Raw genomic sequence first — 50,472 nt, forward strand, 5'->3', positions numbered from 1 at the left:
TCGCCGTCAGCAAGAAAAAACGCGGAGCTTCCGATCGATGCGATCCGCTCGACGCGAAAGTCACGAACTTATGCGCGAGATAAGAAAACAGGGCGGCTGCGGTGTAAGCCGCGAGCGAGGCACCGACCGGCGAGAGGCCGAACCGTTGCCATTTTACCAAAGCGGTGGCCATCACTGCATAAAGGATCGTTGCGGCGATGCCGACCGACCCGAAGCGCGCCAGCACCCTCAGCCCGGCGTCGCCGGTTGAACGGCGCTCAGACACGCGCACTACACGCATACTGCGCTCCAAGCGGCAAAGGCGCGAATACCCGCTCGACCCTTCTGGCCAAGGGCCTTGCCGATGGCAGCAGCAGGAAATGCTCGGAGCGGATGTCCCGGAAGCCTGTTTCCTGAAAAACGGACCTCGCTTTGGCGGCGTTGAGCAGAACCGCGTCGTGATCGAACGGACACCGGAACACAGCAAGGCGCGTCAGTGGATTGTAGGGATTGTGCTCGATAATGCAGGCGACGCCGCCCGGCCGTACGACGCGCCGCATTTCCAGGAAGAAATCGAGCCAGGAGGAGGGCGGAACGTGATGGACGACGCAACTGGCGAAAGCCAGATCGAACGTGCCGTCCTCGTAAGGCAGCCCCTGAGTGCTGCAGGTCCTGTAGGCCACGCGCGGATTGTGTTGGCTGGCGTGCAAAATCGATTCTTGCGAGACATCGCAACCATCGACGCTGTCGAAAGCGCCTTCGAGGTAGGGGTGGAGCGAACCGACGCCGCAGCCGACATCCAGCGCCCTTACAGCCGACCCACCCTGCCGAAGCTTTCGCTCGAAGACCAGACGCCGCAGCAGATCCGCCTTGGCGACAAGGAAGAAGTTGTGGCTGAGTCCGGAAAACCGGATGGACCCTTCGACCGCCTCGCCATAGTCGGAATTATAGCTGTCGAAGAGTTCGGCCATTGGCGGGGACTCCACTCCTGGGTTTGTGAAACGATCGGCGGCGCTCACCGGAGGCGGCACGCATCGACTCGTCGAAGCCGGTGAGCCGATCGATGACATAAAGCGGGCGGCGTTTCACCTCGGCGTGGATGCTGCCGACGTAGAGTCCGACCACGCCGGTCATGAAAAGGTTGATCCCGCACAGGAGCGACACGATCACCACCGTGGATGTCCACCCGGCAATGATCCCGGTTTCAAATTTGACCTGACTGGGACTATTTCGAGCCTGATACGCGCCTTCTCCACCTGCGAGGAGGGCGCGACGGGCTCACCGTCGGTGTTTTTGTCTTCCGATTGAAACGGGCCAAAAGGATTAAGGTCGTGATGTGAGGCCGAACCGGCATGGTGCCGATCCAAAGAGGGGAAGTTCGTCTGGCCGCAGGTGCGCGACGCTAGGTGCTGTCACGCATGCCGGCCTGCGCGAGATCCATCAGACGCGCACATCTGTCCACCGCGCGTGAGCTCGGCGACGGAGCTGACCTTCATCTGCACCTCAAGTTCGGTCACCCCGCCGCCTCGCCACACGATCCTGACCACAGCAACATCGCGCTCACCGCGATTGAGAACAATCCCTTTTCGATTAGGCACAGCAATAGTGCCTTGCGATGAGCATTCGTCGTTGTGTCGCCAGCCCAGATTTGCGGCAGGCAGCCGGACCGCGGAATTACCTTGCTGTTGAGGTCTTGCCCAATGCCAATTACGCAACAGACTCAGCGTGGCAACCGCGACAAGAGAAGCGAGCGGGCAATACAGGAGATCAGAGCTGGCCTTCCGAGATCGAGGCATCGATCGGACTTGGGCGACAAAAAGGGTCACCTCAAAGCTCTAAGCTGAAGATGAACATCGTCAGGGCCGCGCCGGCCACGATGGCGGTGGCAGCCCACCCGAGAACGCGCTGACCAAACGTCGCGACGAAAGGGCCCATCTCGTGCCTGCGCGATGCCACCACCATCATCGCAGCCATGATGGGCACGGAAATCACCCCATTGATCACCGCGGTCCAGAACAGAGCCTTGATTGGATCGATCGGCGAATAGTCCACTGCGATGCCGAGCATCGTCGCCAAGCCGATTACGGTGTAGAAACCCACTGCCTGCCACGGCTTGTTTTCGAGACCAATCTTCCAGCCTCGGGACTCGCCGACCGCGTAAGCGGCCGAGCCCGCCAAAACTGGAATTGCGAGAAGGCCCGTGCCGATAATGCCGAGACTGAAGAGCATGAATGCGAATTCGCCGGCTACGGGCCGTAAGGCGTTAGCGGCGTCGGCGGCAGTCTGGATCTCCGTCTTGCCGCTGGTGTGCAGCGTAACAGCCGTCGTCAGAATGATGAAAAAGGCGATCAGGTTGGAGAAACCCATGCCGACATAGGTATCCCAGCGGATTCGGTCCAGTTCGTGACGGGCTTGGGAAGGCTTCTTCAGCAGTGGCTTGCTCGCGGCGTCGGCCTCTTCGTCTTCCACCTCCTCTGAGGCCTGCCAAAAGAAAAGATAGGGGCTAATTGTAGTGCCGATGATCGCCACCACCATCGTGATCATGTCCCCGGTGAAACCGAGTTCCGGCACAAACGTACGTCGGGCAACGTCACCCCAATCGATGTGGACGGCAAAAATAACGCCGACATAGGCGAACAGCACCAACGTCAGCCATTTCAGATAGCGGACATACCGGTGATAGGGAATGAACAGCTGCAGGATCAGCGAAACGATCGCAAATCCAAGGGTGAAAGTATGCTGGCCCCAACCCAAGACGAGCTTTGCAGCCGCACCCATCGCTGCCAGATCGGCTCCGATGTTGATGGTGTTGGCGATAAACAACAGCGCCACCAATATCACAACAACCCAAGCTGGAAAGACGCGGCCCATATTGGCCGCAAGCCCATGTCCGGTAACGCGGCCGATCCGAGCGCTGATCATTTGAATGGCGCTCATAAGCGGATAGGTGAAGACCATGGTCCAAAGCATGTTCATGCCAAACTGGGCGCCGGCCTGCGAATAGGTGGCGATGCCGCTGGGATCGTCGTCGGCGGCTCCAGTGATGACGCCAGGCCCCAGCCGCTCAATCAGGGCGGCCCGGCGTAGCCGATGTCCAATGCGCGGCGAAAGTCTCGGCTTCGCTTTGTTTGTCACGGCCCAAGCCCTTTATCCCATCAGAAGTCGCCGGGAAATCTTAGGTGGATCATGTAAGCTTCCAAAAGATAAGAAGGGACAGGAAAAGAGTGGCGATCGCTTCATCGCAATAAGTGAGCGTCGGCGCGTGAAACGGCATTTTCCGAACTACCGCAATACCAACATCCAACAGGGCGGCAAAGAAACAGCAAGTTGGCCAGCGTTCGGCCAAATCCCCACCCCCAGTGAGCCGATGCGAAACACACGAAAAAGGCGAACTTAAGTAGGAAGTGCGTTAAGACATACCGACTTGCGGGATCTAGTAAAGTTCGCATCGCATCCAACGGAGGGTTGCCCAAATATCGCTGGGGCAAGGTGAACAACTTTCCAACCGACGCAACGCTAAGCGCCCCGTCCATTCACTGTCCTGATCGAATTCGCGCACGGGAGATAGACGTGCCTTCGACACATCGGCGAACGGATAAAAAGCTGCCCCCAGTCTCAGCGACTCGTTAACACGCCGGGTTCGGAGCGATGGGCTTCCTGGTCCTTGCATTTGCACTTGCATAAATGTCCTCACAACGCCGAACCATCCCTGCAGCAGACAGTGGCCGCGATTTTGGTTCCCGGAGTTCACCGTCTCTCAGCTCGGCCTCGCGGTACTGGCTGGCCACACCTAGCTGGATTACCTGCCACAGGGTGGCGCCAGAAGACGCCAAGGAACGACTGCAACGATGGCGATGACGACAGATATGCACTACGCTGACAGCCTCTGCTTCTTGAGGCACGGCGCTAACTGCGCAGGGGAGCGGGGGTTTCTGCCCGTATTGACTAAGCTCCGTAAGTCCTTGATGTTGCGTGCTGGAGCATAGATATTTGGCGTCGCGGTGGAGTATCTCATGGCCGATCTCAAGGAAACTGAATCGTCCGCACCGACCGAAGTGCCGGTGAAAGAACAGACATCTGACACCAAGAAAACGGCGTCGAAGCCGAAGAAAGCAACCGGGCAGCAGACGCGTGCCGTGCGGACCAGAGCGGCCAAGTCGGGCAAGCCGGTGCCTTCAGCAGAAGCGGTCGCTTCCGCCACAGTCCGGAAAGCGCGGAAAATATACTCTGAAAAGGAGCGTGCCCAAAAGCTCGGAGAGGTCGAGAAGCAGACAAGCCGGGGGGAGAGCACCAAGGCCGCTGTCAAGAAAGCAGGAATATCGGAACAGACCTACTATCAGTGGAAGAAGGCTGCCGGGCAGGCGCCACAGAGCGACGAGCTCAAGGATCTGCTGAGGCTTGAAGAGGAGAATGCCCGGCTGAAGAAACTCCTCGCCGACCGGCTCCGCAAGGAAAACGCCGATCTCAGGAAGAAGCTCGGGCTTGGTTGAGCCGGTTCCTGGGGAAAGCTGCGCCGTTGGTCGGGACCGAATGCACTTGTGCCGCCTGAGTTTCGACGCCGCAAGTCGAAGCTCGAGGGCGCTGACGAGCCCTCTGGCATCTTCCCCATTCCGCCGCTACCGCCCCTTGGCTGAGAAGCTCGCACAATCGGCGACCATCGCCCTCATACGCGTCAATCCGATGGTGGGGGCCTTTCACGAAGTCCAATTACTAGCGGAAGGGACAGCACACAGAGTCCCGCCATCATGAGGAACCCGGGCGGGCCATAGGCTCCATAAAGCTGACCTGATACCCAGACAAGGCCCGCGGTGGCCAGCCCCGGGCCGATCGCGTAAAGGGCCTGCGCCGTGGCGGCAAGATGTGCCGGCACGCTGCTGGCGATAACACGCATACAGGCAAGATGCAGCAGTGCGAAGGTAATGCCGTGAAGCGGTTGCACGAACGCAAGCATCCAGATCACCGCCGTTTCCGCTTCCACGACCCAGCGCAGGATTCCGGCCACCGCGGCCAGAGCAGCGGCCCCGGCCACGCCAAGCCGGCGCAGCAGGATCGGCCCGACCACAACGAACACCACCACCTCCGCTGCGACGGCTTCCGACCAAAGTATGCTGCTCGCCGCCGTGCCGACCCCGGCCGCCGTCCAGCGGATGACCGAGAAGGTGTCATGCATTGCATGGCTGCCATAGATCAGCGCCGCAATCATGACGATGCGCCGGAAAGTCGGAAGACCGAGCAGCTCGCGCAGCCCGCCGATTATGCTTTGCCCGACCGGGTCCGCAGCCCGCTCGGCGCCGGTGTCTGATTCCGGCACCAGCGCGGCGGCAGCCAACGCTCCGGCGAGCAGCGCGGCGTAAATCCATATAATCGCATCCAGCTCGAAAACTCCGAGCACCTGGCCAGCCGCGAGGGTGCCAGCAATGAAGGCCGCTGATGCCGCACCCCGCACCCAACCATACTCAAAACCCGGCTCGCGCACCGATGCGCGCGCCGCAAGGGCGTCGGAGAGGGTTGTGATCGGTGCCAGCCCGGCTGACTGGGCCAGATAGACGACCAACAGAAGAAAGACGCCTTGCACGGCAGCCAGCCCAAGCGTCGCCGCTACCGCGATCCCGATGCAGACCGCCAGGGTGATGCGGAGGGCACCGAGAAGATCTGCAATTCGATTGGCGAGCGGTCCGGCAATCAGCCGGGCTGCGTTGCCTAGCCCGAACAGAACGCCCAGCTCTTCAGGTGTCAGGCCGCGCGCCTCAAAATACCGTGGCCAGAACGGGGACGCTGTTCCGAATGCAGCATACATTGCGGCATAGAGCGCTAAAAATGCCAGCAGCGGGCCAAGGCGTGCCATGCCAAAGTTCTGCCACGGACGCGCCTCGCGCTACAGGGGGGATCTGGAGAATGATGCTTCTTCTGCGAATAAACTCGGCCCCGCTGAAGCGGCTTCGACACGCCACGTTGACCCAGAATATGATCACCTTGATGCCGGCGCTCGCGGTCGATGCCATGCCGGAATGCTCGCACCCCCGCGAACATTCCGCAAAAATCAGGACCTAGGCCCTCAAGCCTTGCCTAGCCCGAACGTCACGATGGGCGATCTTCCCGGGAACATATTAGCAATTCGAGAGTTGGCGTCGGTGCAATACAAGGAGAGGTGTGCGCGTCGCCCGCTTTCGTTGAAGGCCGACTTTTCACGATGTCCTGCAAAAATGAAGATCGCCCAGATTGCACCTCTTATCGAATCTGTACCCCCCAGGCTCTATGGCGGGACCGAGCGCATCGTTTCATATCTGACGGAAGAGCTGGTTCGACAGGGCCACGAGGTGACCTTGTTCGCCAGCGGTGATTCACGCACTTCGGCCGAACTGGTGGCGTGTTGCGATGTTGCACTGCGCCTGAATCCCAAGTCCCAAAACCATATTCCCTACCACATCATGATGCTTGAACAGGTCCGTAAACGGGCGGATGAATTCGATGTACTGCATTTTCATGTCGATGTTCTCCACTTTCCGATAATTCGAGAGTCCGCGCAGCGAACCGTTACCACGCTTCATGGCAGGCTCGACCTTCCGTTCCTGGCGCGGCTTTACGCGATGTTCGACGACATTCCGTTGGTCTCGATTTCCGATGACCAGCGCCGGCCCATGCCGCCGGTCAATTGGCTCGGAACGGTCTACCATGGCCTGCCGCGTGATATTCTTCCATTCCGGCGGAAAGCCTCGGGATATCTGGCATTTCTTGGCCGCATCTCACCTGAAAAAGGCCCGGAAGCGGCGATAGAAATCGCCGCCCGCGCTGGAATGCCGCTGAAGATCGCGGCCAAAATCGACGCGGTTGACCAATCATTTTGGGCGGAGCGAGTTGAACCCCTGGTGCTTCGACATTCGAATGTCGAGTTCATTGGCGAGATCGATGAGCAGCAGAAGGCGGAGTTTTTGGGCAATGCGACAGCGCTGCTGTTTCCGATCGACTGGCCCGAACCGTTCGGCCTTGTAACCATCGAGGCAATGGCCTGCGGCACCCCGGTGATAGCCTTCAACCGCGGCGCCGTTCCAGAGGTCATAGATGATGGCGTGTCCGGATTGATAGTGGACAGCGTCGACGAAGCTGTGGAGGCTGTACGGCGGATAGGCGGTCTCGATCGCGCACGGGTACGGGAAACTTTTGAAAGGCGGTTCATGGTCGGGCGCATGTGCAGCGACTATATGGCGGTCTACCGCTCGCTCGCCGGCAACAAGCGATTTGCATTTGGCTCTCGAAATGGCCGCGCTGAAATGCAGCTGGTCAGGCCTGTTTGACCGAACCGGCCTAGAACCGATCGGCTTCGAGCCGCTTTTGATCGCGCTTTACAGCAGAATTCGCCAATCATTCGCCAAGAATTCGAACGAGGCTCTCCGCGATCGCGCGCCGAGTGCGGGATCGACGCGAGACGCTGTTGATGAGGATGGTTCGGCGCCGGCCTTATGGGGAAGCATGTGTGCCTGCGCAGCCCAAGTCTCCACCGCCCAAGTCTCTTTCGAACAGGAGGACTGACATGACCACTGAAGTCGAAGAACGCAAGCTTGATCCAGCTGTGGCTCTCCCGGCGCTCGACGAATCGGCGCCGCGCGAGCCGCATAGGCAATTTGCTCTCAAGCACGAGGACTGCTTCATCGTCGCGGACAGCTACGGCGACATACGCGGCACCGGCGACGGGCTTTTCCGCGACGATACGCGGGTGCTGTCGCGCTTCCGTCTGTTCGTCGGCGGCCGCATGCCCTCACTGCTTGGCGCCTCGCTGTCGCAAGATAACATCCTATTCACCGCCAATCTGACAAATCTGGCCACCATCGGGCCGAACGGTAGTGAAACGCTGCCGGGTGTCGTGCACATCGATCGGGCCCGGTTCATTTGGCAAGACCGCATGTTCGAGCGCGTCATCTTCACGAACTACTCCGCGCGCGATGTGCTGCTGCCGGTCCGGTTCGACTTCGACGCCGATTTCCGTGACATGTTTGAGGTGCGCGGCACTACGCGCAGCCGGCGCGGTCGCGCGCATGAAGCGCTGGTGGGCGAGTCAAGAGTGACGTTTCGCTACGAGGGCCTCGACAATGTGGAGCGACAATCCGTCATCGCGTTTTCGATGACGCCCCATCAGATCCACCCCAATCACGCTGAGTTCCTCATTCTGGTGGGGATGCGTGACAGCAGAGCGCTCCATCTGGAGGTCGGTCACAGCGAGGAAATCCCGTCCAGTAATCGCTTCCGCGCGGCCGCGGCGCGAGCGCGGTTTGCCATGCGCTCAAAGCGTCGACAGGGCGCCACCGTCTTCAGCTCCGGCCGCGTGTTCAATGACTGGCTCACGCGCACGCGCGCCGACATTGCGTTGCTGACCACTGATCTGGAGACCGGGCCTTATCCGTACGCCGGTATTCCCTGGTTCTCGACCGCCTTCGGCCGCGACGGCGTCATTTCCGCCTTGCAAATGCTGTGGCTCAACCCCGACCTTGCCCGCGGGGTCCTGGCGTTCCTTGCCCGCTATCAGTCGACAGAGACTTCGATATTTGACGATGCCGAGCCCGGCAAGATCATGCATGAAACGCGCAAGGGGGAAATGGCTGTGCTGCGAGAGCTACCGTTCGGCCGCTACTACGGCGGCGTCGACACCACTCCGCTTTACGTTTACCTGGCCTGGTCCTATGCCGATCGCACGGGCGATGACGAGTTGGTCGATCGCATGTGGGACTCGCTGTGTGCGGCCATCGCCTGGATGGAGGAGGTTGGAGCCCGCAACGGAGAAGGTTTCGTGACCTACAGCAGGGCGGCAGATACGGGGCTTTTCAACCAGGGCTGGAAGGACAGCGCAGACGCTATCTTCCATAGCGATGGGACGATACCCAGGGGACCAATCGCACTGGTCGAGGTGCAAGGTTACGTCTTCGCAGCCTATCAAGGCATGGCTGCGCTGGCCGCCAAGCGCGGCGATGCCGCCAAGGCGGCGCACTGGAGCGGCATGGCAGAAAGGATCCGCAACGCGGTGGAGACGCAGTTTTGGATGCCAGACCGCAATTTCTACGCCTTGGCAATCGACGGCGAAGGCAAGCAATGCGCGGTGCGCGCCTCCAACCCCGGTCACCTGCTTTATGTCGGGCTACCGTCAGCGGAACGGGCGCAATCAATTGCTGCGCAGCTGTTATCAGCCCATCTCCACAGCGGTTGGGGCGTTCGGACTTTGGCCGACGACGAGCTTCCATTCAATCCAATGTCCTATCACAACGGCTCGATCTGGCCGCACGATACGGCAATCTGTGCCGCTGGGCTCGCCCGCTACCAGGAGCGCACCAGTGTCGTGAAGCTTATGAGCAGCATGTTCGAGGCGGCGGTCCGTTTCAACATGCGGCTCCCGGAGCTATTCTGCGGGTTTACGCGTGCGATCGGCGATGCGCCAGTGGCCTATCCCGTGGCTTGTCTGCCACAGGCATGGTCCGCCGGATCCGCCTTCATGATGCTGCAAGCCTGTCTGGGGATTCGGATCGATGGTTGGAAGCGCGAGATCAATGTCGAACGCCCTCGGCTGCCGATAGGCATCGACAACATCGTCCTCCGGCACTTAGCGGTCGGTGACGTGAAGGTCGACCTCACTTTTCAGCGCGTCGGCGACCGGATCGTCTGCTATCTCGACGAGCGACACGAGGGCCTCGTGCCGCTGGTTGTGCGCTCTTAACTGTGGGCGATGCAAAAAATGGTCGTGCATCAGGCAACCGAGTCCCATCCGACCGGGCTTCAGAGCGGTTGTATGCCTTTTTGGCGAAGGGCGGTGCCGGCTGTCGCTTGGTACTTAATTGTAGGAACGCGCCGATTTGATGCCGGTTTGGCATTTAATTGTGAGAATATTGGCGGCCGGATTCTCAAATTAACTGCATTTGAGAGGAGGTTCTTTGCAGTTAATGATGAGAATGCGGCCGTTTCGGTTGGGTTTGGCAGTTAATTGCGAGAATGGGGCAGCTCGGATTCTAAATTTAACTGCAATCGCATTTATACACCGTTTTCCAGAAATTCGATCCCGTTAGTTGTGGAGGCTGCTTCTCAGATTAAATGCCAATGGCCTGGCATGATTATCAAATTAAGTGCACGTTCTCAACTTTAGTGCACAGCTAACAAACTGAAATCATTGACAAGAAATTCTCATAATTAACTGCAAAGTGACACCGCTTCCTATCGTCCCCAATGCTGCTTGGCGGCTTTGCGCCCGATGTCGGTCTTCAGAGATGTTTTGCCGACTACCCAGAAGCGGATATTCACCATGACACCAACGTGTCGCTTGGCGGATGATCCCGAACGGCACTTTTTGTGCCAAATACGTTGAAGGGGCCATTGGTAGATACGACTGCGACCAAATCCAGCGCTTCGCCGGCAGTATCCGGTACGCACATGTCAAGGACGGTGAAGCACCTTGAACGGAACGTATCTCAGTCTCTGTTGGCCCCCAGCGACATTCGAGGCAATCGAAACGGCTTATATTTGAGGACCATGCGCGTAACCGTCATTCCTTTTGGACCGCCCGGCGCAGCGACCCGAAGCGCAAGCGATATTGCATCGGTGTAATACCCACCTTGCGGCGGAACAGGCGCCCGAAGAAACTCGTGTCCTCGTAGCCGACTTCATTGGCGATCGCTTCGACGGCGTCGTCGCTCGTTTCCAGCAGCCACTTGGCTTCTTCGAGCCGCAGCGCGTGAAGATAGTCCAATGCCTTCATGCCCGTCGCCTTGGCGAAACGACGCGCGAAGGAGCGTTCGGGCAAGCCTGACAGGCGCGCCATAACGGCGACGGGTGCCGCCTTGCGGAAATTCGATTCCGCCCATTGCTGACTTTGCTTGATTACTGCGTCACTGGTCTGCCGCGAGCGGGCCAGTGTGGCGAAGGGCTGCTGGCCGAGGTCATGCCATTGCAGCATGTAGACCCTGGCCACCTCGATCGCCTCACGAAGTCCGACGAAGCGCGCGATCAGATAGAGCGCCAGATCCTGCCAACTTGATCCACCTCCTGCCATCACTATGCGCTGCGCCTCGCCACTCAGCACCAGCGACCGATCCACCTTTACCTTTACACCGGGATAGTTGTTCGTCAGCGTGTCGACATAGCCCCAGTGGATTGTCGCCTCGCGATTAGCGAGAAGCCCGGCTTCGCCCAGCAGCACCGCGCCTGAGCAGGCGCTCGCGAGCAGCGCGCCTTTCTCATGCACGCGCTTCAGCCAGCGCGCTTCAGGCTCATACTGCCCGGCGACGCTCCCGCCCGGATTGACGAAGAAATCCGGGATGCAGACGATATCAGGATGCGGACAGTCGGCGAGGGTGTGGTCGGGATGCACCCAGACTCTGTTCGCCGCGCGAAACCGGTCGGTGCTGCGCGCAACGACGTAGGGCCGCATCCGCTGGTCCCCAGCCACGCCGTGCGTGACCCCGGCCTGGACCGTGCCATCGTAGGTGGCGGTGCGACTTGGGCGGATGTCGACGCCGCTACAACGCCTTTCGGCCGTGCCACGCCGGGGGGCCTCATCTCCGCGACCGGTGTTGCCGGCCTGACATTGTCCGGCGGCATTGGGTGGCTGCGCGGCACTCACGGCCTCTGCGTCGACAATCTTGTCGCGGCCGATGTCGTCACCGCCGAGGGCAGGCTGATCCGTACCGACGAGACGGAAAACCGCGATCTTCTCTGGGCGCTCTGCGGCGGCGGCGGCAACTTCGGTGTCGTGGTGAGCTTCGAGTTCAAGCTGCACCCGATCGAATCTGAACTGATGTTCTGCAGCCCCGCCTATCCCGAGGGACGCGCGAATGAAGTCATAGTGCGCTGGCGCGACTTTATGGAAACGGCGCCGGATCGGCTGAGCGGACTCGCCGAATTCTCGACCCTCCCTGACGATCCTTCTCTCCCCGAGCACGCGCGCGGCCGGCGCGTAGTGTCGCTTGCGCATGTGTATGACGGGCCGGCGGATGAAGGCGAACGAATCGTTGCGCCGCTACGCAGTTTTGGCGAACCGCTGGTCGATTTCAGCGGCCGCATGCCCTATCGCACCATTCAGTCACTGTACGACGCGCTGTTTCCGAAGGGGCGTGACCGCTGCTACTGGAAGTCGACCTATCTCTCCCGCCTCGACGACGGCGTCATCGCGGACATCACGCGGGGCATGGCAGAACGTCCGTCCGAGATGACCTTCGCCTCGATCTGGAAATTCAGCGGCGACATGCAGCGCGTGGCGGAGGACGCGACCGCCTTCGGCGACCGGTCCATGCCCTAAATGCTGAGCCTCGACGCGATCTGGTCGAGCGCTTCGGACGACGACGCGAATGTCGGCTGGGTGCGCAACTTCTGGCAGCATATGCAGCGACACTCGACCGGCCGGCTCTATCTCAACTTCCCAGGCCACGGCGAAGACCCCGACCTCGTCCGCGATGCGTTTGGCTCGGAGACTTACGGACGTCTTCAACGGGTAAAGCGGCGCTATGACCCCGACAACATCTTCCGGATGAACCAGAACATCGATCCTAGAGCCGCATAGTGACGTTGAGAGCGTCGCCGACGAGTAAGGAAAAGTAGCTAGTATTTTGCAAATCCCTCAGCGCCCGCAGTATTGGCCTGCTTATGTTCTCATTGTGTGCTTTCGGGCTGATGACGTCAGCCTCAATGCCCGCAGACAGCAAATTCGCCGTCGAGCCAGTGGTTGAGAAAAAGGTGAAGGAACTGCCCTCCGGACCGTTGTACTGGCGGCTGGATAATCTGCCCACGCTGGCGCAGGCCCAAAGCGCGGCGGGCCCGACCTCGCTCGCGGCGGAGATCGCAGGCAAGGTCTGGCTGTTCACGCTTGGACCGAAGGATGGCTCTACGACCGGCGGAACCAAGGTCATCGAGATCGGACCGATCCCTCCGATCAGCGCAAGCGAGTATTTGCTGCGCGTCAACCGCGCCGGTGGAGCGCCCGGCGTCAAGACGAAGATCCATACGCATCCGGGACCGGAGGCCTTCTATGTGCTGGCCGGCAAGGTCGGCCAGAGAACGCCCCGCGGAGTGACCTATGCTGAAGCTGGCACCGCCATGATCGGACACGGGGCCAACACGCCGATGGAGGTGTTCAGCGCCGGCACAACCGATCTAGATGAGCTGGCCATCTTCGTGGTCGATGCCAATCAGCCGTTCTCGTCGCCTGCCAGCCTCGACTGAGGCGACATTTCCCAGGGTGGTACTTCCGCTCTGTTGCAGACAATCGGTCAACGAGCTGAGAATGTCCGCCCTGGGTCGATGACGGAACGGCCGCTTCTCGACACATGTTCCCGGACCCGCCCGTCAGGTGACGGCCCCATAACTGTCGGTCAGCAAAGCGCCCAATTTCGGTCGTCCAAATTGCGTTGGCCAACTTTCAAAAGCTGACGTCGCCTGAGCGACCCACTCACCGCACCACGGAGCTTTCTTGCTCGACCTGCAATCGGCCCCTAAATTCTCGCTAAAGAGAATGATGTTTTGGGCGGCGACACCTCGGCGTACGCGTCCGTTCGGCAGCAGAAAGGAAGGGGGGAGCGCTTCGGCGTGGATATGCTAAACGACTGACCACAGTTGGACGCACTCGATTGACTGCGGTTGGACGCCCTCCTTGCGAGGGGCCGCTCTGTATCATTCAAACCTGTCCAGCCCCTTGCCCATACACCACGTTTGGAGGGCTCGAGGCCGCAACGTATCAGGGTCTCCGCAAGACCGACCGCGGCGCCGACTCCGTCCACCACGGGAATATCGTGCTTGCGCTGGAGAGCGGATGCGAACTCGGCTATACCGGCGCAACCCAGCGCAATCCCCTCCGCCCCCAGCCTGATGCCTTCGCGTATGAACTCCGAGATCCGTTCGGACGCACCACTCTCAGGCCTCTCCAGCTCAAGGACCGGAATGTCGGAAGCAAACACCCGGCGGCAGCGATGGGAGAAGCCGTAGCGCCGAATGTTGTCTTCAATGAGCGGCACAGAGCGTGACAAAGTGGTCACGACACAGAAGCTGTGGGCGACAAGGCTGACGGCATGGAACGAGGCCTCACCGATGCCAATAACCGGCTTGGTGGCGATCGCCCTCGCCGCGTCGAGACCCGTGTCGTCGAAGCAAGCTATGATATGCGCGTCGACATGCTGCGCTTCCGCCGCGACAACCTGCTTGAGCAGGCCCGGCAAGCAGAGTGACGGCAATTCGCATTCGGCGTATCCTGGCCTGTTTCCGGTCGATCACATGGATGCCAGCGCGCTGGACATGCGCTCCAGCCCTCGGCGCAACAGATGACGCGGGCAGCCGACATTCAGACGAATAAAGCCTTCGCCGCCAGGCCCATACACGCGCCCGTCGTACAGATTGACACCCGCCCGATCGACGAAGAACTTCTGAATTCCACCCACTCTGCGATCGAGCGCGCGCGCATCCAACCACACCAGAAACGATGCGTCGGGCCGCATGGGCGTAATGCCTGGAAGGTATTCGCCGGCGAATTCGCAAACCAGATCAATGTTGCTGGCGACGTAGCCTGTGAGTTGGTCGAGCCATGGCGCGCCGGTGCTGTAGGCAACCTCCAATGCTAGTCGGCCGAAAAAATTCGCGTTCACCATGAATGACGCCTGCATTGCGGCGAGAAGCGTCTCGCGGCGCTTTCTGTTGGCGACCGAAATGGTTGCCGAAGGAACCCCGGCGAGGTTGAAAGTCTTCGTCGGGGCGGTGCAGATGAACGACTTGTCCGCGGCATCGTCCGAGATGGAGGAGAAGACGATGTGGGAACGATCCGACAGCCTGATGTCGCAGTGAATGTCGTCGGATATGACCAAGATCCCATGGCGCTCACAAATGTCGTTCAGCGCCGCCAATTCTTCGCGTGTCCAGGCCATTCCGGCAGGGTTGTGAGGATTGCAGAGCAGGAACACCTTGGCGCCGCCCGCCAGTTTCTCGAAATCCTCCAGATCGAGCTCATATCTGTTGTTCTGCAGCCTCAGCCGGTTCGTAAGCAGAACCCGCCCGTTTCCCTGAACCACTTCGAAATAGGGCGAGTACACGGGCGACTGCACGATGACGCCGTCACCGGGCTTGGTGAAGGTTCGCAGTATCGCAGCCACCGACGGCATGATCGCCGGCGCGGGAAGCAAGGTCTCCAGTTTCGGCGACCAGTTGTGCCGGTGCGCGAACCACGATTGCACGATCTCATAGTGGCGCGGATCGCGGCGTGTGTAGCCATAAATGCCGTGGTCCGCGGCTTCGCGCAGCCGCGCGATGACCGTTTCCGGGGCACGGAAATCCATATCCGCCGTCCATAGGGAGAGCAGGTCTTCTCCCTCGACCCGTGGCGAGAACTCATCCCATTGGTTGGCCCATTTGACGGACCCGAATTGCTGGCGGTCGTGGATCTGGTCGAAATCGACCTCCGCGATATTTCTTTGCCCAACTGCTGATTTGGGCGTGTCTGCACAAGCCATTTGCTTATCACCAGGAATCTGTGCCACGGTTGCGGCCGCCTTGCCGCTGCGGACGTCTCTATTTGAGGATCTGCGCCAGAAACTGCCGCGCCCGCTCCGATCGGGAGTTGGTGAAGAACTGATGGGGCGTGTTCGTCTCGACGATCTCCCCGCGGTCCATGAACACCACGCGGTCGGCCACCTCGCGCGCGAAGCCCATCTCATGCGTCACGCACAGCATCGTCATGCCTTCGCCGGCGAGCGACACCATCGTATCGAGAACCTCCTTGACCATCTCCGGATCGAGTGCAGAGGTCGGCTCGTCGAAAAGCATGATCTTTGGGTTCATGCAGAGAGCCCGGGCGATTGCAGCGCGTTGCTGCTGGCCACCCGACAACTGCCCTGGGTAGCTGTCCGCCTTCTCGGCAATTCTGACGTGCTCCAGATAATGACGCGCCAATTCCTCAGCCGCCGTCTGCGGCATCTTCCTCACCCACACCGGCGCAAGCGCGCAATTCTCAAGCACAGTGAGATGGGGAAACAGATTGAAGTGTTGAAAAACCATCCCGACATTGCTGCGGACTTCGTCGATCTTGCGCAGATCCTCGGTCAGCGCCTTGCCGTTGACGATGACCTCGCCCGACTGATGCTGCTCGAGATGGTTGATGCAGCGGATCATCGTCGATTTGCCCGACCCGGAGGGGCCACAGACGACAATGCGTTGACCGCGCGGCACCGAGAGGTTGATGTTCTTGAGAGCATGAAATGAGCCGAACCATTTGTTGACATCACGCAGCTCAACGGCCATCGCCTGGTTGTAGGGCGTTCCCTTGGTCGCTGTGTACATTGCTTGAGACATCATCGTCGCTTCCTAGGATTTGTGGCCGCGCGCCAGTTGGCGCTCCATCGATTGCGAGTAACGGGACATGCCGAAGCAAAAGCCCCAGTAGACCAGCCCCGCAAAGAGGTAGCCGGTCGAGGAGATCGTCGGGCCTGCCCAACTCGGATCCACCCGCGCCGTTTCGACGGCCCTCAAGAAGTCTGCGATGCCAACGATGGCGACGAGCGTCGTGTCCTTGAACAGGCCGATGAAGGTGGAGACGATGCTCGGTATGACGATCGTCAACGCCTGGGGAAGGACGATCAACCGCATCATGCTGAAGTAGCTGATCCCGAGCGCGTTCGCCGCTTCGTATTGACCCTTCGGGATCGCCTGAAGGCCGGCCCTCACAACCTCGGCCATATAGGCGGACGAGAACAACGCTATCGCAATGAGCGGGCGGAGAAGTCGATCCGGCGTCAGATAGTCCGGCACGAACAGCGGCATCATGAAGTTCGCCATGAACAGCACCGTGATGAACGGCACGCCCCGGACGACCTCGATGAATGTGACGCAAACCGCCTTGACGAAAGGCAGTTCCGACCTGCGCCCGAGCGCCAGGATGACCCCGATCGGAAGCGAGAACACGATGCCGACAATCGACATCAGTAGCGTGATCAAGAGACCGCCCCAGAGCGTCGTATCGATGACGGGCAAATTCAGGAAAGCCACGCCGCGCACCAGAACGAACGCGGCAACGGGGTAGACAAGGAAGAATAGCAATGCCGCCACTTTGCGCCGCGGAGCCTTCGTCCACAGGAACCAGACGATCAGGATGGCGGCGAGAGCCTCTGCGAGGTCCACGCGCCACCGTTCGGAAACCGGGTACGCGCCGTATCGCAGATAGTCGAACTTCTCGGCGATGAAGGGCCAGCAAGCTCCTTCACCGTTCGCACGGCAAGAGTCGCGGCCGCCGCTCCACACAGCGTTGAAGATCGCAAAGCTCAGAAAATGCTGCAGCAGCCACACGGCAAGCAGGACAAAGCATATCGTCAACGCGCATGAGGAAGGCGTCGAGAACAGATTCTTCTTCATCCAGGTCACCGGACCCGGGCGAATGTCCGCGGGGAGCGCCATCGCCGGTATGAGAGCGCTGCTGACAACTGGCGAATGCATGGAATGATCACTCATGCATCACCTCTCGACGATCGCAAAATGTCGGTTACACGCGTTCATGGCCAACGAGGTGGAAAGGGAGATAACGAGATAGACGGACAGGGTAATCGCCATGACCTGGACGGCCGCGCCGGTCTGATTGAGCACGGTGCCTGCAAAGATCTGAACGAGGTCGGGATAGCCGATGAACACTGCAAGCGACGAGTTCTTGATGAGATTGAGATACTGGCTTGTCAAAGGGGGTATGATGATGCGCAGCGCCTGGGGAACGACGACCAGACGAAGCGTCTTGCCCGGCGCCAGCCCCAGCGCATACGCAGCCTGGGTCTGGCCCATTGCCACTGCCTGGATTCCACCTCGGACGATCTCGGCGATGTATGAACCGGTGTAGACCGACAGACCGATCAGGAGAGCGGCAAACTCCGGATAGAGCTGATGCCCGCCTTGAAAATTGAAACCCCGTAGCTGCGGCGCGACGAACGAGACCGGCTCGCCAGCCGCCAAGAACACGACCAGCGGAAATCCTATCAAGGTCGCCAGACTGACCAGAAGCACCGGCAGCTGCTTGCCCGTCCGTCTCTGGACGCTCCTGGCGCGAAACCAGAATGCAACGCAGCAGGAAATGGCCGCCACGAATGCCAGGCCCACCAGCCCCGCTCCCGGATGCAAATGAATCTCCGGAATGATGAGGCCGCGATTGTTGAGGTAGATGCCGCCGGGAATGGCGATGGACGCCTTCGGGGAGGGCAACGGCTTGAGGACGGCGTTGTACCAGAACAGCAGCTGCAGCAACAACGGGACGTTGCGCACAAGCTCGACATAGGCGGTCGCCACCCTCGAAACGATCCAGTTCGGGGACAGGCGAGCAACGCCAATGACGAAGCCAAGCAAGGTCGCCAACAAGATTGCGAGGACGCTGACGTAGAGGGTGTTGACCACTCCCACCCAGAAGGCCTGACCGTAAGTGGAAAGTGCATCGTACGGTATCAGGGTTTGATTGATGTCGAAGCTAGCAGACTCATTCCAAAAATCGAATGAGAGCGGAATCCCCCGAACCCGCATATTCGATGCGGTCTGCATGCCGATGCCCAGGGCCACGGCCAGCAGGCAGCCAGCAAGCAAGAGCTGGTAGAAGACGCCGCGCACTTTCGTGTCGTGCAGCGAAAGGCTCCTGCGCGGTGGCGCGGGAAGCGACAAATCGGACATGGCCTGTTCCTATCGAGATCCGTGCAAGGCGCTGGTGGCAATGCGCCAGCACCTTGCAACCATGCTTTGCCTAGCGGATCGGCGGAGCGTACTGAACGCCGCCTTTGTTCCAGAGCGCGTTCATGCCACGCTCCATTTTCAGCGGGGAGTCCTTGCCGACATTCCGATCAAACACTTCGCCGTAGTTACCGACCTGTTTGATCACCTCGACCGGCCAGTCGTCGCCGAGCCCGATGTCCTTGCCGATGCTGCCTTCCAGTCCAAGCAGACGGCGGATGCTGGGATTGTCCGACGACTTCATCGCATCAACGTTTTTGGAGGTGACCCCGTATTCTTCGGAGGCCACCATGACGTAAAGCGTCCACTTCGCCACATTGAACCACTGGTCGTCACCCTGCCGCACTGCCGGGCCAAGCGGCTCCTTGGAGATCAGTTCGGGAAGAACGATGCTGTCGTCCGGCTTGGCCATGCGAAGCCGCGATGCGTTCAAGGTAGAGGTGTCCGCCGACAGGACGTCGCAACGCCCCTCCTCGTAAGCCTTCACGACAGCTTCCTCGTCGGCGAAACCAACCGTGGTGTACTTGATCGACTGCGAGCGAAAATAGTCGGCAAGGTTCAACTCGGTCGTGGTGCCCTGGGTGACGCAAATCGATGCGCCCTCGAGCCCCTTGGCTGACGTGATGTTGTCCGCCTTGCGCACCATGAATCCCTGGCCATCATAGAAATACGTGCCTGCAAACAGTATGCCTAGCGACGTATCGCGGGACGATGTCCAAGTTGCGTTATGCGCGAGAATGTCGATCTCTCCCGACTGCAAGGCGGTGAAGCGATCCTTTGGCGTCAATGGGATGAACTTGGCCTTTTGCGCATCCCCAAGCACGGCAGCGGCCACGGCGCGACAATAGTCGACCACAAATCCGGTCCATTTGCCTTCATTGTCGGGAAGACTGAAGCCGGCGGTGGCCGAATTCGTGCCACATGTCAGCACGCCTTTTTTCTTGACATTGTCGAGGGTTGCGGACCACGCCGAGGAGGCGGTGCACGCGATAGCGAGGCCAAGAAGGCCCTTGAACGTTGATCTCATTTCGGAATTCCCCTGTTTTTGTTTGAAAGGAATGTGCTCTCCAGGCTAAGTATTCGTCAAATCGATTGTTCTCATGATGAAAATGAGCGTCGCGCATAATTGCGAAGCACTCCTCGCAGATGAAAAGGCGCTTGAGTGGTAAAACAGACGACAGCGCGCGCGACCTATTTTGCGGCCGACCCCGGTGCTCCGACGGTCGACCCTTGGTGTCTCTTGGTCCGCGACTCGTTGTCGATGCCCACGATGATTTCCCGGAGCCACTTGGTCCCCGGGTCATTCGCCATCTGGCGGTGAACAATAAGCCAGGCATTCACATTCGATATGGGAAGGGGTGGCGGGACCAACGTCACCTCACTCCTCTCCTCCAGCATTTGCAGGATGGCATCACCGCAATGGGTAATCAGTTCAGTGCCGCGAAGCGCCCAGGGCAGCACCAGATAATTCGAGATGGTCGCAACGACTTTGCGACGAAGACCCATCTGTTTGAGGGCGGCATCCGCGAGGCCTTCTGCCAGGCCATCTGCGGAAATCTGGAGGTGAGAACTGGCCAAATACGTTTCCAATGTCATTGCGTTTCTGGCAATCTTGCTTCCACTCCACACCGCGCAAAACAATCGGTCCTGGCCAAGCTCCACCTTCAAGAGACCTGGGTCGTCGCGTATCGCTGCTCCCGTCAGCGCACAGTCGACTTGTCTCAAATAGACCGATGAACCGATTTCAGGTCCGTTTGCGGGAATGACGTTCAGCGTCGCGCCAGGAGCTTGCCTAGAAAATTCTCGAATGAGGCCTGGGATGAAAACCATGGCATGATAATCTGTAAGTCCAACGCGAAAATTACGTCGGGTCGTTGCTGGATTGAATAACTGATGCCGATCGATCGATGCGCGGATCGTTGCAAGCGGGGCAGAAATATCTGACAACAGCTCAACTGCCCGAGGAGTTGGCCGCATCTCGCCCCCATCTCTGGTGAACAATTCGTCCTGCAATAGATACCGAAGCTTCGATAGGGAGTGGCTTACAGCTGATTGTGTTCTGCCTAATTCGATAGCCGCGCGCGTCACGCTCCTTTCACGCATCATCACGTTAAAGACTCGCAATAGATTGAGGTCGATATCGTTATAGTTCATGGAACTACCCTCATCTGCCACAGAGACGGACGCGCTAGGCCGCACTACCACGTTGGATTGCGACGGTGACAGATGGCGCACGAAGAGTGAAGATAGAAGTCCTGCGCCACGCCTTTGACTCTGGCGGTTGAACAGGTGACGGCCAAGGCGGCGGCGCGCAATTTCCCCTCGCTGCGGATATTGCGAAGCTCGGTTTCAACCATATCGAGAGCTTCATCAATGAGTCCGACGGCGAGCGTTGCGAGCGTTTTGCGCTCGATAAAGACATCTGATCGGCACTGCTGGCGAGCAACCGATGCAAGACTGCGAGTTTTGAGCTCCGCCAATAGTTTGTGCTGCTTGGGTCCGCAACGAGGGTCGCCAGCGGAACGTCCGCTTGCTGATGACTTCATCCTAGAAGCTGACCCGTCTGCTCGCGGCCCCAAACTAGCCGCGTACCTTTAGGTCCACACAGGTTCATAGACCCCTTTTTGAAGAGACTCAGCTTGCATTAAAAACTAGTCCTCCTCCTGGATGGGCCGCCTCCGCCTGCGAGTAGGCGAGCGCCATAGCCAGGAGATTCTCGATCCCAACCGGGCCTTTGCCGAGGGCGCCCGCTGCATCATTTCATAACCGGTGAGCGGAAACCGAGAGCGGCAGAAATTCGCTGGGCGGCTTTGGCCACCATTTCACCGAGTTCGCATATGCGTTCTTCTGGTACGCGGTTTTCCGGGGCAGCGATGTTCAGTGCTGCGACTATCTTGCCAGGGGAAGCGAACACAGGCGCGGTGATCGAAATCAGATCGTCATTGATCTCGCCGTGACTGACAAAAAATTTTGACTTGCGAATCTGCTCAAGCCCGGTCCGCAGAAGCTGGGGATCGGTCACGGTTTTCTTGGTGAAGCGCTTCAGGGGGCTGGCAAGAATGGCTTCGCGCTCGTCATCTTCAATATGGGCCAAGAATGCCTTGCTCGAACCTGCATGCAGTGGACGCCGCCGGCCTACAATCGCGTTAACCCGAAGATCCCGCTTCGGTTCCCATTTGGCGACGCAGAGGCTTTCCTGGTCATCGCGGATTCGCAGTTGCGTGGTCTCGCCGATCTCGCGGCCGAGTTCTTCCAACACAGGTGTTGCGATGCGGATCAGGTCCATCTGTTCGCTGGCGGCATGCCCTAGCATCAGTGCGGCGAGGCCGAGGCGATAACCCTTTCCGTCTGTCGAGCGCGCCAGCAAGCCGCGCCGCACCAGTGTCTGCAAAAGCCGGAACGCACGCGCCTTGCTGTCGCCAGAACGCCGCGCGATTTCGGAAACACCAAGGTCTGCCTCGCCCGCGACGGTCTGTAACAGGCTGATGGCGCGATCGACGGAATCCACCGTGTATCGGGTCTCTACTTGAACGGTCATGTCTTCGATCAACCCCCAAAAACATCACATACCCATATAAGCTATCGATTTTGTTTCGTCTAGTGAAACAGCGGTTTATCTGTATTGACAAGAGCAGGGCCTTGTTTTTCAACTGCCTGGTCAATGGAAGGAGGCCGGCACCATTAACGGGTCCAATTTAAGAGGGCACGACGATGGCAAGCGGCGGCAAAAAGAACTCCTCCGGACTGAACTATCCAGAGTGGACACGGAGAAAAACGAGAATGATCAGCCGGACAATTTCACGGCGTGCGCTGATGCGATGGGCGCTCGGCAGTGCCGCTATTTTGCAAAGCACCAGTTGGAGAGGGCTTGCCCACGCGGCTGCAAGCGGCCAGTTGCGGATCGGCATGGCCGCTCCGCCGACGACCTTGGATCCGCATCTGAAGAGCAATGCTCCGAACAATGCGCTTGCCACACATATTTACGATACGCTCGTCACAAACGACGAAAAATCAGTCTCCAGACCGGGGCTTGCGACGGCCTGGCGCGTGATCGACGACACCCATTGGGAATTCGAACTCCGGCCTGACGTGCGCTTCAGCGACGGCGAACCGCTGACGGTGGACGACATCACTGTCTCCTTTGACCGAGCCAACACGATCGAAAGCACGGCCTCCTTCCGGACCTATACGCGCAATATCAAGTCAATCACCTCACCTCAAGCCGGCAAGCTTGTCATCGAGACGAAGCAGCCGGAGCCCCTGCTGTCCAATTCGCTCAGCCGCATTCGCATCATCCGCGCTAAGTTCAAGGATGCGACGAGCGACCAGTTCAACAACGGCACCGCCTCGATCGGCACGGGTCCCTATGTGCTGAAGGAATATGTTCCCGGTAACCGTGTCGCACTCTCCGCCAATCCTAACTACTGGGGCGCGAAGCCTGCTCTGCCAGAGGTCGAGCTTCGCATCGTCACCGATGCCGGCGCGCGGCTTGCGAACCTGCTTGCCGGCGACCTCGATCTTGTTGAGCAGGTGCCCTATGAAGGCATTGCGCGCGTCGAAAAGGACGAGCGGTTTCATGTCGTCCGTGGTGTCTCGAGCCGGGTCGTCTTCTTCTCGTTGGACACGTTCAGGGACGTGTCGCCCTTCATCACCGACAAGGACGGCAAGCCACTCGACCGCAACCCGCTGAAGGATCTGCGCGTGCGACGCGCGCTGTCCATGGCCATCGATCGTAAAGCCATCGTTGAACGCCTGATGCAGGGCAATGCTGTCGTTGCCTCGCAATTCCTGCCGGTCGGCGCGCCGGGCACTTCAGCTGCTATCAAGCCCATTCCGTTCGATGCCCAGAATGCCAAGGCGTTGCTCGCCGAGGCCGGTTATCCAGATGGATTCGGCTTGACGATCCACGGACCCAACGACCGCATCGTCAACGACTCCAAGATCGTGCAGGTGGTGGCCCAGATGCTCACCCGCATCGGCTTGAAGGTCAGCGTCGACGTCATGCCCTGGTCGGTTTATGCCGACAAAGCGGATGCGCATACGTTCAGCTTCAATCTGGATTCTTGGGGCGTAAACACAGGCGAGACTTCGAACCCGCTGACGGCGCTGATCGCGACGCAGAATTCCGACGCTGGTCTGGGCATCGCCAATTCGGGCCGCTACTCCAATCCCGACGTCGATGCCAAGCTCGCCGTGGCCAAGCGGACGCTCGATGATGCCAAGCGCGAAAAGATGCTGTCGGAAATCAGCGACATTGTCTTCAACGATGTCGCCCTGATCCCGATGCACCACGAGGTTCTCGTGGTGGCTGCCCGCAAGGATATTCAGTTCACGACGCGGGCCGATCAGTACACGCTGGCCATGAACGCCAAGACTGCCTGAGGAGTTGTCGACTTGACGAGCACTACCACTGGGTTCGTTGCGGATCCCGGTCGCGCTATCTATGATCTTGGCGCGACCGCAATCTTTGCTTCCAAATCAGATCCGCGCTTTCACTATTGCCTCTATGTACCGCGCTCGGTCGGAGACGGCGCCAAGGTCGATCTGCTGGTTGCCATGCACGGCACTGGCCGAACCTCCTTCCTGGACTTCCGAGACGGTTTCGCCGAGTTCGGGCGCTGGAATGACTGCGCCATTTTGTGCCCGGTGTTTCCAATGGGCGTTCTGGGCGATGGTGCCCGCAGCGGTTACAAATACATGCTGGAAGGCGACATCCGTTACGATCAAGCGCTGCTCGCCATCGTCGAGGAAGTCAGTGCCAAATACCGTCAGGACTGGAGCCATTTCGCCATGTTCGGCTTTTCCGGCGGCGGGCATTTCACGCATCGTTTCGCCATTCTGCATCCGGATCGGCTGTGGGCGGCTTCGATCGGCGCGCCCGGCTCGGTGACCCTGCTCGACCCGACCCGGGACTGGTGGGTAGGCATTCGCGATCTTCCAGAGAAGTTCGGTATCACCTTCAACGCCGCGGTACTGGCCAAGGTGCCTGTCCAGATGATTGTCGGCGACGCTGATCTGGAGACTTGGGAAATCACGCATCTTGAAGGCGGGACCCACTGGCTGCCTGGAGCCAACGATGCCGGCCGCACGAGGCCGGAACGCCTCAGGGCATTGTGTCAATCGTTCGAGCAAGTGGGCGTGCGCGTCCGCTTCGATTTGCTGCCGGGGGTCTCCCACGACCGATTGGAGGTTCTTGATCCCGTCCAGGATTTCCTCGCAGAAGAACTCAAGCAACGACGGAACGCGTCGTGATGAATGCAATGATCGTTGCGCCACAGCCCGAAGCGGTGGAGGCAGGCGCCCTCGTGCTCAAGCGCGGCGGCAACGCCGTCGATGCGGCGATTGCCTGCGCTTTCTTGCAGGGCGTCGTGGATCCACAAATGTCCGGCCTTGGGGGCTTTGGCTCTATGCAGGTCTATATGCCACGGCGCGGCGTGCACGAGGTGCTCGAGTTCTATGCAAGGGCGCCGCTCAAGGCCTCCCCGGATATGTGGAGCGAACTGCTGGTCGGCCAATCGCGCGACGGTTTCGCTTTTCTGCTGGAAGGCGGCATCAGCGAGGTCGGCTATCTCGCCGTCTGCACCCCCGGCAGCGTCAAGGGTTACGCCGAGGCGCTGGCGAGATACGGCACCTTCGATTGGGCCGACGTCATCGCACCCGCGGCCGGGCAGGCGAGGCGAGGTTTCATGGTACGTCCGCATGTCCATTGGTATTGGGCGCAGGACGGAGTCGATACCGGTGAAGTGCGGACCCTCGACAAGCTCGGTTTCAGCAAGACCGGACGCGCCATCTATTTCCGCGCCGACGGCACGGTGAAGCTGCCGGGCGACATAGTCGTCAACGCCGACCTCGCGCATACGTTGGAGCGCATCGCTGCAGCTGGCCCTGATATCTTCTACAAGGGCGAGATCGCCGACGAAATCGCGGCCGACATGGCCGCGAATGGAGGCCTGATCGAGAAAGACGACCTGGCCAACTATCAGCTCTCTACCGCCGAGCCACTCTGGGGGGAGTATCGCGGCTACGATATCGCGACCAGCCCACCGCCCGCCAGCGGCATATCCATGCTGCAACTGCTCCATACCCTTGAGCATTTTGACATCGGTGCCCTGGGCCACGGCAGCACCGAGCATGTCATCGTACTGGCAGAGGCGATGAAACGCATGACCATCGACAAAGATCGACACCTCGGCGATCCAGCCTATGTCGATGTGCCGGTCGGGCGTCTTTTGTCCCGGGAGTATTGCGGTCAAATGGCCGACGAGATCAAGGCTGGGGTTCGGGCCGAAGTCCAGCGAGTGGACGACCGATCGCCGCGCGAGACGACGCATATCTCGGTGATCGACCGGGAAGGCAATGCCGTCGCCTTGACCCACACGCTGGGCAGTCCGTCGGGAGCGATCACCGACGGCTTGGGTTTCATGTATAACGGAACGATGAGTCGCTTCGATCCGAGGCCGGGCAGGGCAGGATCGCTGGCCCCTGGCAAACGGCGAGCCAGCTCAGCGGCACCCACCATTGTCTTCAAGGATGACCGGCCGGTAATTGTGATGGGAGCGCCGGGCGGCAGCTATATCGCGCCATCCATGGCCCAGGGCCTGATGAACATCATTGATTTCGGCATGAGCATGCCGGAAGCGGTGGCCGCCCCGCGGATCGTGGCGGTGTCGAACACGATCGACGTCTCCAACCGCATTCCGCGCTATGTCACCGACGAAATCGAGGGCAAGGGCTACGAGGTGAAGCGCTCGTGGCAGAGCTACGCTTTTGCCGCTCTTCACGGAATCCAGATCGAGGACGGAGTTTGTCGTGGCGGCGCCGATCCGCAACGCGACGGCATGGCTATCGCGGTGCCGGCGTGACGGGTCTTGCGCACACGACCGGCGATACTTCCGGGCAAGCGGGCTGGGGAAGGACGTCATGACCGCTGCCATTGTGCGTCGTCTGTTTCAGGCCGCAATGGTCATGTTTGCCATGACCGTCATCGTCTTCATCGCGGTCAACGTCATTGGCGATCCGGTCGACATTCTGATCTCGCCCGATGCGGACCAGATCGAGCGTGCGCGCGTCGTCCAGGCACTTGGACTCGATTTGCCGCTTTGGCAGCAATATCTCCGCTTCCTTCAGGCGGCGCTGCATGGCGATCTCGGCCAGAGCTACGTTTACAATGAGCCGGCGCTCGGGGTGATCCTCCAGCGCCTGCCGGCAACGCTCGAACTGGCCGTCTCAGCGATTCTCATTGCTATCGTCGTGGGCGTGCCGCTCGGCCTCTATGCCGGGCTGCGGCCAGATGGCATCGTCAGTCGCATCATCATGACTGTCAGCATTCTTGGTTTCTCGCTGCCGACGTTCTGGGTCGGTCTGGTGCTGATCATGCTTTTCGGCGTGCAACTCGGATGGCTGCCGAGCGGCGGACGCGGGCAGACTGCCGAATTGTTCGGCGTCCAATGGGCATTCCTGACCAAAGACGGCCTTGCCCACCTGATCCTGCCGTCGTTCAATCTCGCTCTGTTCGATGCCTGCCTCATTCTACGCCTGACACGCGCCGGTGTCGCCGAAGTCCTGCCGCTCGACTACATCAAATTCGCCCGGGCCAAGGGACTCAAGGAGACGCGGGTCATCGGCGTCCATGTCTCAAAGAACATCATGATCCCGGTGGTGACCATCGTCGGCCTGGAGTTCGGTTCGATCGTCGCCTTCTCGGTCGTCACCGAAAGCGTCTTCAGTTGGCCAGGCATGGGCAAGCTGATCATCGACAGCATCAACGTGCTCGATCGTCCGATCATCACTGCCTACCTGATGGCGATCGTCGCCTTCTTCGTCATCATCAATCTCGTCGTCGACCTCACTTACACCGCACTCGACCCTCGGGTGCGGCTCCAGGGCGAGGGATCGTAACATGAGTGTCGACACCTTGCCGCCGCAACTGCCGACCGACGCTGAAAGAGGTGAGGAGCCCCCGTTCCGGATACTTATGCGGGCGTTCTTCCGTTCGCCCGTGGCCGTCGCCGGTCTGGTGTTGCTGGCGGCGATCGTTCTGCTGGCGCTGCTCGCACCGTTTATCGCGCCGCAAAATCCATATGACCTCAATCAACTGGATATCATGGATAGCCGACTGCCTCCCGGCTCGCAGTCGATGGCCGGCATGACCTATTGGCTCGGCACCGATGACCAAGGCCGCGATATGCTTTCCGGCATCATCTACGGCTTGCGCATATCCCTTGGTGTCGGCGTCAGTTCAGCGCTCTTCGCGGCGCTGTTCGGCGCATCGCTCGGTCTGCTCGCCGCCTACATAGGCGGCCGCACCGAGACAGCGATCATGCGCATCGTCGACCTGCAACTCTCCTTCCCGTCCATTCTCGTCGCGTTGATGATCCTTGCCTTTCTCGGGAAGGGCATACTCAATGTCGTACTCGCCCTGGTGATCGTCGAATGGGCGACCTACGCCCGTGCAGCGCGCGGCACCGCATTGACGGAACGCCGCAAGGAATACATGGAAGCCGCAGAATCGCTTGCCATTCCGCGATGGCGTATTCTGTTCGTCCATCTGCTGCCGAACTGCTTGCCGCCGCTGATCGTGATCGCGACGGTGCAGGTGGCGCGCGCCATTTCCCTGGAGGCGACCTTGTCCTTTCTGGGCCTTGGCGTGCCGATCACCGAGCCCAGCCTTGGCCTGCTGGTCGCCAACGGCTACCAATACATGCTCTCCGGCATGACCTGGATCAGCTTCTACCCTGGGGTTGCGCTGCTGATTACCGTGGTTGCGATCAACCTCGTCGGCGACCGGCTCCGCGACGTGCTCAATCCGCGGGGGCGCGAATGAATGCGGCTGTGCTCGAAGTCCGCGATCTGCGGACCCATTTCGGAGCGGCAAAGGCCGTTGACGGCGTCTCGTTCAGTGTCGCGCGCGGCGAGGTTCTGGGTCTCGTTGGTGAAAGCGGGTCCGGAAAATCGGTCACCGGCTTCTCCATCATCGGCTTAGTCGATCCGCCAGGGACGATCGTCGGCGGCCAGATAGTGTTTGACGGCCGCGACATCACCCACTCCAGCCGCGAGGAGATGCGAGCGCTGCGCGGCCGCCGCATGGCCATGATCTTCCAGGATCCGATGATGACGCTGAACCCGGTCCTGCGCATCGATACGCAGATGATTGAGGCGGTACAGGCGCACGAAAACGTCTCGCGAGCGGACGCCAGGGCGCGGGCGCGCGATGCGCTGGGTATGGTCGGGATTCCGAGCCCGGACGAACGGCTTCGGGCCTATCCCCATCAGTTTTCCGGCGGCATGCGCCAGCGCGTCGTCATCGCTATCGCGCTGCTGCACCGGCCAGACTTCATCATTGCCGATGAGCCAACCACCGCACTCGACGTGACGATCCAGGCGCAGATCCTCGCCGAGATGCAAGAGCTCGTGGCGCAGAACAACACGTCGCTGATCTGGATCACCCATGATTTGGCCGTCGTCTCGCGTCTCGCCGACAGGATCGCTGTAATGTATGCGGGTCGTATCGTCGAATCCGGGTCGGTGTCGGACGTTCTCGGCAGTCCGTGGCATCCCTATACTGCTGGGTTGATCGGCTCCGTTCCTAGCCGTAACCGGCGTGGCGAGCGGCTGCATCAGATCCCCGGAATGACGCCCAATGTTGCGCGGCTACCGACAGGGTGCGCTTTCGCCCCGCGTTGCGCGCGCGCCGATGCCATGTGTGCCCAGGCGGTACCGCTGTTCACCGCGGGGATGCGCGAGCATCGCTGCGTCCATCCTTTGCCGGAATTCCGCAAATGACCTTCTCCACACCCCTTGCAGCAAGTGTTCAAGGCGACGGCTTGGCGGGCTCTGCCGAGGCGGCGCCGCTGATCGAGTTGAACGACATCTCCCACAGCTTCGGCACACGACCGGATTTCGCCGCCCGGCTGGCGATCTCGCTCAAACTTGGCAAACCAGCGGCAAGGGTGCAGGCGGTCGACGGCGTCAGCCTCGCCGTTCGCAGGGGCGAGGTTCTGGGCCTTGTCGGCGAGTCGGGATGCGGCAAGTCCACGCTTGGGCGGATCGTCGCCGGCATCGTGTCGCCGACCAGTGGATCGGTATCGTGGCGCGGCAAGGATTTGAAGACGCTGTCGTCGTCCGCGCGGCGCGAGGCCAAGCTGCGCGTGCAGATGATCTTCCAAAACCCTTATGCCTCGCTCAATCCCCGCCGGAAAGCTGCCGATATTGTCGGCGAGGCACCACGCGTTCATGGTCTGGTGGAGGGCGGTCTCGGCGTCTTTGTGGATGAACAGTTTCGACGTGCGGGCCTGGATCCGGCGCTGAAGCATCGCTTTCCGCATCAGTTCAGCGGCGGTCAGCGCCAGCGTATCGGCATTGCGCGCGCATTGGCCGTGCAGCCGGAGTTTCTGGTTTGCGATGAGGCCGTGGCAGCCCTGGATGTTTCCATCCAGGCGCAGATCCTGAATCTCTTCATGGATCTGCGCGAGAGACTTAACTTGACCTATCTGTTCATCAGCCATGACCTCGGAGTTGTCGAGCACATTTCCGACCGTGTGGCGATTATGTATCTCGGCCGCATCGTCGAAGAGGCTCCGGCCGAGGAGATATTCGCGCGGGCCAACCATCCCTATACGCAGGCGCTTCTCGCCGAGGTGCCACGCCTCGAGACCACCAAACGCAGCTTCGCTGCAATCAAGGGTGAATTGCCCAGCCCGCTTTCGCCGCCGAACGGATGTCACTTCCACCCGCGATGTCCGCACACGATGCCTCGCTGCCGGATCGAGGTACCTAGGATGAAGTTGGTTGCGGCCGGACACAAGAGCGCCTGCCATCTCAACGACGCCGCCTCTTGAACGCCTGGGAATTATACAAGTGACTGACCGCCAGGCATTCCAGCCGGTGACTGATGAAATGGCGCTTTGTCGTGACGTCATGGTGACGATGCGCGACGGGGTCAGGCTCGCGACAGACATCTACCGACCCGCGAGGGAAGGCCGCGCGCTGGACCGGCCTGCGCCCGTCATCATCGAACGAACGCCTTACGGCAAGGCGATGACGTCGCGCGCTGAGCTCGAAGTCGGTATGAGCGAGCCGATGGAGCGCGCGACCGTCGCCGAGCATTTTGTGCGTCATGGTTATGTCGTCGTTTATCAGGACTGCCGAGGCCGCTACAGCTCCGAAGGCAACTTCGTCAAATATCTCTCCGAAGGACCGGACGGCTATGACACGCTTGCGTGGACAGCGGCTCAGCCATGGTGCAATGGTCGGATCGGCACCATGGGCCTTTCCTATGCCGCCCACACCCAAATGGCGGCGGCGTGCCTCGCGCCGCCGGCACTTGCGACGATGATCCTCGATTCCGGCGGGTTCTCGAACGCTTTCACCTGCGGCATCCGCCAGGGCGGCGCGTTCGAGCTGAAACAGGCGACTTGGGCCTACCGGGAAGCCCGGGAGAGAGCCATCGCCGCCGGTGATGAGTTAGCCCGAAAGGCGATCGAGGCCGAGAACCTGCATCGCTGGTTCAGCAAAATGCCTTGGTCGGAGGGGCGATCGCCGCTTCGCTGGGCGCCGGAATACGAGGCTTATCTCCTCGAACAGTGGCGCCACGAAAGCTTTGACGCGTTCTGGCAACAGGTCGGCATTCATGCGGCCGGCTTTTACGACGCGATACCCAATATTCCGATCGCCCTGATTTCGAGCTGGTTCGATGTCTATGTCCCGACAACCTTCGAAAACCTGGCTGGCCTTGCCCGCAAGGGCAAACGGCCGCTCGCCTTGGTCATGGGCGCGGGCTTGCACGGCGACCGCAACCTGACCTTTGCCGGCGACATAGATTTCGGGCCGAACGCTCCGCTCGGCGGCAATGTGAGCGCAAGCTGGCTCGAGTTTCGCCGCCGCTGGTTCGACCGCTGGTTGAAGGGCGGGCCGGGGGACGATCTCGACAACGAGCCGATCCGCCTTTTTGTCATGGGCGGAGGCACTGGTACGAAAAACGCCGAGGGCCGTCTCGATCACGGCGGGCGCTGGATCAGGGCTCAAGAATGGCCGCTGCCCGATGTGGAGGAGCTAAGCTACTACTTGCATCGCGAGGGCAGGCTCTCGAAGTCCCTTCCTGCGCCCGACGACCCGCCGCTGAGCTATGATTTCGATCCCGCCGATCCAGTCCCGACCATAGGCGGCGCGCTGACAAGCGGCCAACCGATCTTCGCTGGCGGCGGCTTCGACCAGAGGGAGGACGAGAGGTTCTTCGGCTGCCGAAATTTCGGCCTGCCGCTTTCTGCCCGCCTCGACGTCCTTTCGTTCGAGACAGAGCCGCTGGTCAACGATCTGACAGTGCTTGGCAAGGTGGCAGTGGAGCTCTGGGCGGCGACCGATGCGCCTGACACCGATTTTACGGCGAAGCTGATCGACGTTCATCCACCGAGCGCGGACTATCCGACGGGCTTTGCCTTGAATCTGACCGACGGGATTTTCCGATGCCGGTTCCGGCATTCATTCGAAAGAGCCGAGCTGGTGAGGCCAGGTGAGATCATGCGGCTTCGCATCGAGCTGTTTGCAACCGCCAATCTGTTTCGTGCCGGCCACCGGCTGCGGCTGGACATATCCTCGAGCAATTTTCCAAAGTTCGACGTCAATCCGAATACCGGTGAACCAGCTGGCTTCGGTCGTAGCCGTCAGGCGGCGCGCAATACGGTTTTTCTCGATGAGATGCGACCCTCGCGGTTGATCATGGATAAGATTGATACCAACTAATGGCGCGCGTTTGGGCGCGACCGCCACTGTCGAACCTTCGACCGGACACGTCCTTGACCGGATCGCATCTGATCATGAAATTTTGCCGGGCGGCGCGGATGTTGTCTTCGAATGCGGTCCTCCAGGGAACCGTGGGGGCGGGCCGTTTTTGACGAGCCGTGACGTGGATTTGGTAGGCGGCTGATGGTCAGCCCTTCTGCGATCCATCCGAGTGCATCCCTGCTGGGGCTTTCCTGATGAACCGCCCTAGCCAATTCGATTGAGCGGGATACGGTCATGCAACACTGGGGATCGAAGCTGGCGGAGCGATCACTCCGGCAAGTGGTCCTATCGCACCAAGACCCCGCTACACAGAACCACCTCACAACTTCGGAGGCGGCGCGGGTTTCAGCGTCTTCCCTGCCGCTTTTGGCAAGACCGGCGTTGATAGCTGCCTATCGCGAGGCCGACCGACATTGGCGGATTTGATTGCCGTCTGGCGGCGACTTCATGTCGCCGATTGCGCGCAGATGAAAATCCGTATGGAGGAGACGACCTTCGCGAACGGGGACAAACAAGGTGCCACTTACCCGATGGTGACCTTGGCCCCAAATCCCAGCTTGACTACAGTTAGCAGCATGCTGAACGCCATTCACCTTGCCGCCGCGAGGGCTAAGGCGTGCGATGTAGAGTTGGAACTGACCGGCCCCAACGTAGGCACGTTAAACAAATCCGCTCTCGCCTACCTCCGACCGGATGATGTTCTTGTAGTTTGGAAACTCGATCGTCTTGGGCGCTCCCTCGTCGAGATGATGCGCACAATTGATACGCTTCGACGGCAGGAGATTAAGTTTCTCAGCCTCACCGAGCATTTCGATTGCGAAACGGCACATGGACGTTTCGCCTTGCAGATGCATGGCGCAATGGCTGAATACTACCTTGATTTGAACCGCGAACGAACGATCGAAGGACTTAGATCAGCATTGGCACGCGGTCGCAAAGGTGGGCGAAGGAAGAAGCTTGGTGCAGGAGATATTGAGGCCGCCGGCGCCATGCTAAAGGCAGGTACGATTCCCGTCGCCGACGTTGCCAAAACGAATGGGCGTGTCACGAACTACATTCTATTCCTACTTCCCGTCCGCACGATCAAGACAGCAGTAGCGGATCGTGTCGATGGCCCGCTTCCAGGGTCCGCCGTCGTTCTCTCGGCGGTTCTACGGGCACTTAGTTTCTGTCAGGCCAAAGAGGGGCCACTTTCAGCCCCCTCGTTCGAAAGTTGGCTTCCAATCGCGATTGCGCTGCCCGCTGCTGGCCTTCGTAGTCAGGAATGATTGTGAAGAAGCATGGCGATGGACCGGCTGACGATCAGTATTCGAAGCAACGGCGGAAAGCGCCATGACGGGTTTGAGATGGATGGACTGTTTAAGGGTTCTCAGCAACCTTCCGCCCTCAGGGATCGCACCATTCGCACCACAATCGGATCGTACGGGATTTTTTCATCGCTGCTGTAATTTATGACAAAGAGCGCGGCACGGTCGTTGCAGACCGCAATGGCGCGGACATATCGGATCTGTTCGTTCTTAATACCCGAGTAGCTGGCCCATCTCGGCGTGACGCGCCTATAGGTCAGTTTCCAGCCCTCCTTTTCATCCTCGACCATGCGGTGCTCGATCTCGGCGCGAAAACTGTGCTTGCCGAGCCTTGCGCCCCACACGGTAAGAAGGGCATCGTTTTCACCCCGAAATTCCGCGCCCTGGTCCGAACGCTGCGTCAGGACAAAGCCAGGGGGAACTTCGAATATGAAGCCAAACTGCCTGAAGCCGAAAAGCTGCCACGCTTGCGCTTGGAGAAGCGTGCAGCAAAATAGAATCGAAACGAGGCTCAACAGAAAACGTGCCATTGGCATTAAATTAGCGTCGCGTCATATACTGTCCAGACGGACACAATTGGCGACAAAGAAAAAGTAGCAGACGACCTGCCGCTGATTTCAGCCTCGTGCGCGAAAGAAGCGGCCCGCTGCCGGAAGCAGCGAGCCGCACGAATTGGACGGAAGACGGAGGGACCGGCCAGGGCACCAACGCAAGCATGCTCTGCTGGAGAAGGTTGGATTTCGGTTACTCTCCCTCCGCCAACGCACCCTGCCCCAACTTTCTCTGCCTCGACCCAGGAGGATCGATATCCCGCGGAACTGCGGGCTTTTCAAGAAAAGCTGGCAACCGCGTGCCGGCTATTCCTCGTGAATGGGCGTTCTCTGGCCAATTCTCCAAAGCTGTCAACCTCGCATCTTTGGTTCTCAGGTTCAGATGTAAGCAATCTCAATGACTTGGAGGGCGCCAGGGTTGGAAAGTTGGGCTTTGGTCTCGCCAGCCGAGAGCAACTCCATGCGCCCTGCACCTCAGGTCAAGCGGAAAGGCGTTTGTTCGTTGAGCCGCAACCAAGACCATCAGCGACTCCTGAAATGGCGAGCGGTGGCGTGCTGGTCCGGTCAGGGGATAATTCCCCGAAGGCCCCGGCGTAGCTGGATCTGGCGGGTACCGCAGCATTTCTTGAACTTCATACCTGAACCGCAAGGACATGGATCATTGCCGCCGCGTTGCAGCCGGCCGACCAGGGGCAGCATCGCTGCGGAAGGCAGGAGCGCCGCCGCAAGGGCAGCCAACTTGGCCGAGATTCCCGGTACGACGAGGCGACGACCGGATTTGAACCCTCGCCACGCACGTTCGGCCACATACTCCGGATCCACCTTGGGCAAGATGTTGAAGAGCACCGTCTGATAGGCGCCTGACCTTGCGAGAAACTCCGTCGACACCGGACCTGGTGCCAGGCATGTGACCGTCACACCGGTTCGGCGCAACTCCTGATGAAGCGCCTCTGAGAAGAAGCGCACGAAACCTTTGCTAGCGAAGTACAGAGCCATATAAGGCCCGGGAACGAACCCGGCCACGGAACTGAGATTGAGCACCCCGCCCCGTCGGCGCGCCACCATTCCCGGCAGAAAATGGAGGGTCAGTTCTGTGAGGGAATGTATGTTGAGATCGATGATGCCGAGTTGACCATCAATAGGCAGCGCCGTCGCCGCGCCCCGCAGGCCATAGCCGGCGCTGTTGACCAGGACATCACAGACCAGGCCGTGTGCGGACAGAAAGTCCTCTAGGCGCGTTGGCGCATCGCCTGCCACGAGATCCAACGCGAGCGTGAATGCCTCGCCACCCCCCTCCCGAACCTCAGCCGCCGCGGCAGCCAAACCCTCGGGCGAGCGGGCAACCAGCACAACCGCACCGCGCTCCCGTGCAGCGACGCTCGCAATTGCCCGGCCAATTCCACCCGAGCCGCCAATCACGACGACGGCTGGCCGGAATTCACGGTGCGAAATCATGTCGCGTTCCTCTTTCTTGCAGGAGCGGCAACACTTTGACCGAGCAGCACCACTTCATTGGCGACAGTGCCGTTCAGAATCTGTTCGAATCTCTCCAGTGCTCGTGCGACGTTCGCTCCATCCATGACCCGGTGATCGTAGTGGATGCGGACATTCACCGATCCGTCTTTGCCGATCGGACCGTAGTTTAGAAGCGTGGTCAGTGGTGTCAGCGGGTTGAGTGATTCCGCACCGAGACCAGAATAGACGGACAGTTGGAAGGTACCGAAGTAATTTGCCCTTTGCCGGGCGATGTTTAACCCTAGCCACATAAGCAGCCACCTGACTGGCGCGGGCGCACCTGCCACCCGCAAGGCACGCCGAAACTCCGGGACCTCCAGGATCGGCCGTGATCGAGCGGCGTGGATGGATCCCTCAAGTTCCGTGATGGAGTAGCGCTCCGGGCACTTGATGCAGCTCAGCAGAACGGCCGGCTCGCCATCATATTCGCGCTCGTGGGCAATCGAGGCTACGCTTGCCGGATACTCGTAAAGCTGCGGCCAAGGCAACTTGACATAGGCGCGCCGCAGCTCCGGCATCTCTAGGGCAAGAAGCGCATACCCTTTCAGGAAGATAGCGGTCCACGAGGGCCTGGTCTGCTGCGCCATTCTAGCCCTTACGAGTGGGCCGAGATTCATCTGACGCTGCACCGCGACCCGTGGCACGCCGATCGAAAACCTCATCAGATCGCCAACAAGGCGCCGGGGCGCGGAAAGCTTGAGGGCTCGGCCTCGCATAAAACGACCTCTAATAAAGATAAGGGAATATCCGCTTGGTCCTTTCCATATAGACACGGTATTGCGAGCCTAAATTCTCCAGCATCATACGCTCTTCCTTATCCACTCTCAGCAGGAAAAGGACTGCGAAACCAATCAAACCCGATATGCCCGCAACCCAGTTCGGCAGCAGAAAGAGCTGGCCGAGCCCCATAAGCAGGAAAGAGGTGTACATAGGGTGACGGACCAAGGCGTATGGCCCGGCGCTGACCAGTTCATGCCGTTCGCGAATCTCGAGCGTAATCGACCAGTTACGGCCAAGTTCCTTGTGGGATAAGCGAAAAATCCACAGCGCTGAGCAGAAGATGATGGTTCCGAGCGCCACTGACCACACGCTGGCCGGATGATCAGCCGCTCCGGGGATGCCGGTAGCGACATAGAAGCCAGGCAGGATCGCCAGGCCAAGGAGAGCCGATACAAGCCCGACGGTGTCGGAACTTGAGCTGCCGCCAGCTACAATTCGCACGCGCCTTGCCCGGCGCTCGAACGGATACCGGATCACGTACCAAGCAACGATGCCGATCACCCATATGATCTCGCCAACTGAGGCTACAGCAATGGTCACGTCACGTCACCGGAGCCTTTTCTCGATCTGGGACGATGATAAGCCGTCGCAACGATGTCACCGTCCGAGTTGTCGACCGTAGACATTCAGAGCGCGTTCTCTTCGCACTTAACCGGGCGAATGGGCGCGAAAGCGGGTTTTGCCAATCGCAGTTCAACCCGCGTTCATCTCCCGAAGCTTGGTTATGAATTGTTGCGGCCGGAGCCAGATACCGGGGGTCTTATACCCCATGGATCTAGCGATGTCCGCTACGAATGCGTTGCAGTTGTAGAGCGACGCGTGCCAAAGCGGAGAACTGGCCTGCAGCCTTCGTATGCTCGCGACGACTTTCCTATATTCGGCTTCGGTAAGTAATACACGCCAGCTTGCCGACCGGTAAGCATCTTCCAGGTCGCCGTCCGTCCACCCGGTCGAGGCTGGCACGGGCGCCAAATGCCCGAGAACATAGACATTGGGATCACCGGACTTCGGAGCGAGGCCCGCCACTTCGGGGTTGACCATCCGTCCGGCCTGGTTCAATCGTCCAAAAATCACGTAGGAATGGCCGTAGGTAAGGGCGTACCGGGAGCGGAACTCGATGAAATACCGCTGGGCTTGAGTTGACGCCGCCGCGCGCGCCGGCATCGCCGCGGTTCTCAGTGCCTTATCATTGGACACAAAAGTCGGCTGGGGCTTGCTGTCCTGCGACTGACATGACGCTGCGACAAGTGCGAGCAGGGCCACAATTGTTGAACGGCCACTTACTAGCGTCATCTATCCAGAACTCCGAGGACCGCAGGCCTAGCGCCAACCTATGCCCGCTAACGCACGTAGGCTACGAATCCGGCCGGCCCCTGCATATCGATTGGGAAGGGCCTGGCGGCCCTTCCCAAATAACCGAAAGCCGGTCCTTATTTAATCACGGGCTCCTCTACGGCAGCGGGTTCCGGCGGAGGAGCCTTCCCCTTTCCTTTGCCGATCATGCCATTCGCGCAGCCGCTCAGGCTGGCAACGGCGAGGGTGGCAACCATTACAATCAACATCCTGTTCATCAAGCAATCCTTTCCCCGAGGGCGGAACAGCCTATGGAATCGCCACAAATAAAAACAATATGCAGCCCCGCCAAGCTACCCGCGATCTACATCAACGCCTAGTGCAGAAATGACACAGTTGGCACCCGGTTCCAGGCGGCACCTTTGCGGTGACGTGCTGGCAGGTTCACCATCCAGCGGAGATCAGGCCTGCCCACCATCAAACAACCACCACCGTCGTGCCCAAAGGAGTACGGTCGTAGAGGTCAATGACGTCGTCATCGATCATACGGATGCACCCGTTCGATACCGCTGTGCCTATCGTCCACGGCTCGTTTGTACCATGTATCCGGAAGTGGGTGTCGCGCCCGTCGCGATAGAGATAAAGGGCACGCGCACCAAGCGGGTTGTTTGGTCCGCCAGGGACCCCCCCTGCATACTTCACCAGGCGCGGCTTGCGCTTCATCATGCTGGCGGTGGGTGTCCACGACGGCCAGTCCGCCTTGCGGCCGACGGTCGCTGTACCCTTGAACGAAAGTCCCTGCTCGCCGACGCCGACGCCGTAGCGCGTCGCCCACCCGTCCGTCTCGACGGCATAGAGAAAACGTTGCGAAGTATCGACGACGATCGTTCCGGCCGGCTCGTTTCCGTCGTACCGCACATGCTGCCGTCGGTAACGAGGATTCAGGCCACGCCTTGGTCCGAACACGGATGAAATCGGGTCCGCCACCTGTTGTAACGTCGACGTACATCCGGAGACCATCAGAGCCAGACTACCCAGCACGAGCCCCCGGCGCGCAATGTGGTGTTCTTCCATTTCTACCTGCTAGGAAACTGGTCATCTACCGCCGCCTTCGTCTCTACCATTCCAAGGCCTGCGGGCCAAGTCTCGCTTTGTGGTGGCAAAATGAATTCACAGGATTGACAAGCGAATTGGAGCGAAACTTCTTGCGATAACCGTCTGCCTCTGTTCGGTTATGTCAAAATTGGCATAGGACAGAGACGATGAAGCCTGACTTCCATGGTAAAGTCGCGATTGTGACCGGCGCAGGATCCGGAATAGGTGCGGCTGTTTCACGGCAACTCGCGCAAGAAGGAGCCGAGATTGTTGTCGCCGACCTTGATGCCGAGGCAGCGCACTGCAGAGCCGCCGAAATAAGCTCGCAAGGCGGCAGGGCCTATGACTTTGCGGTAGATGTCACGGATGCGGCAGCCGTGGAAAAGCTGATCGAGTTCACTGTCCAGAAATGCGGCGGACTGGATATGGCGGTAAACAATGCAGGTATCGACGGCATTCGAAAAGCAACGGCAGACTATCCGCTCGACAACTGGCACAAACTGATAAACGTCAATCTAAATGGCGTTTTCTACAGCATGAAGTACGAAATCGCCGCGATGCTGGATCGAGGCGGAGGCGCCATCGTCAACATGTCCTCCGTTCTCGGTTCCGTCGGCTTGCCAACTGCGTCCGCATACACGGCAGCGAAACACGGGGTCGTTGGGCTGACCAAGGTTGCGGCGATTGAATATGCGAGGATGGGCATCCGGATCAATGTCGTCGGCCCCGGCTGGATCGAAACGCCTCTTTTATCGGAGCAAATGGAGGCATTAGCCAGCCGGCGCATGGCAGGTCTTCAGCCGATGGGCAGGCGCGGGAAACCGGAAGAGGTGGCGGCTCTTGTGTGCTTCCTCTTGTCCGACCAGGCCAGCTTTATCACTGGGAGCTACCATCTGGTGGACGGAGCTTACACCGCCCATTAGGTGGATGGCCCGTAAATGGCGCCTGCATGGCGAGCCTCAAGGCGCAGAACGACGAGCAAACGTGGCGTGTCAGCTAGGTGACGAAGGCCAAGGCGGCGCCAAAGCCAGCACCCACTATGATGGTGAACGCAAAAAGCGGCAGTAGCCAGCGCGGTCGTTGGGTATCCCAGTCCTTCGGGCCATGTCGGTTCATCGCGCGTCCTTTCGCAACCTTGTTTCCCGCCCACGTTGCAACCGTAATGAAATACAAGAAAGAGTGCCGCAACGTATTTAAGAGTTTGCTAATGCAAGGACGCATCGGTCCGCCAGATGCCATTCGCGTCGCAGCGTGGAGAAGATGGGCGCTGCGCTCAGTTGGCGCGAAAGTCGCTTGAGGCAGAGAACTAGCCTTGGGGAAAATTCTCAGTCGCCCCTTGCTGAGACAATAGGAATATGGTCCTCATAGCTCCGTTGCGGCGATCCTCAAACGGAGATCGCAAAAATGGCCAGACACAAACTTTCTAAGCAACTTTCACAGGTCGAGATCGACCGCTTCATGGCGGCTGCGGAAGAGCTTCACAAGAGCATCGTCCGCCCGCTGCTATCGCCCACCTGCGACCACTATCAAGCCCTTCGAGCGGTTCATGAAGCCCTGTTGAAATCGGTGAAAGACGTCACCGGCAAGGATGCGGCTTTCGTCCGATGGCACGGGACGGGGCCAGTGCAGCCGCGGCAAGACTGAGCTACTCTTGACGGTCGCCTGCGGTCTGCCGCCATACACCATCATCAGGTCGGCCGAGCGGCAGTAGCGGACATTGCCGCAGCTGCATTCCGCCTTGACGAGCATGTTGTGCCGGGTCGCCTTGCCCAGCGTGTCGATCGGATCGTGCGCCATGAGAACAGAAAAGGAACATTTTCCTTGATCGTCAAGACCGGCTATGGAATCTTTCGACCAACTAAGCCGAGAAACTAACCCGATGAGTGATGAATTGATCCGCCTTCCCGGGGCAATAGAGCCCATCACACGTCCGGGCGTTCAGTGTCATAGGTGCGAGCATCCCGACTGCGGCAGGGATGCAGGATGGGGCTTCGCCAAGCCGAGGGAGCCATCTCATTGGTTCTGTTTTGAACACCGTTCCAATGGCGAAGCCTATGTCTAGGGCGTGCCGGATGACTTATCTTCTGGCTGGCAATAATCTCTATGACGTCGCAGATGTCAGCACCGCGCGAAACCAATCTGGATGGTCCCATCTATGATTCGATAGCGGCCGCAGTCAGTCAGCCAGGCGGGACAAAGGCGAACCGTTGGCAGACTTTAACGAAGGGCGAGATCATGACCGAAGGGGAAAGAAAGCCAACTCCTGTCGAAACTGTCGAAAAGAATTGGGGGAATCTGATTGCGTGGGCTGTGGTGTTCTGCCTGGACTTGATTGTAGCGTGGCAAGTGTTCCGATCTGTTGCTCTCTTTCTCGCAGTCATCACCGGCAACTTCGCTCCGTAAACTGTTCTAGAGCAAAAAGCCCATCTCACGTGTGCCGACGGCGAGCGATAGCTATGAGGAAGCCTGGATGATCAGCCCGCCAAGACGGCATGGCGAGTATGCCGACCGCGAGGTCGATTGCCAGGAGGCTATGGAGCCTGGTTTCCAGGCGATCGTCGATTGCATGATAGATGCGGGCTGGACGCGGGGGGAGATCATGCGGTCTCTTAGGCGGCTGATCGCGGCCGACAACATGACGCAGAAGGAAAACGCGAAAGTCGAGGCGCAGATTGCCATCGCGCGCGCTATGATGAGGGCGGGCCGGCCCCTCTAGCGCAAGGAAAGCGCGTCAACACTCTACGCCACGATTGCTGGCTGCCCGTCGTCACGGCGCATATGCGACGTTCCGTTAGCCGCCGATCGCGTCACCTATCCACGACAATCGCGTGGTGGTACATTCGCTTGATTTGGCGAATGTTTTGGTCGCCAAACTCACCGGGAAACCGGGGAGGTGGTCATGAGAATTATTGCCACTCTAGCAGGTGTCGCCTTGCTTGCAGGTTGCGCAACGGCAGGCCCCCCAGGGCCCCAAGGGCCTGTCGGTCCACAAGGGCTGCCCGGCAAGCAGGGATCTAAGGGTGCAATGGGGGCTGAGGGTCCAGCGGGGAAGGACGGCGTCAGCGGTTGGGAAATCACCCAGTATGCAAGTGCGAGTGATGCAAGCCCAGACAAATCCGCACAGGCTTGGTGTCCCAAGCCAAAAGGCGTCATAGGTGGCGGTGCCAGCGCGTCAAATTCAAATGCTCTAATTTCTAGGAGCTTGCCGGTTACTTCCCCAGCTCCAGGGTGGGTAGCACAAGCGCATGTAGCCGCTACGCCCCCAACAGCTTGGACGCTGACAGCATACGCCATTTGCGCGCTTGTCAAATAGTCGGCGCTTGGCCGGGCCGGTGATCTTTGCGTTGTCGCGCCTTCGAGACACAAACGCCGTTCTAGTCCTCATCCCAGAAATCCTGCAGCGACGCGTGCCTAAGGTCTTCGGCGCCGCGCAAGTGCTTTACGCGGGCTTTGATTCCCCGGCTTGACCCACTGAGTTGCCGGCCGCTTTGGCATGTCTTTCGGCGGGGGCCCGGCATGTTCCTGGACCCGCTTCCAAAGCCGCTCCCGCATCTCGCGGTTGACGCTGACGAAAGCGCTGCCGACATATTTTCGCGTGCCCGGCTCGGCCAGCAAAGCAAAGGCCGCCTTGCCGGGTTCGCGCTCGACGCGGAGCAGTTCGAATTCGTCGATTGTGAAGCTCTTCGTCTTCAGCCAGTTCGAAGTCGGGCCGCTCCGATACGGGCTGTCGGCGCGCTTGGAGACGATTCCCTCGAGCCCTGCCTGGTCGGCGAGATAGAAGATCGATTTGGGATCGCCCGGCAGGGCTTCGCTGAACTGGATCCCGCTGTTCGGTTTAATGATGCCGTACAGGATTTCGCGACGTGCTTTGCAGCCGATGTCGCGCAAGTCGTAGCTTATCGAGATACATGATGTCGAAGGCGCCGAGGATCATGGCGTAGGGATCGCTGTGGAAGGCCCTTTGCAGCGCGCTAAAATCGGGCAGACCATTCGCACCGGTGACCACCGCCTCGCCCTCAAAGATCGCGTTCTCCATGTCGAGCTCCCGGGCGGCTTCGACGATGCCGGTGAACTTGCGCGTCCAATCTGCGCCGGACTTGGTAAAGACGCGGATATCCTCGGGGCTGTTGATGACGACATGGGCTCGGTAGCCGTCGAGCTTGATCTCATGAATCCAGTGCTCGCCCTCGGGCGGCTTTGCGACCAGCTTGGGCTCCATCGTAGGGACAAAGGCCAGCCTTTCGGCCTTACAGTTCTTCGAGAACCGTCCGCGAATGTGGCGTGCGGATGCGCAGGTCGTCCGCGACTTCCAGATACCGGCTCGACAGGGGATCGAAGGCGAAGGCGTCTCGTCCCTTGCTGTCATCATGTGCTACTCGTAGATCCGCCTCTTGCGCAAGCCAGCGCTGGATGCGCCGCGCGGCAGTCTTTCCCGGCACGAACCAGCTTGTGCGCTCGTCACTCCACCTGGCGCGCGGGAATGCCTGTCGAAACCGCTCAACCGCCGCTCGATCATACGGAAAGCGCGCTTCGGCACCAGGAAACTGTCTGCGGTGCAGCAGGGGCGTCGGATTTTTCCATCAGATTGCGAAGCACAGCACTGCTCGCAAACAACGCGGTGCAGGTCGTTTGGGTCCGAAAACACTAGAACGTATGGTCAGAGCCGCAAGGGGAAGCCAAGGAGGCGATCGGTGAAACTGCTCATGACCCAGATGACGCGCTACCGTGTGTCTCGCCATCACCCCACCGCCATTCGACTTTGAAAAAAATCAGGTAGACCGATCGAAACGGCCTGATTTACGAAGCTTCGCAAGCAAGCTCGCTGCCGCGCCGCAGTAGCTGGCAGAGGCCTGCTCGGCCATCGGCAGCGAACTCCACACGGTTAGTTCGGCCACCAGAAAGTCGTTGTCTGCGTCCACCGGCGCGGATCTAAGTTGTCCGTTTTTATCCATCACGATTGCTACCACGGTGTCGTTTGCGCCATACCCAATCGCCGCCATCCTCTGAATGCGAGTATCGCCGTCCACGCGAACGTCGAACAAGACAGATCCGCCAGTTTTCTCCGCGATATCATCCACTCGATCAGAAAACGGCCGATTCATACCGTCTGTATTGGCGAGTGACTGCTCCAACAAGACCAGTTCAACATACTCCGCCTTCATGCCGCAACTATGGGCGCGCATGCGCAATCGGCAATCCTACCAGGATGTTTTCACACAGGAATCCCAATGACATCATCCAACGCACCGCGGCGCGAACGCACAGCCGTACCCAATGCTATCTGTACGCCCATGTGTGAGCGTCGCGCGCAACGGTGGAACGGTGCCATTCTCGATGAAGCTAGAGTCCCTGCCAAGCGATCCTCAGATACGTACGTATTTATAGCGAGGCGTATGGTGCCGAAGGATGAAGCGGCCGGCCACGGAAATGGGCTGGGTCAAGCCGGACCTAATCGGCCCTGTGAAGCACCTGCGCGGCGAGGAAGGCCTGCGGCACGCCTAGCAGCGCGTATGGAGGTGTCGTCCTAGTGCGGGCGGTATTAGGATCGGCCTTGGCTACAGCTTCAGGCAAGGTTCTGCCGCGCCAGATACAAGCGATCGGTATCGGGAACAGCCAACTTGTGCATTGGTGCGGCGAGGAAACGAACGGCTTCAGCCTTTGCCTTTTCGGTCCAGATTGCCGTCAGGTGGCGGAGCCGCTTTGCCTTTGCCTTAGGCGCCCCAGCCTCGATCGCCGCGTCCTTCGAAAGATCACGAGCGTGCCGCCCCTTTTCGCGCGCGGAGCCGGCGCCTGCCGCCTGGCGGACTTTCCCTGTCATTCGATGATCTTGATAATCTTGTGTGTGTCGGGGTCAACCACTACGGTTCGGTTGTCGATAACGGTGTAACGGTATTTAACGTTGGGAACTTCATGAAGCTCGACGGTGTCGGGCAGCGTTGAGCCAATGTTGAGCTCCACGCCCGGAAGTTTCACCGATGCCAGCGGCTGCTTTTTCACGTACTCCTTAATGACGGTTTCCTGTTCAGGCTCTATGACCACGTCTTGAGCGACAGCGGCCGCAACACCGGCCAGAAGCAGGAGTCCGGCCGCTGCGGTGGTAATGTGTATTTTCATGACTGCCTCCATCCATTCGAGCGGCCTAGAAAACGCCCTGCCGCGCGCGTGGCTACAGGCCGCGACGGCCGCTTAACGCTCGCGAAACATGATTGTTCCAACACTCCCCTCCTGGATTCCTCCACCGGAACCACATGCCTCTCAAGACGCTTTGGTCAATCTCCTTTCATCATCGGCGACGAAGAGATTGAGTCGCCAACTGGCCCGGTCAGCGCGATCTGGCGGGGCTTTTTTGCAACTGTGGTGGGGAGTAGCTGAGCCGGCTAACGTGTTGGAACTTCGATCGGGCACTTCGCGTTTTCAACTCGCGTTTGAGCGTCCGATGGACGGCCGGCGCGCGCGTCACACCACGCGAAACACAAGGAGAACATCATGATCCGGAAACTTTTGGCGACCACAGCGCTGGCCACGCTGCTGGCAACCGGCGCCTATACCGGAGACAAGCTTGCTGCCGCAACACAGCCTGAAGCCACGCTTGCAGCCCCTGCGGTCGTTGCCGATGGCAACCTGGTGACCAAATTTATCGGCACCGACGTCTACAATGGGACCGCTGACAATGCCGAGAAGATCGGTGACGTCAACGACATAGTGCTCGCGAAGGATGGAACGGCCAAACTTATCATCATCGGCGTTGGCGGTTTCCTGGGAGTCGGTGAGAAGAACGTCGCCTTTGATTTTGCCAAGGCTCAGTGGGCAGAAAAGAACGGCAGCCGCTGGCTTGTCGTGCCGACGACCAAACAAGAACTAGAGGCGCAGCCCAGCTTCGATGCAACGGCATATGAGACAGCTTCAGCATCGAACGCGACCAAGCAGCCTGCAGCCACCACTGTTGACAAGACGTCCACCGGGGCCATTGACAGGTCATCGCTGACTGAAATGCCAATAGATAAGATCCGTGCAGAAGATCTGATTGGCACCACGGTCTACGGCGCCGACGACGCAAATGTCGGAAAGATTGGCGACGTCGTTCTGAGCGGCGACAAAAAGGTGGATGCAATAATAGTTGACGTTGGAGGATTTCTCGGCATCGGATCAAAGGAAGTGGCTGTTGGGATGGAGAACCTAAAATTCATGAGCGACAAAAATGGCAACAAGTATCTCTACACAAACTTCACAAAAGACCAGCTCGATGCCCAAATGGCTTACGACAAGGGCACCTATGCCCAGAATCGCGATAAGCAGCGCATGATTCTGAAATAGCAGGACCGCTATGCTTAAGAGCCCGGGTTAAGAACAGCTGGGCTCTTTGTTTGCTGGCAATAGTCTCTCCCAGATTGCCGCGCTATACTTGAGGTGCGGTGAAGTTTTTGCCGTCTTCTCTCCCAGCCTTCCAAATGGCGTGCTTCTGTTGGTGAAACGGCTGGCTATCGTACGAGATTGAAAAAGGTCAGAAGGAAAAGTAGCGATGATCAAAAAGCCCGCCAGCCGAAGCCCTTGGCACGCGCCAGCTGATCCCGCTGAGGAACCTTTCGATCGAGCGTGATGTCAAGACGCGGATCGTTTCCATTCGATCCCCTACTCCAATTCGCCCCGCTGGCTTCGCCGGGCGGCTTTTTGCTGCGTCGCCAATAATAATCGTCATAAGTGATCCGCTGTTCGGGAACGTATGGTGTCCATTTGCATTTCCTTTGAACACCAAAGGAGGAAAATGTGAACTGGGATCAAATCAAGGGAAAATGGATGCAGTTCAAAGGCAAAGCGAAGGAGCAATGGGGTGATCTTACCGACGATGATCTTGATCGCATCGAGGGCAATCGTGACCAACTCGCCGGACGAATTCAGGAGCGATATGGAATTGCCAAGGAAGAGGCAGAGCGCCAGATAGACGACTGGTCCAGACGACTCACCTAGCGCTGGATCTAACTCGGTCCGACCGGAAGCCTCGGCGCACCCCTAATCAACCAAAGCGACGCGCGCAAGGAACTTTTCGCCGCATCTAATGTTCCCATGTTCGGGCTAGGCCAAGGAGCGTAATCATGAACAACATTATTTGGTTGGTCGGCGCCGTCGTGATCGTAATAGCCATTTTGAGCTTTTTGGGTCTGCGATAGACTGGGCGCTCCATAAGGTCCAGGCAGTCGCGGCGATCTGTTGAACCCGGATATGTAGCCCTATGGCCGATAGTGTTGAAAAAGTCCGCAACCCAGCTCGCGGACCAATATGGCCGGAATAGTTATACCGCGATGTTTGCTGGCGCTGGTCTCCATGCAGGAGGATGGCTCGCCGGTCGTCCGGGTCCTGCCGATCACCCATACGCCGCCGTCCGGTCCCAATGATGCCATCGAGATACCGGCTGCGGTCAAGCTGCGCTTGCGGCTTGACCGTGAGCGGTCGTGGGTCGTTTCGACGGAAAGCAACCGGTTCGCGGTAGACGGCCGTTCAAGATGTCGCCTGCCAAACTGCGGCTCGCCGAGCCTTCAGTCGAAGGCAGTTGATCAGCACTGCGCACCCGCATGACGTTCAGAAGGCACACCCCCCGTGCGTTCTCAAATTAGATGCACAGCTAACCAGCTGAAAACATTCACGAGCGATTCTCACAATTAACTGCAAAGCGACAGCGTAAACGGCAGATGCAACACCCGCACAATCCCCCGCATATCATACCGATGCGGTGGCGGGCATGAGCATGGCCCTACTGATGCCGCGTGAGCCGGTCCATGGGTGCGTTTGCTTCGGTTAACTTGGCCAGCGCTTGCTCGACTTTCTGCGCCGAGCGGTCCGTGCGCTCGATGTGCCGCACCATTTGCCGCCTTACTCGCGCGAGCCTTGCGGCGCGAAATACGTCGCCGTATCTCGCAGTTTCAAGGTGGAGAGTCGCGAGCCTCATGGGCGACGATTCCAATTACCTAGCAGTAGAATTCGCGTATCCGCCTTTCGTTCCGATGTCCGACCTTACGCTCGCAAAGGGCTGGCCGGAGGGCCGCGACGAATGAGCGTCTGGTCACATGTTGCTGGCGGGTCGAATCGGTGGACGCGGTCGATACGCTGGCCTCTGCAACGGCTTGAACGGAACATCGGCCACCGACGAGCGGATCGGCTTCATAGTGACCGGGATGGCAGCTTGGCGCTTGCGCAGCGCAGCCGAGATCTTGGCAACGAAGTCGCGTATTTCCATGGGTACTCCTCCCGAGCAGCTTCCCGTAGTCACGCTAGCACCGCCGCGCCCCCCATTACAATTAATTTTGATGGATCGAAATGGGTGGAGGGAAGGCGGCCACATGAGATCAGCCGTCGTCTATCTTCCTGCCAAAACAGTACTGGATACAGGGCGGCGCGACATAGGTCCGTTGTGCTTGACACAGCCTTTGCCGGTCGAGGCGTTCGGTCGTGCTGGCGGTGTCTCAATTGCCCACCGCTTGTGAGAAACGGAGGGGCACGGGGGCCTCGCGCGAGCCAGTTATCCGATCCCCCGCTCAGAAATTTCTACCAAACATTCTGGCCTGTCATTCTGCACGAAATCGTTTGTTGATCTTTCATCAGTTCGGCGCAGCATGCCGTTCGGGCACTAGGGGTTGGACTATCATGGATACCGAGCCGACACGCATCACGACTGACGCTCTTTCCGCCGCCATTCTTGAAGCATCAGACGGGGACGTGGTGTCCCTTAAAGCGGCCCTAGCAGCACTTCGTGCCCTGTGCCCCCACGTAATCGAGACGGATGCTGAATTGTGCGAAATTTTGCTTATCGCGGCCCCGCAAGAAGGGCGCGCCGTCCTGCTTGATCTTCGTGATTAGCAGGAACAAATCCGCTCGCGGTGCAGTTCGGTCCTTTTAAACATGCAGGCCCGAACATGGCTGAAATCGATAAAGCCAAACGGAAGGTTATTGCCGAACTTGTGCGGCGGTGGATCACCTCAGAGGTAATCCGCAATTACTTTCGCAACATGCTAAATCTGCCTGTAGAACGGGAGCTGCCGGCTGAGCAAAGGTATTTGCTGGAGGAACTTGATAGGGCCGACAAAGAGTGACTGCATGGCACTCCATTGGTTCAACCCTCCGGTCCCCGTCAAGACCGAGCGTCCCGGGATCATCCGCAACGTCAACAACGCCGAGACAGCCGGCGAGGAGCTGATGAAGTGGACCAAGCGTGGCCCTTGGTGGGACCTGGCGGTGCGCGTTTGCATGGCCGTGATATTCGACGAGATGGAACCTGAGGAGGCCCGTAAGGCATTCCTGGCTGCTGCCGAGGAGGAGGGTATGCTTTTTCCTGATTAGCAGGTCGCGTGGCTCTTCGCGCGAGCCCAAAGTCGATCACCGGCTCAGACATCCCTTCCAAACATTCCCACCCCCTCTAATTATCGCTCAATGGCAACCCATTGGTTCGTCCCTCCGGTCTTCGTGAAGACTGAAACCGGCGACAGGCATGGCTGCAACAATGCGAGGACAGCCCTTGAGCAGCTCAAGCGGTGGACCCGGAGAGGACCTCGCTGGCAAAAGGCGGTGAACCTCTGCCTGTCAGATCTAGAGGGCGATCCGATTGACCCTCAGGTGGTACGAAAGGCCTTTGAGGCTGCCGCTAAGGAAGCCAAGATGTATCTCTCCCCGTAGGTGAAATTTCTCCCAAATATCAGTCCTTTATTCCGTACGATTCGAACATTGATTTTTCCGTGGAGTGACCCATAAGGTGGCCGCTTGGGTTCTCGCTGAGGTGGGAGGCCTCGGATGAATGTTCTGACGAACTGCCGACCGAGCAAAGTGACTGCCCATAAGCTTGTTGAAGAGCTGATCTTACAAGCCGGTCGCGGCCAAATCATCTCCCTGAAAGAGACCATCGCAGCGGTGCGCCGAGACGGGCCGCATCTGGTGGAAAGTGACTGCGCGCTGGTTGAGCTTATAGTCGAGATTGCCCCAGCCTTTGGCCTGTTTGTCGGGTTCGATCTTCGCGAATAGCCGGATGGCAACCCATTGGTTCAACCCTCTATGAGATCGAAGGGGCACGGGGGAACTTCGCGCGAGCACCCACCAAATTCGCATCCCTTTCGGAACCCTTTCGCAGCGAAAGTGTTTCAGACCGAATGTGGGAACGACCTTATGCCGGCACGACCAACAGCAGGGACAGCCTTTCAACGGTTGATCAGCTCAGAAGATAATCGTCTGATGCTCCGCAACAGGCTTGGTCTCGAAGTCGACGAGGAACTGCCGGCGTCCCTTGCTGCATTATTGCAGGAGCTTGAGCGGCGCGAGCAGGTCGAGGCTGAATGGAGCGCCACCACTTTGGCAGCGCACGTTTCTATGGCGTTCGACGAACCAGAAGGAACCTTCAGTGACCCTCACGGCCATGCTGCGTAGGGGACGTGCCTTCCGAGGGATGATCAGTTCGGAAGACTACTGCCGGAAGCTACGCAGGCTCCTAAGGTTTGTAG

General features: G+C 59.4%; 55 protein-coding genes and 3 pseudogenes. 27 read left to right on the forward strand and 31 right to left on the reverse strand.

The window, feature by feature from the left end; all coding sequences use genetic code 11:
* The 4 genes from NKG95_RS30765 to NKG95_RS30780 all read right to left on the reverse strand — a co-directional run.
* The coding region (locus tag NKG95_RS30765; protein WP_353043333.1) for a GtrA family protein at positions 1 to 280 on the reverse strand (280 nt) is incomplete at its 3' end.
* Entirely contained in the window at positions 258 to 950 is a 693-nt protein-coding gene (locus NKG95_RS30770; RefSeq protein ID WP_353043334.1) for a class I SAM-dependent methyltransferase, read from the reverse strand. The genes NKG95_RS30765 and NKG95_RS30770, both read right to left, overlap by 23 nt.
* Complete coding sequence (locus NKG95_RS30775; protein ID WP_353043335.1) at positions 925 to 1,152, reverse strand: hypothetical protein; 228 nt, start codon at positions 1,150 to 1,152, stop codon at positions 925 to 927. Before NKG95_RS30775 ends, NKG95_RS30770 begins: the two co-directional genes overlap by 26 nt.
* Positions 1,153 to 1,806: 654 nt before the next feature.
* Complete coding sequence (locus NKG95_RS30780; protein ID WP_353043369.1) at positions 1,807 to 3,078, reverse strand: NRAMP family divalent metal transporter; 1,272 nt, start codon at positions 3,076 to 3,078, stop codon at positions 1,807 to 1,809.
* Between the two features lie 914 nt (positions 3,079 to 3,992).
* Between NKG95_RS30780 and NKG95_RS30785 the strand changes: the two genes are divergently transcribed.
* A complete protein-coding gene (locus NKG95_RS30785) occupies positions 3,993 to 4,469 on the forward strand; it encodes a transposase (protein ID WP_502913998.1) in 477 nt (158 codons plus the stop codon).
* A 182-nt stretch (positions 4,470 to 4,651) separates the two neighbouring features.
* Here NKG95_RS30785 and NKG95_RS30790 read toward each other — a convergent pair whose 3' ends face one another.
* On the reverse strand, positions 4,652 to 5,824 hold the full coding sequence (locus NKG95_RS30790) for an MFS transporter (RefSeq protein ID WP_353043336.1): 1,173 nt from the start codon (positions 5,822 to 5,824) through the stop codon (positions 4,652 to 4,654).
* A gap of 358 nt (positions 5,825 to 6,182) precedes the next feature.
* On the opposite strand from NKG95_RS30790, the gene NKG95_RS30795 reads away from it, so the two are divergent.
* On the forward strand, positions 6,183 to 7,271 hold the full coding sequence (locus tag NKG95_RS30795; protein ID WP_353043337.1) for a glycosyltransferase family 4 protein: 1,089 nt from the start codon (positions 6,183 to 6,185) through the stop codon (positions 7,269 to 7,271).
* Positions 7,272 to 7,507: 236 nt separating this feature from the next.
* On the forward strand, positions 7,508 to 9,676 hold the full coding sequence (locus NKG95_RS30800) for an amylo-alpha-1,6-glucosidase (protein WP_353043370.1): 2,169 nt from the start codon (positions 7,508 to 7,510) through the stop codon (positions 9,674 to 9,676).
* 819 nt (positions 9,677 to 10,495) lie between these two features.
* On the opposite strand, the gene NKG95_RS30805 is transcribed toward NKG95_RS30800, so the two are convergent.
* Positions 10,496 to 11,380: a GlxA family transcriptional regulator gene (locus NKG95_RS30805; RefSeq protein WP_353043338.1), complete on the reverse strand. Its 885-nt coding sequence runs from the start codon at positions 11,378 to 11,380 to the stop codon at positions 10,496 to 10,498.
* A 21-nt stretch (positions 11,381 to 11,401) separates the two neighbouring features.
* On the opposite strand from NKG95_RS30805, the gene NKG95_RS30810 reads away from it, so the two are divergent.
* The 3 genes from NKG95_RS30810 (at position 11,402) to NKG95_RS30820 (ending at position 13,167) form a co-directional block, all read left to right on the forward strand.
* The gene (locus NKG95_RS30810; RefSeq protein WP_353043339.1) at positions 11,402 to 12,247 is read left to right on the forward strand and encodes an FAD-binding oxidoreductase; all 846 of its coding nucleotides are present in this window, start codon (positions 11,402 to 11,404) and stop codon (positions 12,245 to 12,247) included.
* Positions 12,248 to 12,508 carry a BBE domain-containing protein gene (locus NKG95_RS30815; protein WP_353043340.1) on the forward strand — a complete coding sequence of 87 codons (261 nt, stop codon included), beginning with the start codon at positions 12,248 to 12,250 and terminating at the stop codon, positions 12,506 to 12,508.
* A gap of 173 nt (positions 12,509 to 12,681) precedes the next feature.
* Positions 12,682 to 13,167, forward strand: coding sequence for a cupin domain-containing protein (locus tag NKG95_RS30820; RefSeq protein WP_353043341.1), 486 nt, complete (start codon positions 12,682 to 12,684; stop codon positions 13,165 to 13,167).
* A gap of 269 nt (positions 13,168 to 13,436) precedes the next feature.
* Here the strand turns inward: NKG95_RS30820 and NKG95_RS30825 are convergent, their stop codons facing one another.
* From NKG95_RS30825 to NKG95_RS30865, 9 genes are all read right to left on the reverse strand, one after another.
* Positions 13,437 to 14,171: an aspartate/glutamate racemase family protein gene (locus NKG95_RS30825; protein WP_353043342.1), complete on the reverse strand. Its 735-nt coding sequence runs from the start codon at positions 14,169 to 14,171 to the stop codon at positions 13,437 to 13,439.
* Positions 14,172 to 14,207: 36 nt separating this feature from the next.
* Positions 14,208 to 15,464, reverse strand: a complete 1,257-nt coding sequence (locus tag NKG95_RS30830) for a MalY/PatB family protein (RefSeq protein ID WP_353043343.1) — start codon at positions 15,462 to 15,464, stop codon at positions 14,208 to 14,210.
* A gap of 31 nt (positions 15,465 to 15,495) precedes the next feature.
* Positions 15,496 to 16,224 carry an amino acid ABC transporter ATP-binding protein gene (locus NKG95_RS30835; protein ID WP_502914000.1) on the reverse strand — a complete coding sequence of 243 codons (729 nt, stop codon included), beginning with the start codon at positions 16,222 to 16,224 and terminating at the stop codon, positions 15,496 to 15,498.
* Positions 16,225 to 16,287: 63 nt separating this feature from the next.
* On the reverse strand, positions 16,288 to 17,427 hold the full coding sequence (locus NKG95_RS30840) for an amino acid ABC transporter permease (protein ID WP_353043345.1): 1,140 nt from the start codon (positions 17,425 to 17,427) through the stop codon (positions 16,288 to 16,290).
* 3 nt (positions 17,428 to 17,430) lie between these two features.
* Complete coding sequence (locus NKG95_RS30845) at positions 17,431 to 18,618, reverse strand: amino acid ABC transporter permease (RefSeq protein WP_353043346.1); 1,188 nt, start codon at positions 18,616 to 18,618, stop codon at positions 17,431 to 17,433.
* A gap of 70 nt (positions 18,619 to 18,688) precedes the next feature.
* Positions 18,689 to 19,702, reverse strand: coding sequence for an amino acid ABC transporter substrate-binding protein (locus NKG95_RS30850; protein ID WP_353043347.1), 1,014 nt, complete (start codon positions 19,700 to 19,702; stop codon positions 18,689 to 18,691).
* A 164-nt stretch (positions 19,703 to 19,866) separates the two neighbouring features.
* Positions 19,867 to 20,829, reverse strand: coding sequence for a LysR family transcriptional regulator (locus NKG95_RS30855; RefSeq protein ID WP_353043348.1), 963 nt, complete (start codon positions 20,827 to 20,829; stop codon positions 19,867 to 19,869).
* A 44-nt stretch (positions 20,830 to 20,873) separates the two neighbouring features.
* Positions 20,874 to 21,155, reverse strand: a complete 282-nt coding sequence (locus NKG95_RS30860; protein ID WP_353043349.1) for a hypothetical protein — start codon at positions 21,153 to 21,155, stop codon at positions 20,874 to 20,876.
* 275 nt (positions 21,156 to 21,430) lie between these two features.
* The gene (locus tag NKG95_RS30865) at positions 21,431 to 22,213 is read right to left on the reverse strand and encodes an IclR family transcriptional regulator (protein ID WP_353043350.1); all 783 of its coding nucleotides are present in this window, start codon (positions 22,211 to 22,213) and stop codon (positions 21,431 to 21,433) included.
* A 242-nt stretch (positions 22,214 to 22,455) separates the two neighbouring features.
* Between NKG95_RS30865 and NKG95_RS30870 the strand changes: the two genes are divergently transcribed.
* The 9 genes and pseudogenes from NKG95_RS30870 to NKG95_RS30910 all read left to right on the forward strand — a co-directional run bounded on the left by NKG95_RS30870 (position 22,456) and on the right by NKG95_RS30910 (position 33,552).
* Positions 22,456 to 24,057 carry an ABC transporter substrate-binding protein gene (locus NKG95_RS30870; RefSeq protein WP_353043351.1) on the forward strand — a complete coding sequence of 534 codons (1,602 nt, stop codon included), beginning with the start codon at positions 22,456 to 22,458 and terminating at the stop codon, positions 24,055 to 24,057.
* A 12-nt stretch (positions 24,058 to 24,069) separates the two neighbouring features.
* Positions 24,070 to 24,927: an alpha/beta hydrolase gene (locus NKG95_RS30875; RefSeq protein WP_353043352.1), complete on the forward strand. Its 858-nt coding sequence runs from the start codon at positions 24,070 to 24,072 to the stop codon at positions 24,925 to 24,927.
* On the forward strand, positions 24,924 to 26,537 hold the full coding sequence (gene ggt, locus NKG95_RS30880) for a gamma-glutamyltransferase (protein ID WP_031195105.1): 1,614 nt from the start codon (positions 24,924 to 24,926) through the stop codon (positions 26,535 to 26,537). Before NKG95_RS30875 ends, ggt begins: the two co-directional genes overlap by 4 nt.
* 58 nt (positions 26,538 to 26,595) lie before the next feature.
* Positions 26,596 to 27,573, forward strand: a complete 978-nt coding sequence (locus NKG95_RS30885; protein WP_352483463.1) for an ABC transporter permease — start codon at positions 26,596 to 26,598, stop codon at positions 27,571 to 27,573.
* A 1-nt stretch (position 27,574) separates the two neighbouring features.
* On the forward strand, positions 27,575 to 28,498 hold the full coding sequence (locus NKG95_RS30890; RefSeq protein ID WP_084643072.1) for an ABC transporter permease: 924 nt from the start codon (positions 27,575 to 27,577) through the stop codon (positions 28,496 to 28,498).
* Positions 28,495 to 29,457 (forward strand): ABC transporter ATP-binding protein, encoded by a 963-nt coding sequence (locus tag NKG95_RS30895; RefSeq protein ID WP_023722414.1) that lies wholly within the window; start codon positions 28,495 to 28,497, stop codon positions 29,455 to 29,457. The genes NKG95_RS30890 and NKG95_RS30895 overlap by 4 nt, the downstream gene beginning before the upstream one ends.
* Entirely contained in the window at positions 29,454 to 30,512 is a 1,059-nt protein-coding gene (locus NKG95_RS30900) for an ABC transporter ATP-binding protein (protein ID WP_352483462.1), read from the forward strand. The genes NKG95_RS30895 and NKG95_RS30900 overlap by 4 nt, the downstream gene beginning before the upstream one ends.
* 19 nt (positions 30,513 to 30,531) lie before the next feature.
* Positions 30,532 to 32,412 carry a CocE/NonD family hydrolase gene (locus NKG95_RS30905; RefSeq protein ID WP_353043353.1) on the forward strand — a complete coding sequence of 627 codons (1,881 nt, stop codon included), beginning with the start codon at positions 30,532 to 30,534 and terminating at the stop codon, positions 32,410 to 32,412.
* Positions 32,413 to 32,984: 572 nt separating this feature from the next.
* A pseudogene (locus NKG95_RS30910) lies at positions 32,985 to 33,552 on the forward strand (recombinase family protein).
* Positions 33,553 to 33,823: 271 nt separating this feature from the next.
* Here NKG95_RS30910 and NKG95_RS30915 read toward each other — a convergent pair.
* The 7 genes from NKG95_RS30915 to NKG95_RS30945 all read right to left on the reverse strand — a co-directional run bounded on the left by NKG95_RS30915 (position 33,824) and on the right by NKG95_RS30945 (position 38,974).
* Complete coding sequence (locus tag NKG95_RS30915) at positions 33,824 to 34,291, reverse strand: hypothetical protein (RefSeq protein WP_031195114.1); 468 nt, start codon at positions 34,289 to 34,291, stop codon at positions 33,824 to 33,826.
* Between the two features lie 585 nt (positions 34,292 to 34,876).
* Entirely contained in the window at positions 34,877 to 35,767 is an 891-nt protein-coding gene (locus NKG95_RS30920; RefSeq protein ID WP_023722419.1) for an SDR family NAD(P)-dependent oxidoreductase, read from the reverse strand.
* On the reverse strand, positions 35,764 to 36,543 hold the full coding sequence (locus NKG95_RS30925; protein ID WP_023722420.1) for a hypothetical protein: 780 nt from the start codon (positions 36,541 to 36,543) through the stop codon (positions 35,764 to 35,766). The genes NKG95_RS30920 and NKG95_RS30925 overlap by 4 nt, the downstream gene beginning before the upstream one ends.
* 10 nt (positions 36,544 to 36,553) lie before the next feature.
* Entirely contained in the window at positions 36,554 to 37,141 is a 588-nt protein-coding gene (locus tag NKG95_RS30930) for a protein-S-isoprenylcysteine O-methyltransferase (RefSeq protein WP_031195116.1), read from the reverse strand.
* A gap of 159 nt (positions 37,142 to 37,300) precedes the next feature.
* Positions 37,301 to 37,900, reverse strand: a complete 600-nt coding sequence (locus tag NKG95_RS30935; RefSeq protein ID WP_031195118.1) for a hypothetical protein — start codon at positions 37,898 to 37,900, stop codon at positions 37,301 to 37,303.
* A 137-nt stretch (positions 37,901 to 38,037) separates the two neighbouring features.
* Positions 38,038 to 38,178 (reverse strand): hypothetical protein, encoded by a 141-nt coding sequence (locus tag NKG95_RS30940; protein WP_023722423.1) that lies wholly within the window; start codon positions 38,176 to 38,178, stop codon positions 38,038 to 38,040.
* 199 nt (positions 38,179 to 38,377) lie between these two features.
* A complete protein-coding gene (locus NKG95_RS30945) occupies positions 38,378 to 38,974 on the reverse strand; it encodes a L,D-transpeptidase (RefSeq protein ID WP_353043355.1) in 597 nt (198 codons plus the stop codon).
* Positions 38,975 to 39,162: 188 nt separating this feature from the next.
* Here NKG95_RS30945 and NKG95_RS30950 point away from each other — a divergent pair, with 188 nt between their 5' ends.
* Entirely contained in the window at positions 39,163 to 39,918 is a 756-nt protein-coding gene (locus tag NKG95_RS30950) for an SDR family NAD(P)-dependent oxidoreductase (protein WP_352476622.1), read from the forward strand.
* Positions 39,919 to 40,498: 580 nt separating this feature from the next.
* Here the strand turns inward: NKG95_RS30950 and NKG95_RS30955 are convergent.
* Positions 40,499 to 40,918, reverse strand: a complete 420-nt coding sequence (locus tag NKG95_RS30955) for a hypothetical protein (protein WP_353043356.1) — start codon at positions 40,916 to 40,918, stop codon at positions 40,499 to 40,501.
* Positions 40,919 to 41,098: 180 nt separating this feature from the next.
* Here NKG95_RS30955 and NKG95_RS30960 point away from each other — a divergent pair, with 180 nt between their 5' ends.
* Both NKG95_RS30960 and NKG95_RS30965 read left to right on the forward strand, forming a co-directional pair.
* Positions 41,099 to 41,398, forward strand: a complete 300-nt coding sequence (locus tag NKG95_RS30960) for a hypothetical protein (protein WP_353041986.1) — start codon at positions 41,099 to 41,101, stop codon at positions 41,396 to 41,398.
* A gap of 67 nt (positions 41,399 to 41,465) precedes the next feature.
* Positions 41,466 to 41,711 (forward strand): hypothetical protein, encoded by a 246-nt coding sequence (locus NKG95_RS30965; RefSeq protein WP_353043358.1) that lies wholly within the window; start codon positions 41,466 to 41,468, stop codon positions 41,709 to 41,711.
* A 695-nt stretch (positions 41,712 to 42,406) separates the two neighbouring features.
* On the opposite strand, the gene NKG95_RS30970 is transcribed toward NKG95_RS30965, so the two are convergent.
* From NKG95_RS30970 to NKG95_RS30995, 6 genes and pseudogenes are all read right to left on the reverse strand, one after another.
* On the reverse strand, positions 42,407 to 42,883 hold the full coding sequence (locus NKG95_RS30970; RefSeq protein ID WP_353043359.1) for a hypothetical protein: 477 nt from the start codon (positions 42,881 to 42,883) through the stop codon (positions 42,407 to 42,409).
* Positions 42,831 to 43,364, reverse strand: coding sequence for an ATP-dependent DNA ligase (locus tag NKG95_RS30975; protein ID WP_353043361.1), 534 nt, complete (start codon positions 43,362 to 43,364; stop codon positions 42,831 to 42,833). The genes NKG95_RS30970 and NKG95_RS30975 overlap by 53 nt, the downstream gene beginning before the upstream one ends.
* A pseudogene (locus NKG95_RS30980) lies at positions 43,246 to 43,557 on the reverse strand (hypothetical protein); the annotation flags it as partial. The pseudogene NKG95_RS30980 and the gene NKG95_RS30975, both read right to left, overlap by 119 nt.
* 207 nt (positions 43,558 to 43,764) lie before the next feature.
* A complete protein-coding gene (locus tag NKG95_RS30985; protein WP_502897857.1) occupies positions 43,765 to 44,157 on the reverse strand; it encodes a hypothetical protein in 393 nt (130 codons plus the stop codon).
* Between the two features lie 401 nt (positions 44,158 to 44,558).
* Complete coding sequence (locus NKG95_RS30990; RefSeq protein WP_353043362.1) at positions 44,559 to 44,813, reverse strand: hypothetical protein; 255 nt, start codon at positions 44,811 to 44,813, stop codon at positions 44,559 to 44,561.
* A complete protein-coding gene (locus tag NKG95_RS30995; protein ID WP_031195273.1) occupies positions 44,810 to 45,109 on the reverse strand; it encodes a DUF1236 domain-containing protein in 300 nt (99 codons plus the stop codon). The genes NKG95_RS30990 and NKG95_RS30995 overlap by 4 nt, the downstream gene beginning before the upstream one ends.
* A 372-nt stretch (positions 45,110 to 45,481) precedes the next feature.
* Between NKG95_RS30995 and NKG95_RS31000 the strand changes: the two genes are divergently transcribed.
* Positions 45,482 to 46,309 carry a PRC-barrel domain-containing protein gene (locus tag NKG95_RS31000; RefSeq protein WP_023722789.1) on the forward strand — a complete coding sequence of 276 codons (828 nt, stop codon included), beginning with the start codon at positions 45,482 to 45,484 and terminating at the stop codon, positions 46,307 to 46,309.
* A gap of 187 nt (positions 46,310 to 46,496) precedes the next feature.
* On the opposite strand, the gene NKG95_RS31005 is transcribed toward NKG95_RS31000, so the two are convergent.
* A complete protein-coding gene (locus tag NKG95_RS31005) occupies positions 46,497 to 46,691 on the reverse strand; it encodes a hypothetical protein (protein WP_353043363.1) in 195 nt (64 codons plus the stop codon).
* Between the two features lie 68 nt (positions 46,692 to 46,759).
* Between NKG95_RS31005 and NKG95_RS31010 the strand changes: the two genes are divergently transcribed.
* Both NKG95_RS31010 and NKG95_RS31015 read left to right on the forward strand, forming a co-directional pair.
* On the forward strand, positions 46,760 to 46,960 hold the full coding sequence (locus tag NKG95_RS31010) for a CsbD family protein (RefSeq protein ID WP_352643912.1): 201 nt from the start codon (positions 46,760 to 46,762) through the stop codon (positions 46,958 to 46,960).
* A gap of 309 nt (positions 46,961 to 47,269) precedes the next feature.
* Positions 47,270 to 47,485 (forward strand): annotated as a pseudogene (locus NKG95_RS31015) (plasmid maintenance toxin (PemK-like)); the annotation flags it as partial.
* Between the two features lie 565 nt (positions 47,486 to 48,050).
* On the opposite strand, the gene NKG95_RS31020 reads toward NKG95_RS31015, so the two are convergent.
* The gene (locus NKG95_RS31020) at positions 48,051 to 48,224 is read right to left on the reverse strand and encodes a hypothetical protein (RefSeq protein ID WP_352643911.1); all 174 of its coding nucleotides are present in this window, start codon (positions 48,222 to 48,224) and stop codon (positions 48,051 to 48,053) included.
* Positions 48,225 to 48,631: 407 nt separating this feature from the next.
* Here NKG95_RS31020 and NKG95_RS31025 point away from each other — a divergent pair, with 407 nt between their 5' ends.
* The 6 genes from NKG95_RS31025 to NKG95_RS31050 all read left to right on the forward strand — a co-directional run bounded on the left by NKG95_RS31025 (position 48,632) and on the right by NKG95_RS31050 (position 50,398).
* Positions 48,632 to 48,844 (forward strand): hypothetical protein, encoded by a 213-nt coding sequence (locus NKG95_RS31025; RefSeq protein ID WP_352483453.1) that lies wholly within the window; start codon positions 48,632 to 48,634, stop codon positions 48,842 to 48,844.
* 56 nt (positions 48,845 to 48,900) lie between these two features.
* Positions 48,901 to 49,077, forward strand: coding sequence for a hypothetical protein (locus NKG95_RS31030; RefSeq protein WP_353043364.1), 177 nt, complete (start codon positions 48,901 to 48,903; stop codon positions 49,075 to 49,077).
* Between the two features lie 4 nt (positions 49,078 to 49,081).
* Complete coding sequence (locus NKG95_RS31035; protein WP_353043365.1) at positions 49,082 to 49,324, forward strand: DUF982 domain-containing protein; 243 nt, start codon at positions 49,082 to 49,084, stop codon at positions 49,322 to 49,324.
* A 90-nt stretch (positions 49,325 to 49,414) separates the two neighbouring features.
* Entirely contained in the window at positions 49,415 to 49,657 is a 243-nt protein-coding gene (locus tag NKG95_RS31040; RefSeq protein WP_353043367.1) for a DUF982 domain-containing protein, read from the forward strand.
* A gap of 114 nt (positions 49,658 to 49,771) precedes the next feature.
* Positions 49,772 to 49,999 carry a hypothetical protein gene (locus tag NKG95_RS31045; RefSeq protein ID WP_353043368.1) on the forward strand — a complete coding sequence of 76 codons (228 nt, stop codon included), beginning with the start codon at positions 49,772 to 49,774 and terminating at the stop codon, positions 49,997 to 49,999.
* Positions 50,000 to 50,140: 141 nt separating this feature from the next.
* Complete coding sequence (locus NKG95_RS31050; protein ID WP_156948329.1) at positions 50,141 to 50,398, forward strand: hypothetical protein; 258 nt, start codon at positions 50,141 to 50,143, stop codon at positions 50,396 to 50,398.
* The last annotated feature ends 74 nt before the right edge of the window (positions 50,399 to 50,472 follow it).

Source organism: Mesorhizobium sp. M1423 (assembly GCF_040317575.1).
In the GTDB taxonomy this organism is placed as follows: Bacteria; Pseudomonadota; Alphaproteobacteria; order Rhizobiales; family Rhizobiaceae; genus Mesorhizobium.

What these genes read in the sequence shown, in the direction of transcription:
- NKG95_RS30770 (WP_353043334.1), bottom strand. Translation starts at nt 950, where the DNA reads ATGGCCGAACTCTTCGACAGCTATAATTCCGACTATGGCGAGGCGGTC.
- NKG95_RS30785 (WP_502913998.1), top strand. Translation starts at nt 3,993, where the DNA reads ATGGCCGATCTCAAGGAAACTGAATCGTCCGCACCGACCGAAGTGCCG.
- NKG95_RS30790 (WP_353043336.1), bottom strand. Translation starts at nt 5,824, where the DNA reads ATGGCACGCCTTGGCCCGCTGCTGGCATTTTTAGCGCTCTATGCCGCA.
- NKG95_RS30795 (WP_353043337.1), top strand. Translation starts at nt 6,183, where the DNA reads ATGAAGATCGCCCAGATTGCACCTCTTATCGAATCTGTACCCCCCAGG.
- NKG95_RS30800 (WP_353043370.1), top strand. Translation starts at nt 7,508, where the DNA reads ATGACCACTGAAGTCGAAGAACGCAAGCTTGATCCAGCTGTGGCTCTC.
- NKG95_RS30805 (WP_353043338.1), bottom strand. Translation starts at nt 11,380, where the DNA reads ATGCGGCCCTACGTCGTTGCGCGCAGCACCGACCGGTTTCGCGCGGCG.
- NKG95_RS30815 (WP_353043340.1), top strand. Translation starts at nt 12,248, where the DNA reads ATGCTGAGCCTCGACGCGATCTGGTCGAGCGCTTCGGACGACGACGCG.
- NKG95_RS30835 (WP_502914000.1), bottom strand. Translation starts at nt 16,224, where the DNA reads ATGGCCGTTGAGCTGCGTGATGTCAACAAATGGTTCGGCTCATTTCAT.
- NKG95_RS30840 (WP_353043345.1), bottom strand. Translation starts at nt 17,427, where the DNA reads ATGAGTGATCATTCCATGCATTCGCCAGTTGTCAGCAGCGCTCTCATA.
- NKG95_RS30845 (WP_353043346.1), bottom strand. Translation starts at nt 18,618, where the DNA reads ATGTCCGATTTGTCGCTTCCCGCGCCACCGCGCAGGAGCCTTTCGCTG.
- NKG95_RS30850 (WP_353043347.1), bottom strand. Translation starts at nt 19,702, where the DNA reads ATGAGATCAACGTTCAAGGGCCTTCTTGGCCTCGCTATCGCGTGCACC.
- NKG95_RS30855 (WP_353043348.1), bottom strand. Translation starts at nt 20,829, where the DNA reads ATGAACTATAACGATATCGACCTCAATCTATTGCGAGTCTTTAACGTG.
- NKG95_RS30865 (WP_353043350.1), bottom strand. Translation starts at nt 22,213, where the DNA reads ATGACCGTTCAAGTAGAGACCCGATACACGGTGGATTCCGTCGATCGC.
- NKG95_RS30870 (WP_353043351.1), top strand. Translation starts at nt 22,456, where the DNA reads ATGATCAGCCGGACAATTTCACGGCGTGCGCTGATGCGATGGGCGCTC.
- NKG95_RS30885 (WP_352483463.1), top strand. Translation starts at nt 26,596, where the DNA reads ATGACCGCTGCCATTGTGCGTCGTCTGTTTCAGGCCGCAATGGTCATG.
- NKG95_RS30890 (WP_084643072.1), top strand. Translation starts at nt 27,575, where the DNA reads ATGAGTGTCGACACCTTGCCGCCGCAACTGCCGACCGACGCTGAAAGA.
- NKG95_RS30895 (WP_023722414.1), top strand. Translation starts at nt 28,495, where the DNA reads ATGAATGCGGCTGTGCTCGAAGTCCGCGATCTGCGGACCCATTTCGGA.
- NKG95_RS30900 (WP_352483462.1), top strand. Translation starts at nt 29,454, where the DNA reads ATGACCTTCTCCACACCCCTTGCAGCAAGTGTTCAAGGCGACGGCTTG.
- NKG95_RS30915 (WP_031195114.1), bottom strand. Translation starts at nt 34,291, where the DNA reads ATGGCACGTTTTCTGTTGAGCCTCGTTTCGATTCTATTTTGCTGCACG.
- NKG95_RS30920 (WP_023722419.1), bottom strand. Translation starts at nt 35,767, where the DNA reads ATGATTTCGCACCGTGAATTCCGGCCAGCCGTCGTCGTGATTGGCGGC.
- NKG95_RS30925 (WP_023722420.1), bottom strand. Translation starts at nt 36,543, where the DNA reads ATGCGAGGCCGAGCCCTCAAGCTTTCCGCGCCCCGGCGCCTTGTTGGC.
- NKG95_RS30935 (WP_031195118.1), bottom strand. Translation starts at nt 37,900, where the DNA reads ATGACGCTAGTAAGTGGCCGTTCAACAATTGTGGCCCTGCTCGCACTT.
- NKG95_RS30940 (WP_023722423.1), bottom strand. Translation starts at nt 38,178, where the DNA reads ATGAACAGGATGTTGATTGTAATGGTTGCCACCCTCGCCGTTGCCAGC.
- NKG95_RS30945 (WP_353043355.1), bottom strand. Translation starts at nt 38,974, where the DNA reads ATGGAAGAACACCACATTGCGCGCCGGGGGCTCGTGCTGGGTAGTCTG.
- NKG95_RS30950 (WP_352476622.1), top strand. Translation starts at nt 39,163, where the DNA reads ATGAAGCCTGACTTCCATGGTAAAGTCGCGATTGTGACCGGCGCAGGA.
- NKG95_RS30955 (WP_353043356.1), bottom strand. Translation starts at nt 40,918, where the DNA reads ATGGGCTCTATTGCCCCGGGAAGGCGGATCAATTCATCACTCATCGGG.
- NKG95_RS30960 (WP_353041986.1), top strand. Translation starts at nt 41,099, where the DNA reads ATGACGTCGCAGATGTCAGCACCGCGCGAAACCAATCTGGATGGTCCC.
- NKG95_RS30965 (WP_353043358.1), top strand. Translation starts at nt 41,466, where the DNA reads ATGATCAGCCCGCCAAGACGGCATGGCGAGTATGCCGACCGCGAGGTC.
- NKG95_RS30975 (WP_353043361.1), bottom strand. Translation starts at nt 43,364, where the DNA reads ATGATGACAGCAAGGGACGAGACGCCTTCGCCTTCGATCCCCTGTCGA.
- NKG95_RS30985 (WP_502897857.1), bottom strand. Translation starts at nt 44,157, where the DNA reads ATGAAGGCGGAGTATGTTGAACTGGTCTTGTTGGAGCAGTCACTCGCC.
- NKG95_RS30990 (WP_353043362.1), bottom strand. Translation starts at nt 44,813, where the DNA reads ATGACAGGGAAAGTCCGCCAGGCGGCAGGCGCCGGCTCCGCGCGCGAA.
- NKG95_RS30995 (WP_031195273.1), bottom strand. Translation starts at nt 45,109, where the DNA reads ATGAAAATACACATTACCACCGCAGCGGCCGGACTCCTGCTTCTGGCC.
- NKG95_RS31000 (WP_023722789.1), top strand. Translation starts at nt 45,482, where the DNA reads ATGATCCGGAAACTTTTGGCGACCACAGCGCTGGCCACGCTGCTGGCA.
- NKG95_RS31005 (WP_353043363.1), bottom strand. Translation starts at nt 46,691, where the DNA reads ATGACGATTATTATTGGCGACGCAGCAAAAAGCCGCCCGGCGAAGCCA.
- NKG95_RS31020 (WP_352643911.1), bottom strand. Translation starts at nt 48,224, where the DNA reads ATGGAAATACGCGACTTCGTTGCCAAGATCTCGGCTGCGCTGCGCAAG.
- NKG95_RS31025 (WP_352483453.1), top strand. Translation starts at nt 48,632, where the DNA reads ATGGATACCGAGCCGACACGCATCACGACTGACGCTCTTTCCGCCGCC.
- NKG95_RS31030 (WP_353043364.1), top strand. Translation starts at nt 48,901, where the DNA reads ATGGCTGAAATCGATAAAGCCAAACGGAAGGTTATTGCCGAACTTGTG.
- NKG95_RS31035 (WP_353043365.1), top strand. Translation starts at nt 49,082, where the DNA reads ATGGCACTCCATTGGTTCAACCCTCCGGTCCCCGTCAAGACCGAGCGT.
- NKG95_RS31040 (WP_353043367.1), top strand. Translation starts at nt 49,415, where the DNA reads ATGGCAACCCATTGGTTCGTCCCTCCGGTCTTCGTGAAGACTGAAACC.
- NKG95_RS31045 (WP_353043368.1), top strand. Translation starts at nt 49,772, where the DNA reads ATGAATGTTCTGACGAACTGCCGACCGAGCAAAGTGACTGCCCATAAG.
- NKG95_RS31050 (WP_156948329.1), top strand. Translation starts at nt 50,141, where the DNA reads ATGCCGGCACGACCAACAGCAGGGACAGCCTTTCAACGGTTGATCAGC.